This window comes from Streptomyces sp. NPDC017246 (assembly GCF_044331325.1).
GTDB lineage: Bacteria > Actinomycetota > Actinomycetes > Streptomycetales > Streptomycetaceae > Streptomyces.
In genome coordinates this window covers 224564-280738 of the sequence record NZ_JBIRMW010000009.1, presented here as the reverse complement: position 1 = coordinate 280738, position 56175 = coordinate 224564, and the positions used below count along the sequence as shown (strand labels likewise).

The 56175-nt window shown below is 73.0% G+C and carries 51 protein-coding genes and 1 pseudogene (2 of these 52 only partly in view); 18 read left to right on the top strand and 34 right to left on the bottom strand.

Going from position 1 to position 56175, the window contains the following annotated elements; genetic code table 11:
- Positions 1-970, bottom strand: partial view of an N-acetyl-gamma-glutamyl-phosphate reductase gene (argC, locus tag ACH4MY_RS22730; protein WP_398005539.1) — the 5' portion only. It extends 59 nt beyond the left edge of the window; 970 of the gene's 1029 nt are visible here — the first part of the coding sequence; the start codon lies at positions 968-970; the stop codon falls past the left edge of the window.
- A gap of 171 nt (positions 971-1141) precedes the next feature.
- Entirely contained in the window at positions 1142-1882 is a 741-nt protein-coding gene (locus ACH4MY_RS22725) for a DUF6193 family natural product biosynthesis protein (protein WP_398005538.1), read from the bottom strand.
- 433 nt (positions 1883-2315) lie between these two features.
- On the opposite strand from ACH4MY_RS22725, the gene argG reads away from it, so the two are divergent.
- Both argG and ACH4MY_RS22715 read left to right on the top strand, forming a co-directional pair.
- Positions 2316-3770 carry an argininosuccinate synthase gene (argG, locus tag ACH4MY_RS22720; RefSeq protein ID WP_398005537.1) on the top strand — a complete coding sequence of 485 codons (1455 nt, stop codon included), beginning with the start codon at positions 2316-2318 and terminating at the stop codon, positions 3768-3770.
- Between the two features lie 278 nt (positions 3771-4048).
- Positions 4049-4918 carry an RNA polymerase sigma factor gene (locus ACH4MY_RS22715; RefSeq protein WP_398005536.1) on the top strand — a complete coding sequence of 290 codons (870 nt, stop codon included), beginning with the start codon at positions 4049-4051 and terminating at the stop codon, positions 4916-4918.
- 64 nt (positions 4919-4982) lie between these two features.
- Here ACH4MY_RS22715 and ACH4MY_RS22710 read toward each other — a convergent pair whose 3' ends face one another.
- Both ACH4MY_RS22710 and ACH4MY_RS22705 read right to left on the bottom strand, forming a co-directional pair.
- A complete protein-coding gene (locus ACH4MY_RS22710) occupies positions 4983-5402 on the bottom strand; it encodes a MerR family transcriptional regulator (protein WP_398005535.1) in 420 nt (139 codons plus the stop codon).
- Between the two features lie 70 nt (positions 5403-5472).
- A complete protein-coding gene (locus ACH4MY_RS22705; protein WP_398005534.1) occupies positions 5473-6492 on the bottom strand; it encodes an MDR family NADP-dependent oxidoreductase in 1020 nt (339 codons plus the stop codon).
- A gap of 85 nt (positions 6493-6577) precedes the next feature.
- Between ACH4MY_RS22705 and ACH4MY_RS22700 the strand changes: the two genes are divergently transcribed.
- Entirely contained in the window at positions 6578-6886 is a 309-nt protein-coding gene (locus tag ACH4MY_RS22700) for a VOC family protein (RefSeq protein ID WP_398005533.1), read from the top strand.
- A gap of 59 nt (positions 6887-6945) precedes the next feature.
- Here ACH4MY_RS22700 and ACH4MY_RS22695 read toward each other — a convergent pair whose 3' ends face one another.
- The 4 genes from ACH4MY_RS22695 to ACH4MY_RS22680 all read right to left on the bottom strand — a co-directional run bounded on the left by ACH4MY_RS22695 (position 6946) and on the right by ACH4MY_RS22680 (position 11033).
- Entirely contained in the window at positions 6946-8109 is a 1164-nt protein-coding gene (locus ACH4MY_RS22695; protein WP_398005532.1) for a methyltransferase, read from the bottom strand.
- A gap of 277 nt (positions 8110-8386) precedes the next feature.
- Positions 8387-8962 carry a histidine phosphatase family protein gene (locus ACH4MY_RS22690; RefSeq protein ID WP_398005600.1) on the bottom strand — a complete coding sequence of 192 codons (576 nt, stop codon included), beginning with the start codon at positions 8960-8962 and terminating at the stop codon, positions 8387-8389.
- A 69-nt stretch (positions 8963-9031) separates the two neighbouring features.
- Positions 9032-9484, bottom strand: a complete 453-nt coding sequence (locus ACH4MY_RS22685) for a GNAT family N-acetyltransferase (protein ID WP_398005531.1) — start codon at positions 9482-9484, stop codon at positions 9032-9034.
- Between the two features lie 112 nt (positions 9485-9596).
- Entirely contained in the window at positions 9597-11033 is a 1437-nt protein-coding gene (locus ACH4MY_RS22680; RefSeq protein WP_398005530.1) for a PLP-dependent aminotransferase family protein, read from the bottom strand.
- Here ACH4MY_RS22680 and ACH4MY_RS22675 point away from each other — a divergent pair.
- Positions 11032-12123 (top strand): DMT family transporter, encoded by a 1092-nt coding sequence (locus tag ACH4MY_RS22675; RefSeq protein ID WP_398005529.1) that lies wholly within the window; start codon positions 11032-11034, stop codon positions 12121-12123. The two genes, ACH4MY_RS22680 and ACH4MY_RS22675, sit on opposite strands and share 2 nt — an antisense overlap.
- 83 nt (positions 12124-12206) lie before the next feature.
- Positions 12207-12410, top strand: a complete 204-nt coding sequence (locus tag ACH4MY_RS22670; RefSeq protein ID WP_189832405.1) for a DUF1918 domain-containing protein — start codon at positions 12207-12209, stop codon at positions 12408-12410.
- Between the two features lie 17 nt (positions 12411-12427).
- Here ACH4MY_RS22670 and ACH4MY_RS22665 read toward each other — a convergent pair whose 3' ends face one another.
- Entirely contained in the window at positions 12428-13702 is a 1275-nt protein-coding gene (locus ACH4MY_RS22665) for a glycoside hydrolase family 10 protein (protein ID WP_398005528.1), read from the bottom strand.
- Between the two features lie 170 nt (positions 13703-13872).
- Between ACH4MY_RS22665 and ACH4MY_RS22660 the strand changes: the two genes are divergently transcribed.
- Positions 13873-14733, top strand: coding sequence for a 3-hydroxybutyryl-CoA dehydrogenase (locus tag ACH4MY_RS22660; RefSeq protein WP_189832407.1), 861 nt, complete (start codon positions 13873-13875; stop codon positions 14731-14733).
- 165 nt (positions 14734-14898) lie between these two features.
- On the opposite strand, the gene ACH4MY_RS22655 is transcribed toward ACH4MY_RS22660, so the two are convergent.
- From ACH4MY_RS22655 to infC, 10 genes are all read right to left on the bottom strand, one after another.
- Complete coding sequence (locus tag ACH4MY_RS22655) at positions 14899-15429, bottom strand: NUDIX hydrolase (RefSeq protein WP_398005527.1); 531 nt, start codon at positions 15427-15429, stop codon at positions 14899-14901.
- A gap of 62 nt (positions 15430-15491) precedes the next feature.
- Entirely contained in the window at positions 15492-16832 is a 1341-nt protein-coding gene (locus ACH4MY_RS22650) for a transcriptional regulator (RefSeq protein WP_398005526.1), read from the bottom strand.
- A 341-nt stretch (positions 16833-17173) separates the two neighbouring features.
- Positions 17174-18241, bottom strand: coding sequence for a PP2C family protein-serine/threonine phosphatase (locus ACH4MY_RS22645; RefSeq protein ID WP_398005525.1), 1068 nt, complete (start codon positions 18239-18241; stop codon positions 17174-17176).
- 294 nt (positions 18242-18535) lie between these two features.
- Positions 18536-21064: a phenylalanine--tRNA ligase subunit beta gene (gene pheT, locus ACH4MY_RS22640; protein ID WP_398005524.1), complete on the bottom strand. Its 2529-nt coding sequence runs from the start codon at positions 21062-21064 to the stop codon at positions 18536-18538.
- A complete protein-coding gene (pheS, locus tag ACH4MY_RS22635) occupies positions 21064-22191 on the bottom strand; it encodes a phenylalanine--tRNA ligase subunit alpha (RefSeq protein WP_398005523.1) in 1128 nt (375 codons plus the stop codon). The genes pheT and pheS overlap by 1 nt, the downstream gene beginning before the upstream one ends.
- 144 nt (positions 22192-22335) lie before the next feature.
- Positions 22336-23553: an ATP-binding protein gene (locus tag ACH4MY_RS22630; RefSeq protein ID WP_398005522.1), complete on the bottom strand. Its 1218-nt coding sequence runs from the start codon at positions 23551-23553 to the stop codon at positions 22336-22338.
- Positions 23554-23634: 81 nt separating this feature from the next.
- Entirely contained in the window at positions 23635-24474 is an 840-nt protein-coding gene (locus ACH4MY_RS22625; protein WP_398005521.1) for a TrmH family RNA methyltransferase, read from the bottom strand.
- A 283-nt stretch (positions 24475-24757) separates the two neighbouring features.
- The gene (gene rplT, locus ACH4MY_RS22620; RefSeq protein ID WP_398005520.1) at positions 24758-25144 is read right to left on the bottom strand and encodes a 50S ribosomal protein L20; all 387 of its coding nucleotides are present in this window, start codon (positions 25142-25144) and stop codon (positions 24758-24760) included.
- A 108-nt stretch (positions 25145-25252) separates the two neighbouring features.
- Positions 25253-25447 (bottom strand): 50S ribosomal protein L35, encoded by a 195-nt coding sequence (gene rpmI / locus ACH4MY_RS22615; protein ID WP_030316087.1) that lies wholly within the window; start codon positions 25445-25447, stop codon positions 25253-25255.
- Between the two features lie 123 nt (positions 25448-25570).
- The gene (infC, locus tag ACH4MY_RS22610) at positions 25571-26266 is read right to left on the bottom strand and encodes a translation initiation factor IF-3 (protein WP_398005599.1); all 696 of its coding nucleotides are present in this window, start codon (positions 26264-26266) and stop codon (positions 25571-25573) included.
- 353 nt (positions 26267-26619) lie between these two features.
- On the opposite strand from infC, the gene ACH4MY_RS22605 reads away from it, so the two are divergent.
- Positions 26620-26997 (top strand): DUF1844 domain-containing protein, encoded by a 378-nt coding sequence (locus ACH4MY_RS22605; RefSeq protein WP_189832415.1) that lies wholly within the window; start codon positions 26620-26622, stop codon positions 26995-26997.
- A gap of 68 nt (positions 26998-27065) precedes the next feature.
- Here ACH4MY_RS22605 and ACH4MY_RS22600 read toward each other — a convergent pair whose 3' ends face one another.
- The 3 genes from ACH4MY_RS22600 to ACH4MY_RS22590 all read right to left on the bottom strand — a co-directional run bounded on the left by ACH4MY_RS22600 (position 27066) and on the right by ACH4MY_RS22590 (position 30351).
- Positions 27066-27797, bottom strand: a complete 732-nt coding sequence (locus ACH4MY_RS22600; RefSeq protein ID WP_398005519.1) for an SseB family protein — start codon at positions 27795-27797, stop codon at positions 27066-27068.
- 158 nt (positions 27798-27955) lie between these two features.
- Positions 27956-29140, bottom strand: coding sequence for a type VII secretion-associated serine protease mycosin (mycP, locus tag ACH4MY_RS22595; protein WP_398005518.1), 1185 nt, complete (start codon positions 29138-29140; stop codon positions 27956-27958).
- Positions 29137-30351: a hypothetical protein gene (locus ACH4MY_RS22590; RefSeq protein WP_398005517.1), complete on the bottom strand. Its 1215-nt coding sequence runs from the start codon at positions 30349-30351 to the stop codon at positions 29137-29139. Before ACH4MY_RS22590 ends, mycP begins: the two co-directional genes overlap by 4 nt.
- Positions 30352-31084: 733 nt before the next feature.
- On the opposite strand from ACH4MY_RS22590, the gene ACH4MY_RS22585 reads away from it, so the two are divergent.
- Positions 31085-32287: an amino acid deaminase/aldolase gene (locus ACH4MY_RS22585; RefSeq protein WP_398005516.1), complete on the top strand. Its 1203-nt coding sequence runs from the start codon at positions 31085-31087 to the stop codon at positions 32285-32287.
- Positions 32288-32320: 33 nt separating this feature from the next.
- Here the strand turns inward: ACH4MY_RS22585 and ACH4MY_RS22580 are convergent, their stop codons facing one another.
- From ACH4MY_RS22580 to ACH4MY_RS22565, 4 genes are all read right to left on the bottom strand, one after another.
- Entirely contained in the window at positions 32321-33580 is a 1260-nt protein-coding gene (locus tag ACH4MY_RS22580) for an HAD family hydrolase (protein ID WP_398005515.1), read from the bottom strand.
- 99 nt (positions 33581-33679) lie between these two features.
- A complete protein-coding gene (locus ACH4MY_RS22575) occupies positions 33680-34474 on the bottom strand; it encodes a 3-oxoacyl-ACP reductase (RefSeq protein WP_398005514.1) in 795 nt (264 codons plus the stop codon).
- A gap of 6 nt (positions 34475-34480) precedes the next feature.
- Positions 34481-35836 (bottom strand): aldehyde dehydrogenase family protein, encoded by a 1356-nt coding sequence (locus tag ACH4MY_RS22570; protein ID WP_398005513.1) that lies wholly within the window; start codon positions 35834-35836, stop codon positions 34481-34483.
- A 67-nt stretch (positions 35837-35903) separates the two neighbouring features.
- Positions 35904-37268, bottom strand: coding sequence for a glutamine synthetase family protein (locus tag ACH4MY_RS22565; protein WP_398005512.1), 1365 nt, complete (start codon positions 37266-37268; stop codon positions 35904-35906).
- Positions 37269-37357: 89 nt separating this feature from the next.
- On the opposite strand from ACH4MY_RS22565, the gene ACH4MY_RS22560 reads away from it, so the two are divergent.
- The 4 genes and pseudogenes from ACH4MY_RS22560 to ACH4MY_RS22545 all read left to right on the top strand — a co-directional run.
- Complete coding sequence (locus ACH4MY_RS22560) at positions 37358-38086, top strand: FadR/GntR family transcriptional regulator (RefSeq protein WP_398005511.1); 729 nt, start codon at positions 37358-37360, stop codon at positions 38084-38086.
- Positions 38087-38255: 169 nt separating this feature from the next.
- Positions 38256-39701, top strand: coding sequence for an ethanolamine permease (gene eat, locus ACH4MY_RS22555; protein WP_398005510.1), 1446 nt, complete (start codon positions 38256-38258; stop codon positions 39699-39701).
- A 45-nt stretch (positions 39702-39746) separates the two neighbouring features.
- Complete coding sequence (locus tag ACH4MY_RS22550; RefSeq protein ID WP_398005509.1) at positions 39747-40442, top strand: gamma-glutamyl-gamma-aminobutyrate hydrolase family protein; 696 nt, start codon at positions 39747-39749, stop codon at positions 40440-40442.
- 88 nt (positions 40443-40530) lie between these two features.
- Positions 40531-41728: pseudogene (locus tag ACH4MY_RS22545) on the top strand (amidohydrolase); the annotation flags it as partial.
- 20 nt (positions 41729-41748) lie between these two features.
- Here ACH4MY_RS22545 and ACH4MY_RS22540 read toward each other — a convergent pair.
- Positions 41749-42708, bottom strand: a complete 960-nt coding sequence (locus ACH4MY_RS22540) for a LysR family transcriptional regulator (RefSeq protein WP_398005508.1) — start codon at positions 42706-42708, stop codon at positions 41749-41751.
- A 70-nt stretch (positions 42709-42778) separates the two neighbouring features.
- Here ACH4MY_RS22540 and ACH4MY_RS22535 point away from each other — a divergent pair, with 70 nt between their 5' ends.
- Complete coding sequence (locus tag ACH4MY_RS22535; protein ID WP_398005507.1) at positions 42779-43951, top strand: TDT family transporter; 1173 nt, start codon at positions 42779-42781, stop codon at positions 43949-43951.
- Here ACH4MY_RS22535 and ACH4MY_RS22530 read toward each other — a convergent pair.
- The 4 genes from ACH4MY_RS22530 to ACH4MY_RS22515 all read right to left on the bottom strand — a co-directional run bounded on the left by ACH4MY_RS22530 (position 43878) and on the right by ACH4MY_RS22515 (position 48482).
- Positions 43878-44636, bottom strand: a complete 759-nt coding sequence (locus ACH4MY_RS22530; RefSeq protein ID WP_398005506.1) for a helical backbone metal receptor — start codon at positions 44634-44636, stop codon at positions 43878-43880. The genes ACH4MY_RS22535 and ACH4MY_RS22530 overlap by 74 nt on opposite strands.
- Entirely contained in the window at positions 44633-45184 is a 552-nt protein-coding gene (locus ACH4MY_RS22525) for a helix-turn-helix domain-containing protein (protein ID WP_398005505.1), read from the bottom strand. Before ACH4MY_RS22525 ends, ACH4MY_RS22530 begins: the two co-directional genes overlap by 4 nt.
- Positions 45185-45427: 243 nt before the next feature.
- Positions 45428-47239, bottom strand: a complete 1812-nt coding sequence (locus ACH4MY_RS22520) for an ABC transporter permease/substrate binding protein (RefSeq protein ID WP_398005504.1) — start codon at positions 47237-47239, stop codon at positions 45428-45430.
- Positions 47232-48482: a glycine betaine/L-proline ABC transporter ATP-binding protein gene (locus tag ACH4MY_RS22515; protein WP_398005503.1), complete on the bottom strand. Its 1251-nt coding sequence runs from the start codon at positions 48480-48482 to the stop codon at positions 47232-47234. Before ACH4MY_RS22515 ends, ACH4MY_RS22520 begins: the two co-directional genes overlap by 8 nt.
- A 425-nt stretch (positions 48483-48907) precedes the next feature.
- Between ACH4MY_RS22515 and ACH4MY_RS22510 the strand changes: the two genes are divergently transcribed.
- Positions 48908-49813, top strand: a complete 906-nt coding sequence (locus ACH4MY_RS22510) for a 5'-3' exonuclease H3TH domain-containing protein (RefSeq protein ID WP_398005598.1) — start codon at positions 48908-48910, stop codon at positions 49811-49813.
- A 205-nt stretch (positions 49814-50018) separates the two neighbouring features.
- Entirely contained in the window at positions 50019-50852 is an 834-nt protein-coding gene (locus ACH4MY_RS22505) for a siderophore-interacting protein (protein WP_398005502.1), read from the top strand.
- A 398-nt stretch (positions 50853-51250) separates the two neighbouring features.
- On the opposite strand, the gene ACH4MY_RS22500 is transcribed toward ACH4MY_RS22505, so the two are convergent.
- Complete coding sequence (locus ACH4MY_RS22500) at positions 51251-51844, bottom strand: MerR family transcriptional regulator (RefSeq protein WP_398005501.1); 594 nt, start codon at positions 51842-51844, stop codon at positions 51251-51253.
- 254 nt (positions 51845-52098) lie between these two features.
- On the opposite strand from ACH4MY_RS22500, the gene ACH4MY_RS22495 reads away from it, so the two are divergent.
- From ACH4MY_RS22495 to ACH4MY_RS22485, 3 genes are read left to right on the top strand one after another with little or no spacing between them, the layout of a single operon-like run.
- Complete coding sequence (locus ACH4MY_RS22495) at positions 52099-53025, top strand: hypothetical protein (RefSeq protein WP_398005500.1); 927 nt, start codon at positions 52099-52101, stop codon at positions 53023-53025.
- The gene (locus ACH4MY_RS22490; protein ID WP_398005499.1) at positions 53022-53474 is read left to right on the top strand and encodes an abscisic acid-deficient protein Aba4 family protein; all 453 of its coding nucleotides are present in this window, start codon (positions 53022-53024) and stop codon (positions 53472-53474) included. Before ACH4MY_RS22495 ends, ACH4MY_RS22490 begins: the two co-directional genes overlap by 4 nt.
- Before the next feature lie 4 nt (positions 53475-53478).
- On the top strand, positions 53479-54414 hold the full coding sequence (locus ACH4MY_RS22485) for an ADP-ribosylglycohydrolase family protein (protein ID WP_398005498.1): 936 nt from the start codon (positions 53479-53481) through the stop codon (positions 54412-54414).
- Positions 54415-54527: 113 nt separating this feature from the next.
- Here ACH4MY_RS22485 and ACH4MY_RS22480 read toward each other — a convergent pair whose 3' ends face one another.
- Both ACH4MY_RS22480 and ACH4MY_RS22475 read right to left on the bottom strand, forming a co-directional pair.
- A complete protein-coding gene (locus ACH4MY_RS22480; RefSeq protein WP_398005497.1) occupies positions 54528-55949 on the bottom strand; it encodes a cytochrome P450 in 1422 nt (473 codons plus the stop codon).
- A 182-nt stretch (positions 55950-56131) separates the two neighbouring features.
- Positions 56132-56175 carry the 3' portion of a DEAD/DEAH box helicase gene (locus tag ACH4MY_RS22475; protein ID WP_398005496.1) on the bottom strand. Its footprint extends 2785 nt past the window's final position, so the window shows 44 of its 2829 coding nt (coding positions 2786-2829); the start codon falls outside the window, past its right edge; it ends in the stop codon at positions 56132-56134.

Here is a 56175-nt window from a genome sequence, read left to right as displayed (position 1 = left end):
TCATGCTCTGCACCGCGCCACCGGCGGTGCCCTTGGTGAGATTGTCGATGGCGCTGATCGCGATGATGCGGTTCGCCGCGGCGTCGTACGCGACCTGCACCTGAACGGCGTTGGAACCGTAGACGGACGCCGTCGCCGGCCACTGCCCCTCGGGCAGCAGGTGGACGAAGGGCTCGTCCGCGAAGGCCTTCTCGTAGGCGGCCCGTACGGCCTCGGCGGTGACGCCCGGCTTCGCGGTGGCGGTGCAGGTGGCGAGGATGCCGCGTGGCATCGGCGCCAGGGTCGGCGTGAAGGAGACGGTGACCCGCTCCCCCGCCGGTCCGCTGAGGTTCTGGATCATCTCGGGGGTGTGCCGGTGGCCGCCGCCGACGCCGTACGGGGACATGCTGCCCATGACCTCGCTGCCGAGGAGGTGCGGCTTGGCCGCCTTTCCCGCGCCGGAGGTGCCGGAGGCGGCGACGATCACGGCCTCGGGCTCAGCGAGCCCGTCGGCGTACGCGGGGAAGAGCGCCAGCGAGACGGCGGTGGGGTAGCAACCGGGCACCGCGACACGCTTGGACCCCTCCAGCGCGGCGCGGGCGCCCGGCAGTTCGGGGAGCCCGTACGGCCAGGTGCCGGCGTGCGGGGAGCCGTAGTACGTCTCCCAGTCCGCGGGCTCCTTGAGCCGGAAGTCCGCGCCCATGTCGACGACGAGGACGTCCGGGCCGAGCTGCTCGGCGACGGCGGCGGACTGCCCGTGCGGCAGCGCGAGGAAGACCACGTCGTGCCCGGCGAGCTCGTCGGCGGTGGTGGGCACGAGGACGCGGTCGGCGAGCGGCGGCAGGTGGGGCTGGAGCGCCCCGAGCCGCTGGCCGGCGTTGGAGTGGCCGGTCAGGGCGCCGATCTCCACGTGGGGGTGGGCGAGGAGAAGGCGCAGGAGCTCTCCGCCCGCGTATCCGCTCGCACCCGCCACTGCTACTCGTACCGTCATCGAAACCCTCCTCATGGATGGCATGACTATACGTGTCGACGCACTTTTATGCAACGAGGACGGGTAGGGGCTGCGGGAGGTCCTGCGACTCGGCGGCTCAGGTGACACCGTTCGCCACGTAGGTGCGCAGCCCCCTGTCGCGCCGTCGAGCGCGCCGTTGGCCAGGCGAGATCATCCGCCGAGCGCGGTCGGGCCGAGTCCGGACGGCAGTTGGCGCACCGCCACCGCCACGGCCTCCCGCGCCGTGGCGAATTGGCCAAGGTCCTGGCTGATGAAGCCCCTACCCACTCCGTACGTGCCGTCGCTGTTGGCGCTCAGACATGGCCCGACGACGGTCAGGTCCGGGCGGGTGGTGGTCGAGAAGCGCAGCGCCCAGTGACTTGTGAACGGGTAGAGGGTGCGCAGCGCCGGCTCGGCGTGCGCTGCCTCGATCAGGTTGTGGTACGTCTCCTGCCAGGCGTATTCCAGTTCGGCCGCCTCCTGGCGCATGCCCTGCCATTCGGATTCCGTCAAGCGCGCGGGATCGTTGTCGGGCACCTCGAACCGGCCGGTCAGGTGCACGAAGGGGGCCGCCTGTCGGATGTCACCCAGAGTCGCCCCGTCGTGCCAGGCTCGGGCGGCCCTGGCGACCTCCACCAGGTCGTCCGTCCCGCCGTCGATGAGGGGCATGCCCTGGAACGCCTCCTCGCCGCGGATCGACCACCGCCGTTCGTGCGGCCAGGCGCTGATCGCCAGCGGCTCGCGGTGCGGCAGGCAACTCGCGACGGCCGCGTGGCGCAGCGGAGCGAAGTCCGGGGACGTGACGGGGACGGCACCGAGGCAGCCGTCCGCCTCGGCCCGGAGCGCTGCGGCGAGGCTGCCGCAGGCCGCGACGTCGGGGTACAGGACGGAGGGATCGGGAGGTGTAGGCACGGCTCCTGATTGTTCCCGATTCGCCGATGCCCAGGGCAAACGGATGGCACGCCAGAGGCCTGGGCGGCTCCATCAAGGTGCCGATGGCACCCGGTCAGGCCGTACAGGACGTCGGACCGCTCAGCTCTGCTCATGATCCGCCAACCAGAATGCTCGGTCACACCCCGGGCTCGCTCGTCGGCCACCTGGCCCACTCGGTGGACCGCGGGATCACTTGATGAGCCGTGGACCGGGCGTCCACGCGGGCCCGGAGGTACGGCACACGACCGCGGTCACGCGAAGCGAGCGGTCGAGGCGGCCCGGTCCACGACCGGGTGCGCCGGGCGCCGCGGCCGCGCATGCTGGGCCTGTACGGGGTGCCGGACGGGGCGGTTCCACACTCGCCCACCGGCACCCCTTTGCATGACCATGCGAGATGATGCATACTCTTCCTATGTCCAAGGTCCTCACCTCCCTGCCCGCCGGCGAGCGCGTCGGCATCGCCTTCTCCGGCGGCCTCGACACCTCCGTCGCGGTCGCATGGATGCGCGACAAGGGCGCCATCCCGTGCACCTACACCGCCGACATCGGCCAGTACGACGAGCCCGACATCGCCTCGGTGCCCGGCCGCGCCAAGACCTACGGTGCCGAGATCGCGCGCCTGGTCGACTGCCGCGCGGCACTGGTCGAGGAGGGTCTTGCCGCACTCACCTGCGGGGCGTTCCACATCCGCTCCGGCGGCCGCGCCTACTTCAACACCACGCCGCTCGGCCGTGCCGTCACCGGCACCCTCCTCGTCCGGGCCATGCTCGAGGACAACGTCCAGATCTGGGGCGACGGCTCGACCTTCAAGGGCAACGACATCGAGCGGTTCTACCGCTACGGTCTGCTCGCCAACCCGCACCTGCGGATCTACAAGCCCTGGCTCGACGCGGACTTCGTGACGGAGCTCGGCGGCCGCAAGGAGATGTCGGAATGGCTGGTCTCCCACGACCTGCCGTACCGCGACAGCACCGAGAAGGCGTACTCCACCGACGCCAACATCTGGGGCGCCACCCACGAGGCCAAGACGCTGGAGCACCTCGACACCGGCGTGGAGACCGTCGAGCCGATCATGGGCGTGCGGTTCTGGGACCCGTCGGTCGAGATCGACACCGAGGACGTCACGATCGGCTTCGCCCAGGGCCGGCCGGTGTCCATCAACGGCAAGGAGTTCGCCTCCGCCGTCGACCTCGTCATGGAGGCCAACGCCATCGGCGGCCGCCACGGCATGGGCATGTCGGACCAGATCGAGAACCGGATCATCGAGGCCAAGAGCCGCGGCATCTACGAGGCGCCCGGCATGGCCCTGCTGCACGCGGCGTACGAGCGGCTGGTCAACGCGATCCACAACGAGGACACCCTCGCCCAGTACCACAACGAGGGCCGGCGCCTCGGCCGGCTGATGTACGAGGGCCGCTGGCTGGACCCGCAGGCGCTGATGGTCCGGGAGTCGCTCCAGCGCTGGGTCGGCACGGCCGTCACCGGCGAGGTCACGCTGCGGCTGCGGCGCGGCGAGGACTACTCGATCCTCAACACGACGGGGCCTGCGTTCAGCTACCACCCGGACAAGCTGTCCATGGAGCGGACCGAGGACTCGGCCTTCGGCCCGGTGGACCGGATCGGCCAGCTCACGATGCGCAACCTCGACATCGCCGACTCGCGCGCCAAGCTGGAGCAGTACGCGGGCCTCGGCCTGATCGGCACCTCCGACCCCGCCATCGGTGCCGCCCAGGCGGCCGCCACCGGGCTGATCGGCACCATGACGGAGCTGCCCGAGGGCGGCGCCGAGGCCATCGCCTCCCGTGGCGAGGTCTCCGGCGACGAGGAGATGCTGGACCGCGCCGCCATGGAGTTCGGCACCGACTGACCCCTCCCCGTCGAGCCACTGGCTCGACACCCCCGGAAGGCCGGCTCGACGTCCCCCGCGTCGAGGCCGGCCTTTCCGTTTTTCCGGGGCGCCCCGGGGCGCATGTCCGGGGTGTCCCGGGGACGTTGTCCGGGGTGCCCCGGGCGCTTGTCAGGGGTACCCCGGGGCGCTTGTCCGGGTGGGCGGGGCGCACGTCCGGGTGGGCGGGACCGGTTCTGTCACATCCCGGTGGACCCCCACGTCAAGTCGGTGACGGAACCGACGAGGAGTGAGGCGCCATGCACGACGACACCTTCCTGACCGCGCTGACCGGGTGCTTCGACGCCGACGAGGAGCGGCTGCGGCGCGTGGCCCTGCGGATGACGGGGTCGCGGGCCGCGGCCGAGGACGTGCTCGCCGCGGTGCGGGCCGGACTGGGGCGCCACGACGGGGCGTCGGTACGGGTCTGGCTCACGGCGCTCGTGGGGCAGGAGTGCGTGCGGGGGCTTCAGGAACGACAGGCGGGTCACCCGGCCGGTCCGGACCGCTCCGCCCGGAGGGCAGGGGCGGACAGCGGGGCGGCCGGTGGCGCGGACGGTCGGGCAGGCGGGGACGGGATCGAGTCCGTCTGGCTCGCCCTGTTCTTCGTACTGGAATCCCTCGGTGCCGAGGAACGGCTCGCCTTCGTGCTCCACGACGTGTTCGGGCTGCCGACGAACGAGACGGCGCGGATCGTCGGCGGCTCCCCCGGGGAGGTGGCCCGGCTCGCCCGGCGGGCCCGGGAGCGGATGCGGGGCGCCGGGGCGGACCGTACCGCGGGCGACGTGGGGCGACAGCGGGCGGTGGTGGAGCGGTTCCTGGCAGCCGCACGCGCGCGTGACGCCCGCGGGCTCGCGGCCGTCCTCGACCCGGACGTGATGGCCTGGTCCGAACGGGGCCCGGTGCACGGCGCCCCGGCCGTCGCCGAGGGCGCGGCGGCCTTCGCACGGTTCGCGGACGTGTCCCGGCCCGCGCTGGTCGACGGGGCCGTAGGAGCGGTCGCCTTCGTGGACGGCCGGCCGGTCTCCGCGGTGGCGTTCACCCTCCGCCGGGACCGCATCGTCACGGTCTCCCTCACGACCGGGGAAGACCGGGTACGTGCGCTGGACCTGGCCTTTCCCGACTGGTGAAGGCGTGAAGGCGCGGGAGCGGGGTGAGCCCGGCTCCCGCGTCCGGCGTCTCCTTCCGCATCGCTCAACCCGTCGGGCTCGCAGACGTGGCCGGCTGACCCGCCCGGGTGTCGGGCGGTGGGGCGGCCCGGGACGCCAGTTCCTCGCGCAGGCGCGTGAGGCGGGCGATCTCCTCGTCGAGGGCCGCGATCCTGCGGCTCACCACCGGGGACGCCTGCGCACAGACACCCTCGGGGACCTGGCGGGAGCGCAGCGCGGCGACATCGAGAAGGGGCAGACGGTCCACGCACGCGCGTACGTCCTCGATCGTCAGCCCCAGGGCCAGGAGTTCCCGCACGACCCGGACGCGTGCCACGTCGTCCGGGCCGTAGCGCCGCTGGCCGGTCGGGGTGCGGACCGGTGGCGGGAGGAGCCCGCGCTGCTCGTAGTAGCGCAGGGCGCGGGGTGTGGTCCCCGCCGCCGCGGCCGCGTCACCGATCCGCATGTCGCCCACCCTCTCTCGCCCCTTCCCTCTCACCGAGGGGATGCCGAGACCGCCCCCGGTGACGGAAGCCTCAGGTCAACTCGACCACGACCGCGCCGAGATGCCGTCCCTCCATCACCTCGCGCAACGCCTCGGCGGCCCGTTCCATGCCCGCCACCCGCACGTGCGGGAAGGTGATCGCCCCGGCACGGAGCCACTCGCCGAAGCGGGCCCGCCACTCCCCCTCCGTCCCCGGGTGGTCGAGCGGGCTGAAGCCGCGCAGCGAGACCCGCTTGAGGACGAGGGAGTACGAATCCAGCTCCACGCGCGCGGTGGCTCCGGTTCCCTCGGGGTCGAGCTGTCCGGAGAGCGCGCCGACGAGTACCCCGCGGGCCCCCGGGCGGGCCGCCGCCACCGCCGCGCTCAACTGCTCGCCGCCGACGGTGTCGAGGAGTACGTCGAGGCCCTCCGGCGCGGCCTCGGCGAGCTGGGCGGCGAAGGAGCGGTCCGCGCCGCGGACGACGGCCGCGTCGTAGCCGAGTTCGGAGACGAGCCGCCCGGCCTTGGCCGGTGAGCCGGTGCTGCCGATCACCCGGCCCGCGCCGAGGAGCCGGGCGATCTGTCCGGCCATCGTGCCGACGGCGCCGGCCCCACCGGTCACGAGGACCGTGTCTCCCGGGCGCACCTCCGCGCCCCTGGTGAGGGCGGCGTACGCCGTCCACCCCTGGGAGAGATGGGCGACGGGGTCGGGCAGCGTGTCACCGAGCGGCGTGCAGGCGGCCACCGGTACGCACGCGTACTCCCGCCAGCCCTGCCAGTGGGAGACGAGCTCCCCGGGGCGAGGACCACCGTCGTGCGTGCTCGACACGACCTCGCCGACGGCCGCGCCGAAGAGCGGGTCGCCCGGCTCGACGGACGGGAAGTGAGCCCCTTCGACCCCGCCGCCGATGAGAGTGCGCAGCGCGGCGGAGACGGCGAACCAGCGGTTCCTGACGAGGACTTCACCGGGCGCGGGCACGGGCACCGCCGTGCGGACGAGGTCGAGGTGCTCGGGTCCGGGGAGTCCGCGCACGGGTCGGTCGCGCAGCCGGATCTCGCGGTGGGTGGCCATGGGACGCTCCAGGAGGCGGGGTGATCAGGTCGGCCGGACCGTAAACCCTGACCCGTGCGTCAGGGTCAAGACCGCGGGGCTGGAGGTGCGGTGGCGGACCACCGAGCGGGTGTCCGGCAAGCACGACCTGCTCATGGTCGGACCCGCGGACGGCAGCTGGCATTTCGAGCTGACCCGTGATCCCGAGCATCCGGTGGAGCCGGCTGCCACCGTGGAGGACCTGTTCGTCGTCTACCTCGGGTCACCCGTCGAGGAGGAGCAGGTGGAGCGGCTGCTCGCCGCCGGAGGGACGCGGGTGGCCGCGCACAATCCGTACTGGGACGAGTACGGCGTCACGGTGACCGATCCGGACGGGTACCAGCTCGTCCTGTGTTCCCGCACCTGGGAGATATGAAGCGGGGGCGGGGCCGGAGATTCCTCTCCGGCCCGCCCGTCCTCTGTCCCGCTCGGCGCCTAGGCCGTGCGCACCGCCCGCAGCACCACGAACTTCGGGTCGCTCGCGACCAGTTCGCTGTTGCCGAAGATCCGGCGGAGGGTGACGTGGTAGCCGAGGTGCCGGTTGCCGATGACCCACAGTTCCCCGCCGGGCCGCAGCGCGCGCCGGGCGTCGGTGAACATACGGCGGGCCGTGCGGTCGGTGGTGGCCTGGTGGGTGTGGAACGGCGGGTTGTTGAGGACCAGGTCCACCGAACCGGCGGGCAGGTCGGAGAGCCCGTCGCCGACGATGAACTCGGCCTTGCGTCCCTCGCCCACGTGGGTGCGGAAGTTCTCCTCGGCCGAGGCGACGGCCTGGTAGGACTCGTCGGTGAAGACCAGCTCCGCGTCGGGCTCGGAGAGGGCGATGGCGAGGCCGACCACGCCGTTGCCGCAGCCGAGGTCGGCGACGCGGGCCCGGCCGAAGCCGCCGGGCAGGTTCGCGAGGAGGAAGCGGGTGCCGACGTCGAGACGGTCGGCGCAGAAGACGCCGGCGTGGTTGGTGACGGTCAGTCCGGGGAGACCGGGCGCGGGGGTGTCCGCGGGGAGGTCGTACCGGTGCGGCCAGGGGTTCGGACGCGGGGTGGTGGCGGGGTCGGGCGTGGTGTGGATCAGCCGCGCCTTCTTCACCGCGAGCGAGGTCCGGGTGGGTCCCAGGATTCGCTCGAAGAGCCGGAGGGTGGAGGTGTGGATCTCCTTGACCATGCCGGCGCCGACGACGACCGTGCCCTCGTGGACCGCGGGCGCGAGCCGGTGCAGCTGGTCCTCCAGGAGCGCGAGGCTCTTGGGGACCCGGACGAGGAGGACGTCGATCCGCCCGGGCGGCGGGTCCTGGGTGGTCAGCAGCCGGACGGCGTCCGGGGCGGCACCGGCGCGCGCGAGGTTGGCGCGCGTGGCCTGCCGGCCGAGATACGAGTCGGAGATCTGGACGAGCTCGCCGGGACCGGCGGCCTGGAGTGCGGTGACGAGGGCTCCCCAGCGGTCGCCGAGGACGGCGACGGTGCCGGACAGGTCGGTACCGCTCTCGGCCAGATGGCTCAGGAGGTACTCGTCGGACGCGTCCCAGGCGCGCAGCTGATCGCGCGGGTCCTCGGGATGGCGGGTCAGCGTGAAGGCGCCCCATGACGTGGTCAAACGGTTCATCGTGCTCTCAGGCTAGCCGGTCGCGGGCATCCTCTCCTCCCGCGACGTGTTCGCCGGCGGCTGTGGCGAGTCCGTCCCGGAGCACGGCGAGGAGGCCGGGGACGTCCCGGGCCGAGGGAAAGCGGGGGGCCGACGGCCGGGGCGGCGGTCGTCGGGGTGAGCTCGGCCGCCCTCCGTAACGTCGCCGGGTCCGTACCCCCGGCCTCGACGACGCTCCGCGGCGAACGTGAGGAGCGGGTGGGGCGTACGAGCGCACGCGCACCGCCGGAGGAGTCGTTCAGCGGAGGGCGGTGTCGAGCTGGAGGTGCCAGAGGCCGGGGCGGCCGGTGAGAGTGACGGTGGAGAGGGGGCGGACGTCGACGTTCCAGTACGTGGCGGGCGGTGCCTTCAGGGCGTACACCAGGGCGGCCCGTACGACGGAGGGTTCGGCGACGGCGACGATGGCGCCGTCGTCGGCGGGGCGGGTGTCGAGCCAGTTCCCTATTCGGGTGATGAAGGCGAGGAGCGGTTCACCGCCGTGCGGGGCGGTGCGGGCGTCGGTGAGCCAGGCGTCGACGGCCGCGGGTTCGAGGGCGGCGACTTCGGCGAGGGTCAGGCCGCGCCAGCGGCCCATGTCGCAGTCGCGGAGCGCGGGCTGGGCGAGGGGCGCGTAGCCGAGGGCGGTGCCGGTGGCGCGGCTGCGCGGGGTCGGCGAGCAGTAGCGCAGTTCGGCCGCGCCGAGCGGGATGAGCGCGGGCGCGGCCTGCTGCACCTCGTACCAGCCGGCCTCGTCGAGCGGCCGGTCGTCGTCGAAGCGTTCGGCGAGCAGGGAGGAGCTGCGTGCCGCCGTGACGAGCGTCACCCGAAGACCCATGGCCGCGATCGTGAGGCCGAAGGCTCCGCAGGTCAAGGGGTGATTCCCCGGGACCCGAGGGGCTCCGGCTCACTGCTGCCCGAGAGCCATCCACTTGTCCGGATTCTGTAGTGGCGTGAAACCGACCTTCTCGTACACACCGTGCGCGTCGGCGGTGGCGAGCATGACGCGGCGCAGCCCGTACGGCGCGAGGTGGTCGCGGACCGCGGTGACGAGTGCGGTCCCGAGGCCGGTACCGCGCGCCGGACGGTCGACGTAGACGTCGCAGAGCCAGGCGAAGGTGGCGTAGTCGGTGACGACGCGCGCGTAGGCGGCCATCTCGCCGGTCTCGCGGTGGTAGGCGCCGAGGTTGAGTGACCCCGCGATGGCGCTGTCCTGCTTCTCCCGAGGTCGGCCGAGGGCCCAGTAGCTGTCCGTGGACAGCCAGTGATGGACGCGGGCGGCGTCGATCCGGGCGGCGTCGGCTGAGATCTCGTACGCCCCGTGCATGACGGACGTGTCGCTGGTCGTGCTCTCGCTCATGACCGAAGGCTTCCAGTGACAGCGGGGCTTGTCAGGCGAATTTGCCGGGCCGGGAGTCCGGCGGCGGCGGGTGGGGAGCGGGAGCGCTCCCCATGCGGCCCGCGTCTCGCGCTCAGGCGGTGAGCTCGTCGATCGCCGTTCGCAGGCGGCGCACCCCCTCCACGATCTCCGTGGGGCCCGCGACACCCGCGAAACTCAGCCGGATGTGCCCGGCCGGCGGCTCGGCGCAGAAGTAGGGGCGGCCGGGAGCGGCGGCCACGCCGGTCCGCAGGGCGGTGGCGAGGAGCGCGGCCTCGGGGACGCCGTCGGGGAGCCGGAGCCAGAGGTGGTAGCCGCCGTAGGGCACGTGGGGCAGGGCGAGCATGGGCAGGTGGTGGGCGACGGCGCCGGTCAGCAGGTCCCGACGGCTCTTGAGCTCCTGGGCGACGGCCCGCAGATGGCGGTGCCACGCGGGCGAGCCGACGAGTTCGAGGGCGGCCTCCTGGAGGGGCCGGGGAACGAAGAAGCTGTCGACGACCTGGATCGCGCGCAGCCGCTCCAGGACCGGACCGCGGGCGGCGAGGGCGCCGACCCGCAGGCTGGGCGAGGTGGCCTTGGTGAGCGAGCAGACATGGACGACGACCCCGTCGGGATCCTCGGCGGCGAGCGGGGCGGGGAGCGGCGGCGCGTCCTCGTGGACGAGGCGGCGGGCGAAGTCGTCCTCGACGACGAAGGCTCCGGCCGCGCGGGCGATACGGACGACCTCTCGGCGCCGCTCGGGCGCCAGGACCGCGCCGGTCGGGTTCTGGAAGAGCGGCTGGCAGACGAAGACGCGCGCGCCGGTGGCGCGGAACGCGGCTTCCAGGAGCTCGAGGCGGACCCCGTCGGCGTCGGCGGGGACGGGGACGGGGCGGAGGCCCGCGGCGCGGGCGACCGCGAGCATGCCCGGGTAGGTGGGCGACTCGACGAGGACGGGCGTGCCGGGCGGGCCGAGGGCGCGCAGGGCGGTGGTGATGGCGGACTGGCCGCCGGCGGTGATGAGGAGATCGGCCGCGGTGACGCTGCCGCCGATCTCGCGGGCGAACCACTCGCGCAGCTCGGGCAGCCCGTCGGTGGGCGGCCTGCCCCACGCGCCGGGGCGGCGCCCGGCGCGGGCCAGGGCGGCGGCGAGCGCCCGCTCCGGCTGGAGGGAGGGGTGGAGGTAGCCGCCGTTGAACTCGATCACGCCCGGCGGCGGCGCGGAGAGGGTGACGAGGACGCCCGAGGCGTCGACGGCCCGGGGGACGAGTTCGGTGGCGGTGTCGGCGCTGAGGGCGACCTCCTGCCAGGAGGTGTCCCCGGTGGCGGGGGTGGCGGCACGGGGCTCCGCGCGGAAGGCGCCGGCCCCGGGACGGGTGACCACGAGCCCTTCGGCGGCGAGCTGGGCGAGGGCTCGGGTGACGGTCACCGGGGAGACCCGATAGCGCTCGACGAGTGTGCGACTCGACGGCAGCTTTCCACCGGGCGAGTAGCGGTTCAGCTCGGCCCGCAAGGAATGCGCCAGTTCCGCGACACTGCTACGCTCGTTCATGAGAGCACAGGATAGCGCTACTGCCACCACGACGATAGCGGTCACCGCCTCTGGCGACAGCGGCGCCGGCCACGGAAGGGTCCGTGCCGGAAGCGCGCCCACGGGAGGCGTCCGCACCGGGGACGTCACCGCCCGGAGCGCCACGCTCCCGGCCGACGGGACCGCCGCGGTCGACACGACCGCCGCGACCGCCGTGGCCACCCCGGCCGACACGAGCGGCAGCCGTACCGACCCGCTCCCCCGCGGCACCCTCCTCGCCGCCCTCGGCGTGGTCGCCTTCTCGCTCACCTTCCCGTCGACCGTCTGGGGCCTGGAGAGCTTCGGCCCCTGGTCGCTGGTGGCCGTGCGCTCCACCCTCGCCGCGCTCATCGCCGGTGCGTTCCTCCTCGTGGGCCGCGTGCCGCTGCCCGAGAAGCGCCACTGGGCGGGTCTCGCGGTGGTCGCCGGCGGAGTCGTCATCGGCTTCCCGCTCCTGACGACCCTGGCCCTGCAGACCTCCACCACCTCGCACGCCGCCGTCGTCGTCGGTCTGCTGCCGCTCACCACGGCGACCTTCGCCGCGGTGCGGACCGGCCGGCGCCCGTCCCGCACCTTCTGGTTCGCGGCCGTGTCGGGCGCGGTCGTGGTGATCGCGTTCACGCTCCAGCAGAGCGGCGGCGCGGTCTCCCAGGGCGATCTGTACCTCTTCGGCGCGCTCCTGGTGTGCGCGGCCGGGTACACCGAGGGCGGGCGGCTCGCGCGCCTCATGCCGGGCTGGCAGGTCATCGGCTGGGCCCTGATCCTCTGCCTGCCGCTGATGGCGGTCGGTTCCGCCGTGGCGCTCGCCGTGGAGCCGGTCCATCTGAACGCCCACGGCGTCATCGGCCTGGTCTGGGTCGCCGCCGGCTCCACGTTCTTCGGCCTGTACGTCTGGTACCGGGGCATGGCGGCGATCGGCATCCCGAAGGCCAGCCAGCTCCAGCTCGCGCAGCCGCTGCTCACCCTCTTCTGGTCGGTCGTCCTGCTCGGCGAGACCCTGCCGCTCGCGGCCCCGATCGCGGCGGTGGCGGTCCTCGTCTGCATCGCCGTGACCCAGCGGGCGAAGAGCTGACGCGACGGATCGGGGTGACCCACGTCACAATGGCAGACATAGGCCGCGAACATCACAAGCCCGGTCGCGAGGAGGCCACCCCGATGCAGGCGAACGTGGGCGACAAACTGCTGGTGCACGGCCGGACCGTCGGTCATCACGACCGTACGGCCGAGGTCCTTCAGGTACTGGGGGAGAACGGCACCCCCCCGTATCGCGTGAAGTTCGACGACGACGGTCACGAGGCCCTGATGTCGCCGGGCCCCGACACCGTCGTACGCCATCATCCCGAGGCAGGTGCGAGCTGAGCCCCGACAACAGGCGCCTAGCGCGGCGGACGGACCCTGGTCGGGTAGTGATCGGCCACCACGGTGGTCATCGCCCCGATCGGGTCCGCCGCGACCTCCTTCGCGGAGAAGAAGCAGTGGCCGCCGACGGTCGGGTACGCGGCGGCCAGTTCCAGGTGGCGTGACAGCTCCCCGGGGTCCCGCCAGGCCGCGGGCTGGGCGGGGTCGCCCGCCTTGTAGAGCGCCTCGCCGATGTAGAGGCCGACGCCGGTGCCCCGTACCACCGCGTCCCACCAGGGCAGCAGCTTGGCGTAGTCGGCGACCGGCAGGCCGACGTTCCAGTACAGCTGTGGGACGACGTGGTCGACCCACCCCTCCCGGATCCACTTCCGGGTGTCGGCGTACAGGTCGTCGTAGGTCTGGACACCGGCGCGGGTGTCCGAGCCCTCCGGGTCGGTGGCGATGTTCCGCCAGACCCCGAAGGGGCTGACGCCGAAGGCCACGTGCCGTTTGATGCCCTTGATCCGGGCGGCGGTCTCCGAGACCAGCAGATCGGTGTTGTTCCGTCGCCAGGAGGCCTTGTCGGGGAAGTCCCCGCCGTACCGCGCGTACGCCTCGTCGTCGGCGAAGACCTGTCCGGCCACCGGGTACGGGTAGAAGTAGTCGTCCCAGTGCACGGCGTCGATGTCGTAGCGCCGCACGGCGTCCAGCATCGCGTCCTGCGTGAAGCGCCGGACCTCGGGCAGTCCCGGGTTGTAGTAGAGCTTCCCGCCGTAGGGCAGCACCCACTCGGGGCGGAGCCGGGCCGGATGGTCCTCGACCAGCCGGGTCGGGTCGGTGTGATTCGCCACTCGGTACGGGTTGAACCAGGCGTGCAGTTCCAGGCCCCGTGCGTGGGCCTCGTCGACGGCCGTGCCCAGCGGGTCCCAGCCGGGGTCGCGGCCCTGCGTCCCGGTGAGGTACTGCGCCCACGGCTCGTACGGGGAGGGCCAGAGCGCGTCGGCGGTCGGCCGGACCTGGAGGACCACCGTGTTGAGCCGGCGCTCGACGGCGGTGTCCAGATGGACGAGGAGCTCGGCGCGCTGCTCCTCCGCGGTCAAGCCTCCACGGGAGGGCCAGTCGCGGTTGGCGACGGTCGCGATCCACATGCCGCGGAACGCGCGCCGGGTCCGCGCACCCCCACCCGCCCCCGCCTCCGGCGCCGAGCCCGGGCCCGCTCCCCCTCCCGGCCCCGACCCCGATCCCGATCCCGTCACAGCGAGCACCGCTCCCGTGGCCCCCGTGACGAATCCTCTTCTGCCGATAGGCCGCACTTGTACCCCTCCTGTGTCGGATACGTCACACGCACCCGGACAGCATGCCCGGCCCGGGCGATCGATCATCGGTTAATGAGCGGTAACGTCGTGGGGTCGAGGCGGACACACCGGAATCACACGGGCCCCCGCCGCCAGAGAAGAGCGAAAGGCACGAGGTGACGGACTCCATGGCCGACATTGAGCGCGTCGGAGTGGTGGGCTGCGGCCAGATGGGCGCGGGCATCGCAGAGGTGTGTGCCCGGAGCGGCCTTGAGGTGAAGGTCGCCGAGACCACCGGCGAGGCGCTGGAGATCGGCCGCACACGGCTCTACAACTCGCTGGCGAAGGCCGCCGAACGCGGCAAGATCAGCGAGGAGGAGCGGGACGCGACGCTCGCCCGCCTCAGCTTCACCACCGACCTGGGCGAATTCGCCGACCGCGACCTCGTCATCGAGGCGGTCGTGGAGAACGAGCAGGTCAAGACGGAGATCTTCCAGGTCCTCGACCAGGTGATGACCCGCCCGGACGCCATCCTGGCCTCGAACACCTCCTCGATCCCGCTGGTGAAGCTGGCCGTGGCGACCTCCCGCCCGGACCAGGTCATCGGCATCCACTTCTTCAACCCGGCCCCGGTGCAGAAGCTCGTCGAGCTGATCCCGGCCCTCACCACCTCCGAGGGAACGATCAGCCGTGCGCAGGCCTTCGCGGAGAAGGCCCTCGGCAAGCACGCGATCCGCGCCCAGGACCGTTCCGGCTTCGTGGTCAACGCCCTGCTCGTGCCGTACCTGCTCTCCGCGATCCGGATGTTCGAGTCGGGCATCGCGAGCCGTGACGACATCGACAACGGCATGGAGTTCGGCTGCGCCCACCCGATGGGCCCGCTGAAGCTCTCGGACCTCATCGGTCTGGACACGATCGCCTCGATCGCCGACTCGATGTACGCCGAGTTCAAGGAGCCGCTGTACGCCGCTCCCCCGCTGCTCCAGCGCATGGTGGACGCGGGCCGGCTGGGCCGGAAGACGGGCTCGGGCTTCTACCCGTACCCCTGATCCGGCTCCACCCCCGAACACCGGACGGCCCGTACACACGCACAGGTACGGGCCGTCCGGCTTTCCCGCCGGCCCCGAGGCGCGGCCGAAGCCGTACTCCGAGGCACGGCCGCAGCCGTACGCCGAGGCGCGGCCGGTGTCACACCTCGGGGCGAGGACCGCGTCTCAGCCGAGGCGCAGATGGTGGAGCATCAGCAGCCCGGCGGCCATGTTCGCGGCCGGGATCTCGCCCCGGGCGATCATGTCGGGGACCTGTTTCAGCGGGACCCAGGCCCGCCGCGAGGACTCGAAGGCGTCCTCGGGCGGTCCGGTGTACGTGGCCCGCTCCGCCCAGTAGAGGTGGTGGCGGGCGTCGGTGAGGCCGTTGGACGGCTCGACGGTGAGGAGATGGCGCAGCGGCCCCGGCCGCCAGCCGGTCTCCTCCTCCATCTCGCGCGCGGCGGCGGACTCGATGTCCTCGCCGTCCTCGACGACACCGGCGGCCAGCTCCCAGCCCCAGCTGTCGGTGATGAAGCGATGGCGCCAGAGCATCAGAACTTCGTCGGCCTCGTTGACCGCGGTCGCGACCGCGACCGGACGGAGCCGGATCAGATAGTGGTCGAGGCGGCGGCCGTCCGGGAGTTCGACGTCCGCGAGGTTCACCCGGAACCAGCGATTCTCATAGACAGAGCGTTCGCTCAGTTTCGTCCACTGCACGTTCTTGCCACCTTCCGACTGGTCGGTGCTTGATTGGTGGCAATATCGCAGCAGTTCGTTTCTCACAGGGGAACGCGTAGCGCCCCGTCGATGAGAGCCGCCGCCTCCCGGGCATCGCCCCCGCCGCTCGCGAGGAGATGCTCCCGCACCTGCCGCAGCCGGTCCCGCAGCCGGCGCGACTCCATCCCCCGCGCCCGCTCGGTCATCTCGACAGCCGTACGCGCCGCCCGGTCGGCCTCTCCCTGCCGCAACTCGATCTGGCACAGCATGGCGAGCCGGTGCACCCGGCCCCGGTCGTGCGAGGGCGTCCCCACCGCCATCGACGCGTGCTCGTGCGCCGCCGCCAGATCACCCAGACCGAGCAGGGCCTCGGCGACCTGGACGTTGACGAACCCCGGCTGGACATAGCCCGTCTCGGCCGGCTCCTCCCCCGGACTGATCCGCTCCGCCGCCGCCTCGGCCCGCCGGATACAGGCCAACGCGGCCACCCCGTCGCCCAGATGCGCGTACGCCTTCGCCTGCATCGCCGTCAGATCGGCGGCCAGCGCCGGAGTGATCTGCCGCCCCGCCGTCCGCAGCGCCGCCTCAGCGAACGCGACCGCCTGCCGGTACTCCCCCATGAACAGCGACTGGTTGACGAGGAGCGCGATCACATAGGCGCCGAGCCCCCGGTCCCCGCTCGCCTTCGCGAGCCGCAGCGCCTGGTGGAAGTAGCGCTGGGCGAGTCCGTGCGCGTCGGCGTCGTACGCGCAGATGCCCGCCACCGCCACCAGTCCGCCGGTGGCGCGGTGCAGCCGCCGCCCCAGGGCGTCGTTGTACGAGCCCCGCAGCAGCGGCGCGGTCTCGGTGGTGAGGAAGCCGACGATCCGGGCCCGGGTCGCGATGCCCCCGGCCTTGCGGTACATCTGCTCGTAGTGCGACCGGGCGGCGCTCAGCACGGTGATGTCGGCCGCCGAGACCGACGTCCGCCCGACCCGGGAGACATCGACGTCCTCCGGCGGGTTCTCCCACTCCCATACGGGCATCACCGCCGGCGTTCCGGTCACGGCGGGGGCGGCGACTATGTGCGGACGCTGCTGCTCGTCGGAACGCCACAGCGCCGCCGCCCGCTCCACGAACCCGGAGAGCGGCGAACCGACCGTGGGCAGCGGCCCGCCCGGCACCCCGAAACCGATGTCGTCCAGCGTCACCTGCCGGCGCAGCCGCGCGGCGAGCACCTCACAGATCAGGTCGGGCACCTGGCCTCGGGGCCGCTGACCCTTCAACCAGCGCGCCACGGCGGTGTGTTCGTAGCGCAGGGCGAGACCCCTGGCCCGGCCGGCCCGGTTCACATGGGCGGCGAGGCCGGCGTTCGAGACACCCGCTTCGTCGAGCAGGGCGTCGAGCAGGGTATTGGGCTGCATGGCCGCTCCGGTCGCTCGGTGAACTCAGCGTAGCGGTGGCCGAATTCATACGGGACGAACCAGCGCGGAGGACTCCCTTCGGGTTGACGGCCCGCACGACACCTCCGGCCGGACGGGGGGCGATTTCGCACGGGGTGTGAATGAAGTACTCGTTCTTCCGGTCCGCGTGCTCTGCCGCGCTCGTCCCCGTACCGCTTGACTGTGCTTCTCGCCGCAAGGCGACGACCGGGCCGCCGGCTCCCCCCTCAAACAGTGCGGCCGCCCGGTCCGCGACGCCCGCCCCGCTGATCTGCCCGACACTCCGTGGCGGGGCGGGCGTCGCCGGCCCAGGCCCCCTCCGCTCAGCAGTGGGAGGAGGGGGCGGGCCGGGGGCGGCGCAGCCCGGGTTCGGCGGGCTGCGCCGGCACCCGGACACGGTCGTTGCGTACGACGAGCAGGGCGACGTCGTCGGTGAGCCGGCCGCCCGTGTGGTGCAGCAGCGCCGTGTGAACCCGGCGGACCAGCACGGCGGGCGCCTCGCCCGGCATCCCGGCCAGCGCGGTGTCCAGCGCGAAGAACCGGCCCCGGTGGTCGCGGGCCTCCTCCGCACCGTCGGTGTGCAGCACCAGCGTCTCGCCGGGCTGCAGCCGGGCCGCCGTGTACGGCGCGAGGACCGCCGGCAGCGGAAGCACACCGAGCGGGGGAAGCGGGTCGCCGACCGGGAGCCGCGCCACCGTCGGGCCCAGGTGGTACGGGCCGGGGTGACCGCAGTTGAGCACCGCGAGCCGCCCGTCGGACCGGACCTCGATCAGCAGCAGCGTCACGAACTCCTCCGCCGCCGGATGCACGGGATCGGACCCCGCCCGCGCCGGATGCTCGTCCCGCGCCCGCTCCCGCAGATGCCGCTCCAGGGCCCGTTCGAGGCGCCGCAGCACCCCGCCGAGTTCGGCCTCGTCGTGGGCGGCCTCACGGAAACTGCCGAGCACGGCCACCACAGCGCCGAGCGCGGCGAGACCATGACCCCGGACATCCCCGATGACGATCCGCACCCCGTAGGGCGTGGCCACCGCTTCGTACAGATCCCCGCCGACGGAGGCGCCCCGGGAGGCCGACAACTGCCCGGCGGCCAGCGTGAGTCCGTCCAGACGGGCGGGCGGCGGGCGCAGCAGCACCCGCTGGGTGGCGACCGCGACGGCCCGCACCCGCGCCAGCTCCCGCGCGAGACCGCGCCGCAGACCGAGGACCAGACCGGTCCCGACGGTGAGGAAGACGACACTCGTGGCGATCCGCATCGGCAGACCCGGCTGCCGGGCCAGCGGACAGCCGAACTTCCATGCCACGGCCACCGCACCCCACACGGCGGGAAGAGCGAGCGGGGCCAGCCGGCGGAGCCGGGAGCCATCGGAGACCAACGACCTCGTACGGATCATGCACGGCCCTTCCCGAGCCCCGACAGCGCCCCAAGGCCCTGCGGCTCACAGGTCCGCCCCTGCGGCCGCGTCGATTCTGCCGACCGTACGGGCCACCGGGGAACACCCCCCGACGATCTCACCCGAAGGAGTGAGCACCCCCACCACGCCACCCCACGCCGACCCTCCGCCACGCGCACGCGTGGCCGAATTCCGCTCTCGTATGCGGCACTTCGGGGTCCGGAAACGGCGGAGGGCCGCCCCGGGGAATCCCCGGGGCGGCCCTCCTGGTGTGCTGCTGATCCGCTGCGGCGCTCAGGCGCCGCGCAGGACCGCGCCCGTGCGCTCGGACGCCAGGGCCACCGCCGCGTCGCGGGCCGCGGTGGCCTCGTCGACGGTGAGCGTGCGGTCCTCGGCGCGGAACTTCAGGGCGTAGGCCAGGGACTTGGTGCCCTCGCCGAGCTGGTCGCCGGTGTAGACGTCGAACAGCCGGACCGACTCAAGGAGTTCACCCGCGCCCTCGCTGAGGGCGGCCTGGACGTCGGCGGCCGGGACGTCGGCGGCGACGACCAGGGCCACGTCCTGGGTGGCGACCGGGAAGGAGGAGATCCGGGGGGCCTTCACAGGACCCTCGTTCGCCTTCTCCAGCAGGTCCAGGTCGATCTCCATCGCGCAGGCGCGGGCCGGGAGGCCGAACGCCTTCACCACGCGCGGGTGGAGCTCGCCGGCGTGGCCGACGAGGACCTTCTCGCCGTCCACCTCGACGTGGAACGCGGCGCAGCGGCCCGGGTGCCACGGGGCGTGCTGGTCGGCGCTGATGAGCAGCTCGACCCCTGCCTCGGCGGCCACCGTGCGGCCGGCCTCGATCGCGTCCGCCCAGTCGGACGGGTGGCCCTTGCCCCACCAGCCGGCCTGCTCGCGCGCACCGGCCAGGACGACGGCGGCGCGGCGCGGCTGCGCGGGCAGCACGGCGTTGACCCCGGCGATCTCCTCGTCGGAGGGGCGGCGGTCGACGGGCAGCCGGACGGCGATGCCGGGCTGTCCCTCCGGCCGGAAGACCAGACCGGTCTCGAAGAGCGCCAGGTCGTGGCTGCCGCGGCTGTCGTTCCGGCGGAGCGCGCCGAGCAGGCCCGGGAGCAGCGTCGTACGGAGCGCGGGCTCCTCGTCCGAGAGCGGGTTGACCAGCTTCACGAGCCGACGACGGGCGTCGTCCGCGTCGAGGCCGAGGTTGTCGAGAGCCTGCTCGCCGATGAACGGGTAGTTCAGCGCCTCGACGTAGCCGGCGCCGGCCAGCGCGCGGCCCACCCGGCGGTGGACGCGCTGGCGCTCGGTGAGCCCGCGGCCGGCCGGGGGCTTCGGCAGCGTGGAGGGCAGGTTCTCGTAGCCCTCCAGACGGATGACCTCTTCGGCGAGGTCGTTCGGCTCGTTGAGGTCGGGGCGCCACGACGGCACGGTGACGACGAGCTCGTCCTGGCCGTAGACGTCGCAGCCGACCTCCTGGAGGCGGCGGACGACGGTCTCACGGCCGTAGTCGACGCCCGCGACCTTGTCCGGGTGGTTCGCCGGCAGGGTGATCGTGCGCGGCGCGGACGGGGCGCTGACCTCGGTGACGCCGGCCTCGGCCGTACCGCCCGCGAGCAGCACGAGCAGGTCGACGCAGCGCTGCGCGGCGGCGGCCGCGGCCTGCGGGTCGACACCGCGCTCGAAGCGCTTGGACGCCTCGGAGGACAGCTTGTGGCGGCGCGCGGTACGGGCGATCGAGATCGCGTCGAAGTGCGCGGCCTCGATGACGACCTCGGAGGTGCCGGTCACGACACCGGTCTCCGGGTCGGTCTCGGGGTCGGCGATCTCCGTGTGGGCGCCGCCCATGACACCGGCGATCCCGATCGGGCCGCGGTTGTCGGTGATGACCAGGTCCGCGGCGTCCAGGACGCGCGCGGTCCCGTCAAGGGTGGTGATCTTCTCGCCGGCCTCGGCGCGACGCACGCCGATGGGGCCGTCGAGACGGCTGCGGTCGTAGGCGTGCAGCGGCTGGCCGAGCTCGAGCATCACGTAGTTGGTGACGTCGACGGCGAGCGAGATCGGGCGCATGCCGGCCTTCTGGAGGCGGCGGCGCAGCCAGATCGGGGACCGGGCCTCGGGCTCCAGACCGACGACGGTGCGCGCGGTGAAGCGGTCGCAGCCGATCGGGTCGGTGATCCGGACCGGGTGGCCGTACGAGTTGGGCGCGGGCACGTCGAGGAGCGCCGGGTCGCGCAGCGGCAGACCGTAGGCGGTGGCGGCCTCGCGGGCGACACCGCGCATCGAGAGGCAGTAGCCGCGGTCCGGGGTGACGGCGATGTCGAGGACCTCGTCGTACAGCTCCAGGAGCTTCGTGGCGTCGATGCCGATCTCGAGCTCGGGCGGCAGCACGATGATGCCGTGCGTGCCGTCGTCGCCCATGCCGAGCTCGTCGCCGGAGCAGATCATGCCCCGGGAGACCCGGCCGTACGTCTTGCGCTCGGCGATCCGGAAGTCTCCGGGGAGCACGGCGCCGGGCAGGGCCACGACGACCTTGTCGCCCGCGGCGAAGTTCCGGGCGCCGCAGATGATCTCCTGGGGCTCGCCGGTGCCGTTGGCCTGGCCGACATCGACGGTGCAGAAGCGGATGGGCTTCTTGAACTCCGTCAGCTCCTCGATGGTGAGGACCTTGCCGACCACCAGCGGACCGGTGAGACCGGCGCCGAGCCGCTCGACGGTCTCGACCTCGAGGCCTGCCGAAATGAGCTTGGCCTGGACGTCGCGGCCGGTCTCCGTCGCCGGCAGGTCGACGTACTCCCGCAGCCAAGAAAGCGGGACCCGCATCAGATCTCCATCCCGAACGGCCGGGTGAACCGGACGTCACCCTCGACCATGTTTCGCATGTCGTCGACGTTGTGGCGGAACATCAGCATCCGCTCGATGCCGAACCCGAAGGCGAATCCGCTGTACTTCTCGGGGTCCACACCGCAGGCGACGAGCACCTTCGGGTTGACCATGCCGCAGCCGCCCAGCTCGATCCAGCCCTCGCTGCCGCAGGTGCGGCAGGGGCGGTCCGGGTTGCCGACGGACTCGCCGCGACAGACGTAGCAGAGCATGTCCATCTCGGCGGACGGCTCGGTGAAGGGGAAGAAGTTCGGGCGCAGCCGGGTCTTCATGTCCGGGCCGAAGAGCGCCTGGACCATGTGGTCCAGGGTGCCCTTGAGGTCGGCCATGGTCAGACCCTCGTCGACGGCGAGCAGCTCGATCTGGTGGAAGACCGGGGTGTGCGTGGCGTCGAGCTCGTCGGTGCGGTAGACGCGGCCGGGGCACACGACGTAGACCGGGGGCTCCCGGTCGATGAGCGTGCGGGCCTGGACCGGCGAGGTGTGCGTCCGCAGCACGACACCGGACTCGTCGCCGGTGGTGCCTTCCGGCCCCTCGACGAAGAAGGTGTCCTGCATCTGGCGCGCCGGGTGGTCCGGGACGAAGTTGAGGGCGTCGAAGTTGAACCACTCCGCCTCGACCTCGGGGCCCTCGGCGACCTCGTACCCCATGGAGACGAAGACGTCGGAGACGCGCTCCATGAGGGTGGTCAGCGGGTGGCGGGCACCGGCGGGGACGCGGTCGTACGGCAGGGTGACGTCGACGGCCTCCTCGACGAGGACGCGGGCGTCACGCTCGGCCTCGAGCTCGGTCTGGCGACCGGCCAGCGCCTTGGAGACGATGCCGCGGGCCTGGCCCACGATCTTTCCGGCGGCTGCCTTGGCCTGCGGCGGCAGGGCACCGATCTCCCGGTTGGCGAGCGCCAGCGGCGAGGTGCCACCGGTGTGCGCGGTCTTCGCGTGTGCGAGCGCGTCGAGGTCGCCCGCGGCGGCGAAGGCGGCGAGCGCCTCGTCCCGCATGCGCTCGATCTCTTCCGGTTTCAGTGCCTCGACCTCAACCGGGTCGTACGACTTATTGGGTGCGGACATCTCTTCCCGTGCTTCCGTTGGCTGGCTGGGCGGCCCCGCTCGACGTCAAGGGCGCAAACGTGCCAAAGGACGAGTCTAACGGGGTGGGGGGACGCGAATGAGCCCGTGGGCAGGCCGGGCGGCTCCTGATCTCTTCTGATCTCGTCAGATGAGATGGGCCGGGGTGCCGACGGGCAGGATAAATCGGAACTCAGCCCCGCCGCGGGGGCCCCTTCCGACGGTGATGGTCCCGCCGTGGGCCTCGACGACGCCCTTGACGATGTAGAGGCCGAGTCCGGTGCCGCCGCGTTTGCTGCCCCGCCAGAAGCGGGTGAAGACGCGGCTCATCGACTCCTCGGGGATGCCGGGGCCCTCGTCGCTCACGGTGACCTCCGTCCCCTCTTCTCCGTCGTCGCCCGTCCTGACGGGTGCCACCTCGATGGTGACGGTTCCCTCCCCGTGGCGCACCGCATTTTCGAGGAGGTTGCCGAGGATCTGGTCGATCTTGTCGGGGTCGGCCCAGAGGTCGGGCAGCTCGGGCCTGATCCGTACGAAGAAGCGGTCCGGGGACTGTCCGCCGGTGGTGTGCACCTGGACGTGCCGGCCGACGGCGGCGGCGATGTCGACGGGCTGACGGCGCACCTCGAGCCGGCCGGAGTCGATCCGGGAGATGTCGAGGAGTTCGGCGATGAGCCGCTTGATACGGCCCGCGTCGGCGTCGACGGTCTCCAGCATCAGCCGCTTCTGCTCGTCGTTGAACCGCTCCCACTTGGTGAGGAGGGTGGCGGTGAAGCCCTTGACGGAGGTGAGCGGGGAGCGCAGTTCGTGGGCGACGGTGGCGATGAGCTCGGCGTGGCTGCGCTCGGTGCGGCGGCGTGCCTCGGTGCCGCGCAGGCTGACCACGACCCGGCGGACCGGTCCTGTGGGGTGCTCGCGGACGTACCGGGCGGAGACGAGGACCTCGCGGCCGCCGGGCAGCAGCAGGTTGCGCTCGGGCTGGCCGCGGCGGGTGGCGAGGCCGCCGTACGGGTCGGTCAGGGCCCACCAGCGGCGTCCCTTGAGGTCTTCGAGGGGCAGCGCCCGGTCGAGGGGGAGGCCGAGGGCACGGTCGCCGGGGACGGCGGTGATCCGGGCCGCGGCGGCGTTGAAGCAGACGATCCGGCCGGTCTCGTCGGCGATGACGAGGCCGTCGGGCAGGTCGTCGGGGTGGACCCCGAAGAACGCGTCGGCCACGTCCGCGCACGGAGACTCCGGCGCGTTCGGGTCCTGCGGCTCGGATTCGTGCGGTCCGGACGCCTCGGATCCGGGTGGGCCCCCCGGCGGTTCCTGGGCGTGCGGCTCGGCGCTCCGTGCCTGTGCGGGACTGTCCGTGCCGACCGTCATCCCCGTTCCCCACCCCTCCGTGTAGCGCAGTGGGCCCCCGAGTGCGTCACTCTACTGGGCGGGGAAGGCGGAATGGACCCCTCAGGCGGAGGTTCGGGGCCGCTGGGCGCGGGCGGAGGCGTACAGGCAGACCGCGGCGGCGGTGGCGAGGTTGAGGCTCTCGGCCTTGCCGTGGATCGGGACGCGGACGACGGCGTCGGCGAGCGCCCGGGTCTCCTCGGGCAGTCCCCAGGCCTCGTTGCCGAAGATCCAGGCGGTGGGCCCGCCCATGGTGCCGGCGTCCAGCTCCGCGTCGAGGTCGTCCTCACCCGCCCCGTCGGCGGCGAGGATCCGTACGCCCGCGCTCTTCAGCCCGGCGACGGCCTGCTCCACGGGGACGCCGACGGCGACCGGCAGGTGGAACAGGGAGCCGACGGAGGCACGCACGGACTTGGGGTTGTACAGGTCGACGGAAGCGTCGGTGAGGACGACGGCGTCGGCACCGGCCGCGTCGGCGCAGCGCAGCACCGTGCCGGCGTTCCCGGGGTCGCGTACGTGGGCGAGGACGGCGACCAGCTTGGGGCGGGCCGCGACGATCTCCTCGAAGGGCGAGTCGAGGAACCGGCAGACGCCGACGAGCCCCTGGGGGGTGACGGTCTGCGAGACCTCGGCGAGGACGGCGTCGGAGGCGTGGTGGACACGGGCGCCGGCGGCGAGGGCGGCCTCGATGATGGCGCTGTAGCGCTCGGCGGCCTCGACGGTGGTGAAGAGCTCGACGAGCGTGGGCTCGCCGGTGGAACCGCGGTGCTCGACGGCCTCACGGACGGCCTGCGGGCCCTCGGCGATGAAGAGGCGGTCCTTGCCCCGGAAGTTGCGCTTGGCGAGCCGCCGGGCGGCGACGACGCGCGGGGAACGCGGGGAGATCAGCTCGGGGGTGACCATGAGGTGCGGCGGTTCTCTCTTCGGTGCCGGGTGACTTCGGGATCCGGGGCTTCGGTGACCGGGGGCGCCGGCCGCGGGCCCGGCTTGGGGCTCGCCGGTCCGGCCTCGGGCCGACGGGACCGGCTTCGGGACAGGTCACGGGCCTGTCCGCGGGGACGGCCGCGGGATTGCTCGGGTCTGCGCGGCCCGGTTCCGCCGAACGCCCTTCAGGGGCCGGACGCACCCGGACCCGCCGACGCGTGCGCGCCTGCGGGTCCGGGCAGAGGTACTGCGGCCTGGAAGATCAGGCGGCGGCCTTCGGGGCGTTGACGTCGGCCGGCAGAGCCTTCTGCGCGACCTCGACCAGCGCGGCGAACGCGTTGGAGTCGTTGACGGCCAGCTCGGCGAGGATCTTGCGGTCCACCTCGATGTTGGCGGCGTTCAGACCCTGGATGAGGCGGTTGTACGTCATGCCGTTCTGGCGGGCAGCGGCGTTGATGCGCTGGATCCACAGCCGACGGAAGTCGCCCTTGCGCTTCTTGCGGTCGTTGTAGTTGTAGACCAGGGAGTGGGTGACCTGCTCCTTGGCCTTGCGGTACAGGCGCGAGCGCTGACCGCGGTAACCCTTGGCGGCCTCGAGGATCGCCCGGCGCTTCTTGTGGGCGTTGACTGCCCGCTTGACGCGTGCCACTTGTTAACTCCTTGTAGCGGGGTCGTGGTGGTCCTCACACGACCCGAAAAACGGATGGTTCCCGGTCTTTGGCCGGAGGCTCTCGTCGCCGAGAGCGGGAGATCAAACTCAGATGCCCAGCATCTTCTTGATCTTGGCGGCGTCACCCGGGGCCATCTCGGCGTTGCCGGTGAGGCGACGCGTCAGCTTGGACGACTTGTGCTCGAGCAGGTGGCGCTTGCCGGCGCGCTCGCGCAGGATCTTGCCGGTGCCGGTGACCTTGAAGCGCTTCTTGGCACCGGAGTGCGTCTTGTTCTTCGGCATCGCGCCGTATCTCCTCGTCAGTGGCGCTCCCCACCGGTGTGGCACCGGAGATCCGGGAGCGTCAATTCTTCGTTTGATGGATCCGGGCGGGGCCCAGGGCTGCCTGGGTGGCAGCCCGTGGGATCACGCCTCGGGGGTCTCGGCCGGAGCGTCGGCCGGAGCCTCGACGACCGCAGCCTCGACGACCTCGGCCTCTGCAGCCTCGGTCTCGGCGACCGGAGCCTCGGACGTCTCCTCGGAGGTGACGCCCTGGCGCTCGGCCTTGCGTGCGGCCTGAGCCTCACGCGCCTCGGCCATGGCCTCGGTCTTCTTCTTGTGCGGGCCGAGAACCATGATCATGTTCCGGCCGTCCTGCTTCGGGTTGGACTCGATGAAGCCAAGCTCCTCGACGTCCGACGCCAGCCGCTGCAGCAGCCGGAAACCAAGCTCGGGACGGGACTGCTCACGACCACGGAACATGATCGTGATCTTGACCTTGTCACCCTGCTTGAGGAACCGGACGACGTGACCCTTTTTGGTGTCGTAGTCGTGCGGGTCGATCTTCGGCCGGAGCTTCATCTCCTTGATGACCGTGTGCGCCTGGTTCTTGCGCGCCTCACGGGCCTTCATGGCCGACTCGTACTTGAACTTCCCGTAGTCCATGAGCTTGCACACGGGCGGACGGGCGGTCGCCGCCACCTCGACCAGGTCGAGGTCGTACTCCTGTGCGAGCTCCAGGGCCTTGGCAAGCGGAACAATCCCGACCTGCTCGCCGCTGGGTCCGACAAGTCGCACCTCGGGAACGCGAATCCTGTCGTTGATGCGGGGCTCGGCGCTGATGGATCCTCCTCGGTAGCACCACGCGACCGCCTGGCGGACGGACGCGCATGTCTGTTTCTTGTGACCAACCGAGCCGGAACATGAAAAATGCCCCGGACGGGACACAGGCGGGGCTCCAAAGAAATACCGGAGCACCGCCGCGGTCAACCGCGGGGCGCACATCGGGCGGCTCCATCGTCCGTACGGAACGATGGGCGCCACCTGACCGGTGACCCGCCACCCGTAGGGTGGTCAGGTGGGAGTACGGAGCCTCCACTTGTGGGCCGGGCACACAGGTGCCCAGCCGGTCGTTACACAAGGTTAGCAGGACCCGGCGGTCTCCGCTAACCGAGGACCGGCATATCGTATGAGGCATGAGCGAGACGCCCCAGAACGAGTCTCCGGACTCCCCCGATTCCCCCGACTTCGACGCCATGACCCGCGACATCGCTGAGGTTCCCGCGGTCGAGGTGATCGTCACCGTCGCCGTCAACCTGATGAGCGCCGCCGCCGTGAAGCTCGGGCTCACCGAGGAGGGCGACAAGTACAAGGACCTCGACGAGGCCCGCAAGCTGGTGCACGCCCTGGCCGGTCTGCTGGACGCCGGCGCGACGGAGGTCTCCTCCTTCCACGCCGCTCCCCTGCGGGACGGCCTGAAGTCCCTCCAGCTCGCCTTCCGAGAGGCCTCACTGATCCCGGACGAGCCGGGCCAGGGACCGGGCGAGAAGTACACGGGCCCGGTGTACGGCTAGGAACCGAGCGGTGGGCATGTACGGACCCCTGTCGCAGGTCCGTACATGCCCACCGCTTCACCGCGTTCCTACCGCTTGACGTAGAAGGGCTCGCCCGGAGGGGTGGCCGAGGCCGGCAGAAGTGCCAGGTCGAGGCCCCGCACCAGGCGGGCCCTCAGTGTTTCGTCGGCGGCCAGGGCGCGGGCCACCCGCTGGGCGGACTCCGCCGGGGAGCCGTCCTCCGCGAGGACCAGGACGAGGGTGCCGTCGGCGGCACCGGGGCCCAGGTGGGCGCGGAGCACCGCGGGCTCGGCGGCGACGGCCGCGCGTACCGCTTCCCGTACGGCCGGGTCGTCGAGCGGGTCGGCGCTGGTACGGCCCTCGGCGAGGGCGAGCAGAGCCGGACCCGTCAACTGGTACGGCACCGGGCCCGCGAGGTCGAGGACGACCGTGTCGGCCTTCTCGTGCGCGGCCGCCTGGAGCGCCTGGTGGAGCGGGACGGCCACGGGCCGGGCCTCCGGGTCCCAGAGGGCGAGGGAGGCGATCGAGGTGAAGGCGGGGAGGGCACGCCGGTCACCGGCCGTGAGGGTGGGGACCGCCATGTCGCTGGTCTTCTCGCGGCGCAGACCGTTCTCGTCGGTCTCGACCTCACCGAGGACGGCGACCACGGGGACGAGCAGCCGGGCCTCCCGCAGGGCGTCGAGGACCGGGCCGTGGGCGGTTCTGTCCTCCGCCCAAGCCGCGAGGGCCGCGGCGAGCCGCGGGTCGGCGGTGCCGTCGTCTTCGGAGAAACCGGGGTCCGGGATGTTCTTGAGCGCCACACGACGAGCCTAACCGTCGCGGGACGACGCTCGGCCCGCCGGGTCCGCGGGGGGAGCACGGGTTTTCAGCGGGGCGTGGGCCTTGGGGGCCTCGGTGGTGCGTGGCCTTGAGGGGGTAGGTCCTCGGTGGTGCGTGGGCCTTGAGGGGGCCTGAGTCCTCAGTGGGTGCGGTGCGCGCGCCGCAGGACGACGGCGGTCAGGAGCAGCAGGACACCCAGGCCGCCCGCTAGGGGGGCGAGCAGACCGATCGGGCGGCTCTCCTCGACGGCGGGGAGCGGTCCCGGCCCGAAGTACTGGCCCTTGAAACCGCTGGTGACGTTCGTGGGATCGCCCGCTTCGACCCGGGACCCGGCCTCGATCGCGGCGGCCGGGTCGACCGTCCCGTACCCCTTGGAATCGCTGCGGCCGCCCTTCGGCCGGTTGCGCGCGGTGTCGATGAGCAGCCGCTTGACCTGGGCCGGGGTGAGGTCGGGGTGTGCGGCGCGGACGAGGGCGACGGCCCCCGAGGCGAACGCGGCGGCGGCGCTGGTGCCCCAGCCCTCGTAGTAGCGGCGGTCCGGGTCCGCGATGGCGATGTCGACCCCGGGGGCGCTGACGGTGGCGTACCAGCGGCGGGTGGAGAAGGAGGCGTGGGTGCCGTAGCGGTCGACGGCCGTGACGGCGATGACGCCGGGGTAGGCGGCGGGGTACGAGATGTGGTCGCCCTTCTCACCGCCGTTGCCGGCGGAGGCGACGACGGAGACGCCCTTCGAGAGCGCGTACTGGACGGCGGCGTCCTCGCCCGCGTCGGGGTGGGCGGACTTGGAGTCGTCGCCGAGGGACATGTTGATGACATCGGCGCCGTGGTCGGCGGCCCAGCGGATGCCCTCGGCGAGGGCCGTGCCACGGGTCTTGCGGGCCTTGTCGCGGGACGTGTCGGCGCCTTCGAGGATGACCCGCACGGGGAGGATCTTCGCGCCCGGCGCGATGCCGAGGACACCGTCCCCGCCGTCGGGGCCGTGGCCGTGCCCGGCGATGATCCCGGCCATCGCCGTGCCGTGCCGGGCCCAGGCGCGGTCGCCCCGGGCCGCACCGAAGCCGATCAGGTCGCGGCCGGTGAGGACCGAACCCTCCAGGTCCGGGTGCGCGGCGTCGACACCCGTGTCGAGGACGGCGACCGTGACGCCCTCCCCCTTGGTGGTCCGCCAGGCCTCCGTGGTGTGCATGGCTTCGAGACCCCACTGGCGGGCCCGGATGGTGTCGGCGTACGCCGGCGCCGTGGTGGCGGGCAGGGCCGCGAAGGCCGCGGCGATGAGGACGACCGCGGGGGTACGGAGCCGGGTCGGGCGGGTCGGGCGGTTCACCGGGCGTCCTTCTCCTTCGCCTTCGGAGCGACGGCCGTGCGCAGCAACTGCTCGAACAGCACCGTGATGTTCTTGGCCTCGTGGCCGAGGCCGGACTGCGCGGTGGCGTCCGTACGGCCCCGGGCCATGGCCCGGTCGGCGGGCTGCGGGCCGTCGACGGCCCGGCCGTCGGCGAAGCCGGAGACGGCGGTGACGACGACGGGGAGGTCGGCGGGGGCGTTCAGCCACCAGCCGGCGCGCTGCTTCGCGCCGAAGCGGGCCGCGACGGTCCCGGGGCCGGAGAGCGCCGGGGGCACGTCCGCGCCGAGGCGCGTGGTGAGGCCCGGGTCGAGGGTCCGCTGAGTGGCCGCGTCGGCACGGGTGAAGACGAGGCCGACGGTGATGACGCTGCTGGCGGTGGCGTCGGTGTACGTGGCGCGCAGCACCCGCTCGCAGCCGAGCGGCCGGAGGGCCGCGAGCAGGTTCCTGGCCAGGACGGCCGGTGAGCAGGCGGCGTCCGGGGCGACGACGATCCGGGTCCAGGTGCGGGTGGCGGCACCGGGGCCCGCGCCGGGGCCGGACAGGGTGCGGGGGAAGAGGGTGTCGACGGGCGCGTTGTGCCAGAGGTCCATCGCCTCGGTGTACCCGGCGGGTTCGGCGGGCTCGTCGGACTCGGCTGCGGCGAGCCACACCCCGGCGAGCGCCCCGCCGATGAGCCCGATCCCGAGCACGGCACAGGCGGCGACGGCGACGACCCGCCCGATCCGCCGCTCGCGCACGGGCCGCAGCCGGGTGGTGGTCTCGACGGGCGCCTCGGGAGGCAGGGCCCGGGGGCCGCCGAAGCCGTGGGCACGACCGGACGACGGGCCGGGGCCCGGGGCGGGGCGCGCCCAGGGGGCGGCGGAGCCGGTGGCCGGCGCGGGGTGCGTCCACGGGGCGGCCAAGTCGGTGGCCGGGGCGGTACGGCCGGGCGCCGGACCGGTGGACGGGGTGACGGCCGCGGGCCGGGGCCGAACGGTGGCCGCAGGAGCGGCCGCGGGGCCGGGCCGAGGGGTCGAACCGGTCGCGGCCGCCGGGGAGCCGGGCCGCGTGCCCGGGCCGGTCGCGCGGCGGTCCGCATCCCGGAGGCCGGACGACGGCTCCGGCTGCGGCTGCGGCTGCGGCTGCGGCTGCGGCTGCGGCTGCGGCTGCGGCTGCGCGGAGGATGCCGGGCCCGAGGAGGGAGCGGGCATCGGCACCCCGGAGCCCGTCGCCGCGCGCGGAGGCGAAACGGCCGCAGCCGCCGACGGGAGCGTCACGGGTCGGGGCGGGGCCCCGGGGCCGGACACCGGCCGGCCCGGAGCCACCGGGCCGGGCGCCGGGTAGGACGGTGCCGCGGGCGCCGGGCCGGCGGAGCCGGGCGCCGGGCCGGCGGAGCCGGGCGCCGGGCGCGCCGGAGCCGGGGCCGTCGGAACCCCGGCATCCTTCGCCGGGCGGGGCGGTGTCGACGGGAGCGTCGCGGGCCGGGGCGGAACCCCGGGACCGGACACAGGACGCGCCGGAGCCACCGGGCCGGGAGCGGAATTGGCGGGTGCGGAGGCCGCGAAACCGGGAGCCGGACGCGCCGGAGCCACCGGACCAGGAGCCGCAGGGGCGAGCCCGGAACCCGCGAAACCAGGAGCCGGAGCCACCGGGCCCGGTGCCGGGCGGGGTGGAGTCGCCGGGTGCGGCAGAGTCGGGGGGCGGGGTTCCGTCGGGTGGATCGCTCTCAGTCTCGTGGTCGTCTCCACCGCCGGCGGTTCCGGGTCCGCGGCGGGCGGTGGGAGGAGGGCGTCCGTGATGCGGGAGGTCGTGCCGGGGCGCTGTTCGCCGGTCATCCCCGTCCCCCCGCTCGTGTCGACAATGCCCGTCACTCTACGGGCTGTTCCCCCTGGTACGGGAACCCAGGGGCTACCCACCCGTAAACCTGTCTGGCAAGCTCGGGCCATGACTCCCCGTGCCGCCGACCGGGCCCGTTACGACCGGGCCACCGCCCACCTCGACGCGCCCGTGGCGATCGTCGATCTGGAAGCCTTCGACGCCAACGCGGCGGACCTCGTCCGCCGGGCCGGCGGCAAGCCGGTGCGGGTGGCGAGCAAGTCCGTGCGGTGCCGGGCGCTCCTTGAGCGGGTCCTCGCGCGGGAGGGCTTCGCGGGGATCATGTCGTTCACGCTCGACGAGTCGCTGTGGCTGGCGCGGGCCGGTTTCGAGGAGGTCCTGCTCGCCTACCCCTCGGCGGACCGCTCCGGGTTCGGGGAGCTGGCGCGGGACCCGAAGCTGGCCGCCGCCGTGACCGTGATGGTCGACGACGTGGCGCAGCTGGATCTGATCGACGCCTCCCGCGCGGGCGGGACGGAGGAGGTCCGGGTCTGTCTGGAGCTGGACACGGCGCTGAGTCTGCTGGGTGGCCGGATACGGGTCGGTGCCCGCCGTTCCCCGCTGCGCGAGCCCGCGGAACTGGCGGAGCTGGCCCGCTCGGTGGAGCGGCGTCCCGGTTTCCGGCTGGTCGGGATCATGGCGTACGAGGGGCATGTGGCGGGGGTCGGGGACGCGGTCTCGGGCCGGCCGCTTCGCTCGCGGGCGATCCGGCTGATGCAGTCGGCGGCCCGCAGGGAGCTGGCGGAGCGCCGGGCGGCCGTGGTGCGGGCCGTGCGGGCGGTGGCGCCGGACCTGGAGTTCGTGAACGGCGGTGGCACCGGAAGCGTGCAGCACACGGCCGCCGAGGACGCGGTGACGGAGATCGCCGCGGGTTCGGGGCTCTTCGTGCCGCGGCTCTTCGACAACTACACCTCGTTCAGCGGACGACCGGCCGCACTGTTCGCGCAGCCGGTCGTCCGTCGTCCGGGGGTCGGGGTGGTGACGGTCCTCGGCGGGGGGTACCCCGCGTCCGGTGCCGCGGGTCCCGACCGGCTCCCCGTGCCGTACCTGCCGGAGGGGCTGAAGTACGACCCCCAGGAGGGTCCCGGCGAGGTGCAGACCCCGCTGCTCGGTTCCCCGGCCGACGATCTCCGGATCGGCGACAAGGTGTGGTTCCGGCACGCGAAGGCCGGTGAGCTGTGCGAGCGGTTCGAGAGCCTTCAGCTGATCGAGGGTGACCGGATCACGGCCACCGTACCGACGTACCGGGGCGAGGGGCGGACCTTCCTCTAGTACACGCGGCCCTCCCCCGGACACGGTCCCCTCCTAGTACACGCGGTCCGTCTGGTCCGGGATCACGCTTCCGTCGGGCCGGCGGACCGGCTGCGCCGTGCCGTCGCTCGCCGTGTAGCCGGTGGCGGCGCAGGGATACGGGGTGGCCTTCCGCTGCTTCGGCTCGATGAACATCGGGTTGACGATCCAGCGGCCGTCGCCGTTCTCGTACGCCCGGCACATGAGTTCGTTCTTGTTGCGGTTGAGGACCAGGCGCAGGCCGGTGGCGTCCCGCAGGAACGAGATGTCGGTGTCGGAGTCGCCCGCGGCGAACACCTGGCGCCGGGAGGCGGGCTGGACCCGCTCGGCCTCGGGGCCGCGGACGCCGAAGATCTCCTGGTTGATCCAGCAGCGCTTGCCGTCGATATAGGTGATCGTCGTGTCTTGGCCGTCCCGGACCGACCCGCAGCCCTTGAGGTGGGCGGTGAGCCGGCCGTGCTCGGTGGTGTTGCGGATGCCGAGGGTGTGGGAGGGCGCGACGCCGACGCCCTTCGCCCAGACGTCGACGACGGGCTCGGGGGAGGCGGAGACGATCCAGACGTCGAATCCGGCGTCCTTGAGGGTACGGATCAGGTCGCGCTGCTGCGGGTAGTAGCGGACCCAGCCGGTGACCCGGGCGGTGCCGACGCTCTGGGTGGCGCCCTGCGGGGCGGCGAGGTTCTCGGCGCGGGCCGCGGCGGCGAAGGACTCGACCTGGCGGGTGGTCCAGCCGCGCAGCAGCTGGGCGAGCCAGGCGTACTGGGGTTCCATGCGGCGGCGGTCGTAGCCCGTGAAGGCGGTCTTCCCGGCCGTGGTGGCGCCCGAGCCGTAGACGGAGAGGAGCTCGTCGGCGCAGCGGGTGTCGGTGGCGGTGGGGAGAGTGCGGGCGCCGGTGGGGCAGGCGTCTCCGAGGGAGGTCGCGGCCTCCGGGGTGAGGTAGCGGCTGGTGGTGGACCAGTCGCCGTTCTCCGGGGGCCGGACGCGGTTGTTGCGGAGCAGCCAGTAGAAGGTGGCGTCGCCGACGTCGTTCTTGATGACGGTGTTGTCCCAGTCGAAGACCGCGACGGGCTTCCTGCCCCGGGAGCCCTTGTCCCGGCAGTGGTCGGCCATCAGCGTGTCGATGCGCGCCTTGTTGTCGCCGTACCAGCCCTCGGAGATCCTCAGCGTCGGGCAGGGCCGGGGGTACGCCTCGGCGGTCTGGGGGCCGGAGACGAGGCTCGTCGCCGCGAGGGCGAGGGCGGCGGTGGCCGCGGACGTACGGAGCCGGTGGTTCATGATCGCTCTCCTTGTCTGGACTGTCCCGGACGCACGGCAGCCGGGCGCCTTGCGACGCCCGGCTGCCGGGTGGGGGTGGGGATGGGGTGTGGCGGCGGTCTAGAGCGGGGTCACGTACGCGCCCGCGATGCCTCCGTCGACCAGGAAGTCGCTGGCGTTGACGAAGGAGGAGTCGTCGCTCGCGAGGAAGGCGACCGCCGCGGCGATCTCCTCGGGCTCGGCGAAGCGGCCGACGGGGATGTGGACGAGGCGGCGCGCGGCCCGCTCGGGGTCCTTGGCGAAGAGTTCCTGGAGGAGCGGGGTGTTGACGGGCCCGGGGCAGAGGGCGTTGACGCGGATGCCCTCGCGGGCGAACTGGACGCCCAGCTCGCGGGACATCGCGAGCACGCCGCCCTTGGAGGCGGTGTAAGAGATCTGGCTGGTGGCCGCGCCCATGATCGCGACGAAGGAGGCGGTGTTGATGATGGAGCCCCTGCCCTGGCGGCGCATGTAGGGCAGGGCGGCCTTGCAGCACAGGTAGACCGAGGTGAGGTTGACGTCCTGGACGCGCTTCCAGGCCTCCAGGCCGGTCTCCAGGATGGAGTCGTCCTCGGGCGGCGAGATGCCGGCGTTGTTGAAGGCGATGTCGACGGAGCCGTAGGTGTCGAAGGCCGTCTTGAACAGGGCCTCGACCTGCTCGGGGTCGGTGACGTCGACCTGGACGAAGGTGCCGCCGACCTCCTCGGCCGCCGCCTTCCCCGCCGTCTCGTCGATGTCCCCGCAGACGACGTTGGCGCCCTCGGAGGCGAGGCGGCGGGCGGTGGCGAGGCCGATGCCGCTGCCGGCTCCGGTGATGACGGCGGTGCGGCCGACGAGCCGGCGGCAGACGATCTCTTCGGTGCTGGTGCTGGTCATGGGTGCTCAGGCCTCCGTGCTGATGAAGACGTTCTTGGTTTCGGTGAAGGCGGTCAGTGCGTCGGGGCCCAGTTCGCGGCCGAGGCCGGACTGCCGGTAGCCGCCGAACGGGGTCCAGTAGCGGACGCTGGAGTGGGAGTTGACGGAGAGGTTGCCGGCCCGGACCGCGCGGGAGACGCGCAGGGCGCGGCCGACGTCCCGGGTCCAGAGGGAGCCGGACAGGCCGTACTCGGTGGCGTTGGCGAGGCGGATCGCGTCGGCCTCGTCCTCGAAGGGGAGGACGACGGCGACGGGCCCGAAGATCTCCTCGACGGCGCAGGGCGCGTCCTCGGACAGGCCGGTGAGGACGGTCGGCGGGAACCAGAAGCCGGGGCCTTCGGGGGCCTTGCCGCGGATGCCGGGGAGGTCGTCGGTGACGTAGGAGCGGACACGGTCGAGCTGGGCGCGGGAGATGAGCGGGCCCATCCGGGTGCGCTCGTCGGCGGGGTCGCCGACGACGATCCCCTCGATCGCGGGGGTGAGGAGCTCCATGAAGCGGTCGTACACGCTCCGCTGGACGAGGATGCGGGTGCGGGCGCAGCAGTCCTGGCCGCTGTTGTCGAGGAAGGACATCGGTGTGGCCGCCGCCGCGGCCTCCAGGTCCGCGTCGGCGAAGACGATGTTGGGGCTCTTGCCGCCGAGTTCGAGGGTGACCCGCTTCACCTGGTCGGCACACTTCGCCATGATCGACTTCCCGACCCTCGTGGAGCCGGTGAAGACGATCTTGGCGACGCCGGGGTGCTCGACGAGGGCGTTGCCCGCGACGGGGCCGGTGCCGGGGAGGACCTGGAAGAGGCCTTCCGGCAGGCCTGCCTCCAGGGCGAGTTCGGCGAGCCGGAGCGCGGTGAGCGGGGTGGTCTCGGCGGGCTTGAGGAGGACGGCGTTGCCGGCGGCGAGGGCGGGTGCGGTGGCCCAGGCGGCGATCGGCATGGGGAAGTTCCAGGGGGCGATGACGCCGACGACCCCGAGCGGTTCGAGGATCGTGACGTCGAGTCCGCCGGCCACCGGGATCTGGCGTCCGTTGAGGCGCTCCACTCCCCCGGCGGCGAAGTCGAGGAGGTCGCGGACGTTGCCGGCCTCCCAGCGGGCGTTGCCGATGGTGTGGCCGGCCTCGGTCACTTCGAGCCGGGCCAGTTCCTCGACGTGCTCGTCGACGACGGCGGCGAAGCGGCGGAGCAGCCGGGCCCGGTCGCCGGGCGCGGCGGCGGCCCAGCCGCGCTGGGCGGCGGCGGCCCGGGCGACGGCCGCGTCGACGTCGGCGGGGGTGGCGGCGGGGACGGTGGCGACCAGCTCCTCCGTCGCCGGGTTCAGTACCTGGAGCAACTCGTTCCTCTCAGCGGTGTTTCGCAGGCGTGCGTGCGCGTGGGCGTCGGCGGACGCGCCGGAGGCGTCAGAGCCGTTCGAAGGAGCGGCGCAGTTCCCAGTCCGTGACGGCCGCGTCGAAGGCGTCGAGTTCGACGCGGGCCATGTTGCGGTAGTGGGCGACGACCTCGTCCCCGAAGGCCGCCTTGGCGATCTCGCTGGTCTCCCAGAGTTCGGCGGCCTCGCGCAGGGTGGTGGGCACGTGCGCGTAGTCGCCGGTGTAGGCGTTCCCCGTGCAGGGCGGGGGCAGTTCGAGGCGGTTCTCGATGCCGTGGAGACCGGCCGCGACCAGGCCGGCTACGGCGAGGTACGGGTTGACGTCGCCGCCGGGGAGGCGGTTCTCGAAGCGGGTGGAGCGGCCGTGGCCGACGACCCGGAGCGAGCAGGTGCGGTTGTCGTGGCCCCAGGCGACGGCGGTGGGCGCGAAGGATCCGGGCTGGAACCGCTTGTAGGAGTTGATGTTGGGGGCGTAGAGGAGGGAGAAGTCGCGGAGGGCGGCGAGCTGTCCGGCGAGGAAGTGCCGCATGGTCTCGGACATCCCGTGCGGGTCGTCTCCGGCCATCACGTTCGTTCCCCCGGCGTCCTGGAGGGAGAGGTGGATGTGGCAGGAGTTGCCCTCGCGCTCGTTGTACTTCGCCATGAAGGTGAGCGAGCAGCCCTCCTGGGCGGCGATCTCCTTGGCGCCCGTCTTGTAGACGGCGTGTCCGTCGCAGGTGACGAGGGCCTCGTCGTACTTGAAGGCGATCTCGTGCTGGCCGGGGTTGCATTCGCCCTTGGCGGACTCGACGGTGAGTCCGGCGCCGGTCATCTCGTTGCGGATGCGGCGCAGGAGGGGTTCGACGCGTCCGGTGCCGAGGACGGAGTAGTCGATGTTGTACTGGTTGGCGGGGGTGAGACCGCGGTAGTTCGCGTCCCAGGCCTGCTCGTAGCTGTCCTTGAAGACGATGAACTCGAGTTCGGTGCCGACGTGGGCGGTGAAGCCGTGTTCCGCGAGGCGCTCCAGCTGGCGGCGGAGTATCTGTCGGGGGGCCGCGACGACGGGGGTGCCGTCGCCCCAGGCGAGGTCCGCCGTCACCATGGCGGTGGCTTCGTTCCAGGGGAGGCGGCGGAGGGTGGTGAGGTCGGGGTGCATCGCGAAGTCGCCGTAGCCGCGGTCCCAGGAGGACATCTCGTAGCCGTCGACGGTGTTCATCTCGGTGTCGACGGCCAGAAGATAGTTGCAGCCCTCGGTGCCGTGGCCGAGTACCTCGTCCAGGAAGAACGGGGCGGCGAACCGCTTGCCCTGGAGCCGCCCCTGCATGTCGGGGAAGGCCAGGACGACGGTGTCGATCTCGCCGCTCGCGACGAGGGCACGGAGCTCCTCGACGGTGAGCGGGGGTTTGCGGTCTGCCACGGGATTGCTCCTCCTTCGGCCTGCCGGAAGCCATAAGGTATTGCGGAATACCATTGCTTGGGAAGTGCTGACGAAGGGGAATCGAGAACGTGGCCAGTACGAGTGAATCGGCGGACCGACTGACGCCCGTGCTGCGGCCGGTACGAGCGGGCAACGGCTTCGAGGAGGCCCTGGAGCAGATCCTCCAGGTGGTACGGCTCGGGCTCGTGCCCGGCGGGGAGCGGCTGCCCGCCGAGCGGGAGCTCGCCGACCGGATGGGGATCAGCCGGGTGACCCTGCGCGAGGTCCTCAAGGTCCTCCAGGAGCAGGGCCTCGTGGAGAGCCGGCGCGGCCGCTACGGCGGAACGTTCGTGCTGCCCCGGGTCCAGACGGCCGACGAGGACGAGCTGCGACGCCGGATCGCCTCGGTCGACATGGAGGACACCCTGCGCTTCCGCGAGGTCCTGGAGGTCGGGGCGGCCGGGCTCTGCGCGGCCCACGGCCTGGACGCGGCGGGCGCCGAGCGGCTGCGGGCCGCCGTGGCGGCGACCCATGACGCCCCGCTGGCCGATTACCGCCGCCAGGACACCCTGCTCCACCTCACCCTGGCCGAGCTCTCCGGCTCGCCGACGCTCACGGCCCAGTACGCGGCCGTCCGGGCGACCGTGAACGACCTGCTCGACTGCATCCCCCTGCTCGTGCGCAACCTGGAGCACTCCCAGCACCAGCACACCGCGGTGATGGAGGCGGTTCTCGACGGCGACGCCGACGCGGCGCGCGAGGTGATGCGCGAGCACTGCTCGGGGACGGCCGCGCTGCTGCGGGGCTTCCTGACGTGAGCGGCGGCCCGACGTGAGCGGCGGCCCGTTCGCCGCGGGCCCCGGCCCGACGGCGCGGGCCCTGACTCCCGTAACCCGAAAGTAACGCACGGGGGTTGCGCTCCCCCGGTGGCCGACGCAAAGGTATGCCTCCAATCCATTGGGCCCGTTACGGGGAGCTGACGCTGCCATGACGCTCGAAAAAACCTCCGGGAGCACCACCCCGCCGCAGGACGACTACCTGGAGCGCCGCGCGCTGCGCCGCGGCAGCGCCGGATGGCTGCTGCTCACCGGTCTCGGCGTCGCCTACGTCGTCTCCGGGGACTTCTCCGGCTGGAACATCGGCCTGTCGAAGGGCGGCTTCGGCGGACTCGCCGTCGCCACCGTCCTGATGGGCGCGATGTACGCCTGTCTCGTCTTCGCCCTCGCCGAACTCTCCGCCATCCTGCCCACGGCGGGCGGCGGCTACGGCTTCGCCCGCCGGGCGCTCGGCACCTGGGGCGGGTTCCTCACCGGCACCGCGATCCTCATCGAGTACATCCTCGCGCCGGCCGCGATCTCGATCTTCATCGGCGACTACGTCGAATCCCTCGGCCTCTTCGGCCTGGAGTCCGGCTGGCCGGTGTACCTGGTCTGCTTCGCCCTCTTCATCGGGATCCATCTGTGGGGCGTGGGCGAGGCCCTGCGCTTCAGCCTCGTCGTGACGGCCATCGCGGTCGCGGCCCTCGTCGTCTTCGCGCTCGGCGCCCTCACCGACTTCCACGTCGACGGACTGAACGACATCCCGGTCGACGGCGAGGCCTTCGGGGCGAACTCCTGGCTGCCGTTCGGCCTGCTCGGGATCTGGGCCGCGTTCCCCTTCGGCATGTGGTTCTTCCTGGGCGTCGAGGGCGTACCGCTCGCCGCCGAGGAGGCGAAGGACCCGGTGCGGTCGATGCCGAAGGCGCTCGCGATCTCCATGGGCATCCTGGTGCTGCTCGCCGTCATGACCTTCTTCGCCGCGACCGGGGCGCGCGGCTCGGCGGCCGTCCAGGAGGCGGGCAACCCCCTCGTCGTGGCGCTGCAGGGCGACGGGGAGCCGACCGCGCTCAGCCGGTTCGTGAACTACGCGGGCCTCGCCGGCCTGGTCGCCTCCTTCTTCTCCCTCATCTACGCCGGCTCGCGCCAGCTCTTCGCCCTCTCCCGGGCGGGCTACCTGCCCCGCTTCCTCTCCCTCACCAGCCGACGGAAGTCCCCCTACCTGGGGCTCCTCATCCCGGGGGCGATCGGCTTCGCGCTGGCCGCCGGGACAGGCGACGGGGCGCGGATGCTCAACATCGCCGTGTTCGGCGCCACCATCTCGTACGCCCTGATGGCGCTCTCCCACATCGTGCTGCGGCGCCGCGAGCCGGGGCTGCACCGGCCGTACCGCACGCCCGGCGGGATCGTCACCTCGTCGGTGGCCTTCGTCCTGGCCCTGTCCGCGCTGGTCGCGACCTTCCTGGTGGACCGGACGGCGGCCTTCATGGCGCTCGGGGTGTACGCGATCGCCCTCGCCTACTTCGCGTTCTACAGTCGGAACCATCTGGTGGCGAGGGCGCCCGAGGAGGAGTTCGCGGCGCTCGCCGCCGCCGAGGCCGAGCTCGAACGCGACTGACTCCCCTGCCCGCCGCCCCTCACCCGCTCTCCTGGAGGACGTTCCGTGTCCAAGCCGCTCATCGGCGTGACCACCTATCTGGACCGGGCCCGCTGGGGCGTGTGGGACATGCGGGCCGCGCTGCTCCCCGCCCCGTACCCGCGGCTCGTCCAGGAGAGCGGGGGGCTCGCCGTGATGCTGCCGCCGGACGGGCCGGAGGCCGCGGCGTCCGTCGTGGCCCGGCTCGACGCACTGGTCGTCGCGGGCGGGGCGGATGTCGAGCCCGTGCAGTACGGGGCCGAACCCGACGCCCGTACGGGCCCGCCGGCGCGGGAGCGGGACGCCTGGGAGCTGGCCCTGATCGACGCGGCGCTCGCCTCCGGGACCCCGCTGCTCGGCATCTGCCGGGGCATGCAGCTGCTGAACGTGGCCCTCGGCGGGACCCTGGTCCAGCACCTGGACGGGCATGTGGAGGCGGTCGGGGTGATCGGCCGGCACGCGGTGAAGCCGGTGCCGGGGAGCCGGTACGCCGCCCTGGTCCCCGAGCTCACCGAGGTCCCGACCTATCACCACCAGGCCGTCGACCGGCTGGGCGCGGGGCTCGCGGCCTCCGCCCACGCGGAGGACGGCACGGTGGAGGCGGTGGAGCTGGCCGCCCCGGCCTGGGTCCTCGGGGTCCAGTGGCACCCGGAGATGGGCGAGGACCCGCGCGTGATGCGGGGGCTCGTGGAGGCGGCGTCGGGCGCGGCGGGGCGCGCCTGACGGAGGGGCGTACGGGCGCTCAGCCGGCCGCGCGGGCGGCGAGCAGGGTGCGGTCGTTCCGCATGAGGAGGGCGTAGAGGGCGGCGGAGACGCCCACTCGGCGCTCGCCAGCCGACGGGCGCTCGAACTCGCCGGGGTCGACGGGCCCCGCACCTTCGCCCAGGCCTCCGCCGAGGTCGTCTGCGACGCCGCCGGACGCCCGACCGGACTGCTCCAGGAGGACGCCGCCTGCGAGCTCGTCGAGCGGGTCGCCCCGCGCCCGACCCCCGAGGAGAGCCGGGAACGGCTCGCGGCGGCGCTGCGGTCCATGGCGGCCACCGGCCTCACCGGCGGTGGCCGCCATGGACGCCAACGGCGACAGCCTCGCGCTGTACGGACAGCTCGACGCGGCCGGTGAGCTGCCACTGCGACTCCGGGTGGCGCCCTGGTGCCAGCCCGGCGCCGACGCGGACGAGGTACGGGCCCTCATCGAGCGGCAGGGCACCGGCGGCGCGCTGTGGCGGGTCGCCGGCGTGAAGCTCTTCATGGACGGAACCATCGACAACGGCACCGCGTGGCTGGAGCGCCCCGACTGCCACGGCGAGTCCACCCACGCGTTCTGGCCTGACCCCGCCGCGTACACCGGGATCATCGGCGCACTGCACCGGGCGTGGGTCGCGACCGCGACCCACGCCATCGGCGACGCCGCCGTCCGGCACGTCCTCGACGCCGTCGAGAAGGCCCGCGCCGGCGGCGGAAACGAGGTGCGGCACCGGGTCGAGCACATCGAGACCGTGCCGGACGACACCCTGCGCCGCTTCGCGGACCTGGGCGTCCTCGCCTCCATGCAGCCCACCCACTGCTGTGACTTCACCCGCGCCGACCACACCGACAACTGGTCGCGCCGTCTCGGCGAGGAGCGCGCCTCGCGCGCGTGGCGCTGCCGGGACCTCGCCGACTCCGGGGCCATGGTGGTCCTCGGCTCCGACTGGCCGATCGCGCCGTTCCCGCCGCTGGGTGTGATGGCCGGAGCCCGGCACCGGCGCCCGAGCCGCGACCTCGGCCAGGCACCGCACGGGCCCGAGCAGGCGCTGACGGCCCTGGAGGCACTGCGGGGCATGACGACGGCACCGGCGTACGCGGCGGGCGAGGAGCACGAGGCGGGCCGGCTCGGCCCCGGCTTCCGCGCCGATCTGGCGGTCTTCGCGGACAGCCCGCTCACCACGGCGGCGACGGACCTGCCGGACCTCCCGGTGCTGCTGACGGTCCTGAACGGGCGGATCACCCACCGGGCGGCGGGACTCTGACCCACCCCCGGCACCGCGGTTCAGCCCGCCGGGCGGGCCCGGGTCAGGGACAGCAGGTCGCGGGCCGGGCCCGTGGGGCGGTGGCCGGTGGGCCAGACGGCCCGGAGATCACGGCGCAGCTGGACCCCCCGCACGGGGATGGCGACCAGCCGGCGGGAGGCCAGTTCCTCGGCGATCGCGAGTTCGCTGAGGACGGCCGGCCCGGCCCCGGTGACGGCGGCGGCCTTCACCGCGGTCGTGGAGGCGAGTTCGAGGAGCGGCTGCGCGAGGCCGCCGTGGGCGGACAGAGCGGCGTCCAGGACCTGCCGGGTGCCGGAGCCGCGTTCCCGCAGGACCAGCGGGGTCGCGGCCAGCTCCGCCGGGTCCAGCGGGGCGCGACGGCGGGCCCAGGGGTGGGAGGGGGCGGCGACGACCGCGAGGCGGTCGTGGGCGACGACCACCCCGTCGAGGCCGTCCGGCACGGCGAGCCCCTCCACGAAGCCGATGTCCGCCTCGTTCCCGAGGAGCCGCTCCGCGACCACCGCCGAGTTTCCCGCCTGGAGCGACACGGCCGTGTCCGGGCGATCGGCGCGCAGCGCGATCAGCCAGCCCGGCAGCAGGTACTCGGCGATCGTCATGGACGCGGCCACCCTCAGCCGGGAGTCCCTCCGTCCGCGCAGCGCCTGGGCGCCCGCGTCGAAGGCCTCGGCCGCCTCGACGATCCGACGGGCCCAGTCGGTGACGAGCGCGCCCGCGTCGGTGAGCCGTGAGCCGCGCGGGGAGCGGTCCACCAGGGCCACACCGAGCTGCCGCTCCATCGAGCGGACGCGGCTGCTGGCGGCGGGCTGGGTGATGCCGACCTCGCGGGCGGCGGCGCCGAGGCTCCCGTGGCGGGCGACGGCGAGGAGCAGTTCGAGTGCGCCGAGGTCCGGAACCCGGTGGTGGAGCTGTCCCCGGGGCTCGCTCCCGTATGTCTCGCTGTCCCGCGCTTCCCGGCTCATAAAGCCAGCTTATGACGTCATAGCCACATGATCCCTGGTCGGGGCCGAGGAACCGGACGACGGTGGAGTCATGGCAAGCCTCGCATCTCCCCGTCCGGCCCTCCGCGCCACCACCCGCGGCGCCAGGCCGGCCACCTCCCCGGCCCGTTCCGTCCGTCACCTCGGACCCAACTGGTACGCCTCCGTGATGGGTACCGCCATCGTGGCCAACGCCGGCGCCGGCCTCCCGCTCGACCTCCCCGGTCTCCGTACCGCCTGCGCCGCCGTCTGGGCGCTCTCCCTCGCGATGCTGCTCGTCCTGGTCTCCGCCCGCGCGGTGCACTGGGTCCACCACCGGGACCAGGCACGCGCCCACCTCCTGGACCCGGCCATGGCGCCGTTCTACGGCTGTCTCTCGATGGCCCTCCTCGCGGTCGGCGGCGGGGCGATGATCGTGGGCAGGGACTGGATCGGGCTCCCGGCCGCCGTGGCCCTGGACACCGTCCTGTTCACCGTCGGCACCGTCGTCGGCCTGGCGGCCGCGGTGGGCGTCCCGTACCTCATGGTGGTGCACCACAAGATCGAGAACGCGTCCCCCGTCTGGCTGCTGCCGGTCGTCGCCCCCATGGTGTCCGCCGCGCTCGGCCCGCTGCTCGTGCCCCATCTGCCCGCCGGCCAGGCCCAGGAGACCCTTCTCGTCGCCTGCTGGGCGATGTTCGGCGTCAGTCTCCTCGCGACCCTGGTCATGCTGCCGCTGGTCTTCGGCCGGCTCGTGACCGGCGGACCGCTGCCCCTCGCGCTCACCCCGACCCTCTTCCTCGTCCTCGGCCCCCTGGGGCAGTCGACGACCGCCGCGAACAAGTTCGCCGACGTGGCCCCGGGCGTGCTCCCCGCCCCGTACGCCCACGGCTTCGCCTCCTTCGCCGTCCTCTACGGGGTGCCCGTCATGGGCTTCGCGCTGCTGTGGCTGGCACTCGCCTCGGCGATGGTGATCCGGGCGCACCGGCAGGGCATGGGCTTCGCCATGACGTTCTGGGCCTTCACCTTCCCCATCGGGACCTGTGTGACCGGCGCCGAGGGGCTCGCCCAGCACACCGGCCTCGCCGCCTTCCGCTGGCTCGCGATCGGCCTGTACGCGGTCCTCGTCGCGGCCTGGCTGGTGGCCGGGTCCCACACCCTGCGCGGCCTGGTCAGCGGCGCGCTGCTCGCAGGGCCCGCTCCAGCACCCGCGGCGCTGCCGTCAGAGACGGCCCGTACCAGGTGAGATGCCGTCCGTCGACGAGGGCGGCGGCGGTTCCGGGGAAGGCCTCGGGACCGTCGTCCCGGGTGAAGCGGTACGGCTCGTCGGGCAGGACGACGAGATCCGGCGCGGCGGCGCGCAGCTCGTCGAGCGGGAGGCGCGGATAGCGCTCCGGATGGTCGGCGTACAGATTGCGCACGCCCAGGCGGGCGAGCAGATCACCGGCGAAGGTGTCCCGGCCCAGCACCATCCAGGGGCGGCGCCAGATCGGGACGACGGCGGTGAGCGGCTCCCCTCCCGGCGCGTGCACCGACGGGGTCACCGCCTCCCACGCGGCCTCGGCCTCGTCGAGCCAGCGGGGCCGGCGGGGCGCGCCGCAGGCGGCGAGGACCCTTTCCAGCTCACACAGGCCCTGGTCGAGGGTGCGGATCTCGGTGACGAGGACGTCGAGCCCGGCGGCCCTCAGCTCGGCCAGGTCGGGGGCGCGGTTCTCCTCCTCGTTTGCGAGGACCAGATCGGGCCGGAGAGCGGTGATCGCGCGGACGTCGGGGTTCTTGGTGCCGCCGATCCGGGCGACGCCGAGGCCGGCGGGGTGGGTGCACCAGTCCGTGGCGCCCACCAGCACACCGGGCGCGGTGACGGCGACGGCCTCCGTCAGGGACGGCACGAGGGAGACGATCCTCCTCACCGCCCCGCGCCCCGACCTCATTCCTCTTCGGCCTCGACGTGCTCGGCGACGGCGACGACGAGCAGGCGGGTGCCCGGTTCGGTGGCCCGCCAGCGGTGCCGCACCCCACCGGAGAGGTACAGGGTGTCGCCGCGGCCCAGCCGGTACGCACGGCCTTCGGCCTCGACCTCGGCGGCGCCGTCGGCGACGTACAGCAGCTCGTCGTTGCGGTGCTGGAACTCGCGTCCCGCGTCCTGCTCGCCGGTGAACTCCAGGGCGTGCAGCTGGTGACGCCCGCGGACGACGGCCCGGACGCCCGGGGGCAGCCCCGGAGAGGGCTCCTCCGCCCGAACGACATCGACGGTACGGGAGGCCTCGGCGGCGGCGAGGAGTTCACCGGAGGTGGTCTCCAGGGCCTCGGCGACCAGCTCCAGAGAGCGGTGGCTGGGTCTGGCCCGGTCGTTCTCGACCTGACTGAGGAACGGCACGGACAGACCGCTGCGGGAGGAGACGACGGCCAGGGTGAGCTGGAGCGCCCGGCGTCGCCTCTTGACGGCCGCGCCCACGCGGGGTGATTCCTTCTCGTCCATGTCGGCTCCCTCCCTCGTGCGCGTGCGTACCCGTACCGGGCGGTTACCTGAACCTTACGCAGCTTTGGGGCGGGGTTTCGCGTCGTGACGAAAAGGGGTGGTCGCCGAACACGTTCGGCGACCACCCCTTTTCGGACAGGAACCGCTCAGCGGTCCCTGCCCGGCCGTCCGGAGACCTCCGGGGGCCACCCGCGTCTTCCGGGGGCTGCCGCGGGGGACCCCTGCGGGGACTGCCGCGGCGGACTACTGCGGGGCGAGCTTCTCGGCGAGGCCGGGGTTCCTGTCCAGCCAGGTACGGACCGCCTCCTGCTCCTTGCCCTTGCCGGTCTCCTGAATGACGGCTTCGAGGTCGGTGAGCTGCTTCTCGGTGAGCTCGAAGTTCTTCAGCCAGGCACCCACCTCGGGGTTCTCCCCGGCGAATCCCTTGCGGGCGAGCGTGTGGACACCGTCGCCCTTGCCCCAGGAACCCTTCGGGTCGGCGAGCTTCTTCAGGTCATGGGCCGAGTAGGCCCAGTGCGGCGACCAGAGGGTGACGACGACCGGTTCCTTGCGCTCGTAGGCGCGCTTCAGCTCGGCCAGCATGCCGGGCGTCGAGCCGTCGACGACCTTGTACTCGCCCTCCAGGCCGTACTCCTTCAGGACCTTGTCCTTGAGGATGCCCATCATTCCGGCGCTGGGCTCGATGCCGATGATCCGGCCCTTGAACTGTCCCGCCTTGCCCTTGAGGTCGGCGAGCGAGTCGACGCCCTTCACGTACGAGGGGACGGAGAGCTCCAGGGAGGTGGGGCCGTACCAGGAGCCGAGGTCCTCCAGCCTGTTCTTGTACTTCTCCCAGTACTGGGCGTGGGTGACGGGGAGCCAGGAGTCGGTCTGGAAGTCGATCTGGCCGCCGGCCAGGCCCGTGTAGAGGGCGCCGGCCTCCAGCTGCTTGGCGTCGACCTCGTACCCCCGGCGCTCCAGCAGCTCCTTCCACAGGTACGTGGAGGCGATGCCCTCGTCCCAGGGGATGTAGCCGATGCTGACCTTCTTGCCGTGGCCGCTGTTCGCCCCCGAGGCGGTGGTGGAGTCCGCTCCGCCGGAACCGAGGAAACCCGTCCCCCCGGCGACGAGCGCGAGGACGACGACACCGACGAGCGCGGTGACGGGCTGCGGGCGGTGGGCCCAGATCTTCGCCCCGGGCCGCTTCGTGCTCAGCGCGGCACGGGCCTTGGCGGCGGCGCGGCGGCCCAGCGGGGAGACCTGGCGGCCGAGGGCGCCGGTCATCCGGTCCAGGTACATGGCGAGGACGACGATGGACACACCGGCCTCGAAGCCGAGACCGATGTCGACGTTGCCGATGGCGCGGTAGACGGCGCCGCCGAGCCCGCCGCCGCCGACCATGCCCGCGATGACGACCATGGACAGGCCGAGCATGATGACCTGGTTGACACCGGCCATGATCGTCGGCAGGGCCAGCGGGAGCTGCACGCGCAGCAGGGTGTTGCGCGGGGTGGTGCCGAAGGCCTCGGCGGCCTCGACGAGTTCGCCGTCGACCTGACGGATGCCCAGCTCGGTCATGCGCACGCCCGGGGGCAGCGCGAAGACGATCGTGGCGATGATGCCGGGGACCACGCCGACACCGAAGAAGATGATGCCGGGGATGAGGTAGACCATCGCCGGCATGGTCTGCATGAAGTCGAGGACGGGTCGCAGGACGGCGCTGACCGTCTTCGAGCGGGCCGCCCAGATGCCGAGCGGCACGGCGATCACCAGGGTCACCAGGGTGGCGACGAGGACGAGGGAGAGCGTCGCCATCGCCTCGTCCCACAGCTGGACCGCGTCGACGAGCGCGAACCCGGCGAAGGCGAGGACACCGGCGGCGAGACCGCGCAGCCACCAGGCGACGACGGCGAGGATGCCGGCGAAGAGCAGCGGCTGGGGCGCGGACAGAACGGCGTCGATACCGTCGTAGAGACCGGTGACACCGGTGCTGACGGCGTCGAAGAGCCAGGAGAACTGGGCCTGGAGCCAGTCGACGGAGCTGTCGACCCACTCACCGAGGGGGAGCCTAGGCACGGGCGGTCACCTCCTGGACGTCCTCGGCGACCGGCACGGCCTTCGGGTCCTTCACGGCCTTCGGATCCTTCGATTCCTTCGCGGCCTTCGGCGATGCCGAATCCGTCGCGGACTTCGCACCCGTCACGGACGTCGGCTTCGGTGCGGACGTCGGCTTCGGTACGCGATTCGGCTCCGTCGCACGCCTCGACTCCGCCACGTACTGCGACTCCGCCGCGCCGAGCCCGCCCATGACGGCGAGAAGGCGTTCCGTCGGTACGACTCCGAGGACGGTGCCGTCGGAGTCCTCGACGGTCACCGGGTGCGGGGCGCGGGCGGCGACGGCGCACAGGTCGGCGACGAGCGTGTCCGGCCCGACGGGCAGGCAGGCGCAGTCGTCGGGGCAGTCGGCCGGGGTGGCGCCGCCCGTCATGACGGCCGAGGCCGTGAGCACCCGGGAGCGGTCGACGTCCTGGATGAAGGAGGCGACGTAGTCGTCGGCGGGGCGGACGAGGATGTCCTCGGCGGTGCCCAGCTGCACGATCCGGCCGTCACGCATGACGGCGATCCGGTCGCCGAGGCGCATGGCCTCGTTGAGGTCGTGGGTGATGAAGACGATGGTCTTCTTCAGCCGCTGCTGGAGGACGAGCAGCTGGTCCTGCATGTCGCGGCGGATGAGCGGGTCGAGCGCGCTGAAGGACTCGTCCATGAGGAGCAGGTCGGCGTCGGTGGCGAGGGCGCGGGCCAGACCGACGCGCTGCTGCATGCCGCCGGAGAGCTCGTCGGGCCAGGACTTCTCCCAGCCGGCGAGCCCGCACAGTTCGAGGGCCTCGGCGGCCCGGGTCTCGCGCTCGGCGCGCGGGACGCCCTGGACCTCGAGGCCGTAGCCGGCGTTCTCCAGAACGTTTCGGTGCGGGAAGAGCGCGAAGTGCTGGAAGACCATGCTGATCTTGGTGGAGCGAACGGTGCGCAGATCGCGGGGGGAGAGCGCGGTGAGGTCGCGGCCGTCGAAGAGGACCCGGCCGGCGGTGGGCTCGAGCAGGCCGTTGAGCATCCGCAGAAGGGTGGACTTGCCGGACCCGGAGAGCCCCATCACCACGAAGATCTGACCGGGTTCGACGACGAAACCGGCGTCCACGACGGCTGCTGTCGTCCCCTCGGCGCGCAGCTCCTCGCGGTCGGCGCCGGCTGCGAGCCTGCGGACGGCTTCGTCGGGTCGTCTGCCGAACACCTTGAACAGGTGGTCGGCCTGAAGCCTGGACACATACACCTCACGGGTAGCGATGAAGAACGGCCCCACCACCCCCGCGCGGCCGGGCCGTGGAGCGGGCGGGATCGGCCCGCGGACCCGTCGCGTACCGGGATTCTTTTCGTTGAATCCCGTACCGGGCTCCGCTCCGGGCTCGCGCCTGCCCTGCTTCACAGGGTGCAAACGCAAAGGTGACGGGGGTCACGTACGGCAGCACGTTTTCCGGCAGCTCCCCCCGCGCGAGGCGCTCGCGGGGCGGACCCCGCGGGCGTCCGCCCCCGGAACCGGAGAGCGCGCCGAAAGGGCGCACCGAGGGGAACACACCCGAGGGCACCGAGCCCCCGAGGACCAGGGGGCGAGCGTCGTCGGGCGTGTGAGCCCCGCACCAGCGCCCCGGACGCGAACCGAGCCTTAAAATAGGGGAGGTGACTCGACGCTTGATGCTCCTCGACACCGCCAGCCTCTACTTCCGCGCCTACTTCGGCGTCCCGGACTCCGTCCGGGCCCCCGACGGCTCCCCCGTGAACGCCGTGCGCGGGCTGCTCGACTTCATCACCCGGCTCGTGCAGGACCACCACCCCGACGATCTCGTCGCCTGCTGGGACAACGACTGGCGTCCGCAGTGGCGGGTGGACCTGATCCCCTCGTACAAGGCACACCGGGTGGCCGAGGAGACCGAGACCGGCCCGGACGAGGAGGAGATCCCGGACACCCTCTCCCCCCAGGTGCCGGTGATCGAGGAGGTCCTGGCGGCGCTCGGCATCGCCCGGATCGGGGCGGACCGATACGAGGCGGACGACGTGATCGGGACCCTCGCCGGACGCGCGTCCGGGCCCGTGGACATCGTCACGGGCGACCGCGACCTCTTCCAGCTGGTGGACGACGCACGGGGCGTACGGGTCCTGTACCCGCGCAAGGGCGTCGGCGACTGCGACCTGGTGGACGCGGAGCTGATCCGGACGAAGTACGGGGTGCGCCCCGACCAGTACGCGGACTTCGCGGCCCTGCGCGGGGACGCCAGCGACGGCCTCCCCGGAGTGAAGGGCATCGGCGAGAAGACGGCGGCGCAGCTGATCACGGAGTACGGGGACCTGGCGGGAGTCCGGGCGGCGGCCGAGGACCGGACGTCGAAGCTCACCCCCGCCAAGCGGCGCGGGATCGTGGAGGCGGCCGCGTACCTGGACGTCGCGCCGACGGTGGTGCGCGTCGCCGGGGACGTACCCCTGCCGGAGTTCGACGCGACCCTGCCGACGGCCCCGCGGGACCCGGCGGCACTCGACGCCCTGGTGAAGCGCTGGGGCCTCGGCGGGGCGGTGGGGCGCCTGCTGCCGGTCCTGGAGCGCTGAGGAACGGGATGCGGGGGACCCGGCCGACGGGCCGGGCCGTCGGCCGGGTCCCCCCCCCACCGGGTCGGGGCGGGGCGTCCATGCCGACGGCCTCGCCCGGCCCGAGCTGACGACAAACAGGCCGCACTGGGTCGACAACGGCTCGGGATGCTAGCTTAGGCATACCTAAGTACGTCGAGTTACGTCGAGTCAGGAGAGCCCCCTCGTGGCGGAGCAGCCCCGCAAGGCACCGAAGGCCACCGAAGCGCGCGTGGTGCGCACCGAGCGGATCACCCCGCACATGGTGCGGGTCGTCGTGGGCGGACCCGGCCTCGACTCCTTCGAGGTCGGCGCGTACACCGATCACTACGTGAAGCTGCTCTTCGCACCCGAGGGCGTCGCGTACCCGGAGCCGTTCGACATGGACCGGATCCGGGAGGAGTTCCCCCGGGAGCAGTGGCCGACGACGCGGACGTACACCGTACGGGCCTGGGACCCGGTCCACCGCGAGCTGACCATCGACTTCGTCGTCCACGGCGACGAGGGCCTCGCGGGCCCGTGGGCGGCACGCGCCACGGCCGGCGACACGGTCCGCTTCCTCGGCCCCGGCGGCGGCTACGCACCGGCCCCGGAGGCGGACTGGCACCTGCTCGCGGGCGACGAGAGCGCGCTGCCGGCGATCGCGGTGGCCCTGGAGCAGCTGCCCGCCGGTGCGCGGGTGCACGCCTTCGTGGAGATCTCGGACGCCGCCGAGGAGCAGAAGTTCGCGACGGAGGACGGAATCCACGTCACATGGCTGCACCGGGGCGACCGCCCGGCGGGCGAGGCCGTCGTCGAGGCCGTGCGGACCCTGGACTTCCCGTCGGGTGACGTCCACGCCTTCGTCCACGGCGAGGCGGGCTTCGTGAAGGAGCTCCGCCGCCACCTGCGGCTGGACCGCGAGGTGCCGCGCGAGCGGCTGTCGATCTCGGGCTACTGGCGCCTGGGCAAGTCGGACGAGGCATGGCGCGCGATCAAGCGCGAGTGGAACGACCAGGTGGAGCGCGAGCAGGAGAAGTAGGAGTAGGACACGGGCCCGGGGTACACGCCCCGGGCCCACTCCTTCGCCTCGGGCCCGCTCTATTTCCGAGGCCCGCTCTTTCGCCGAGGACCGCTTTCCCCGAGGCCCGCTCTTCCCCCCGGGCGCGTCGGCCCCACAGTTTCCCAGTCGGAGCGCGCCACCAGCTCCGCCCCCAGCCGGCGCGGCCCTGGAGGCCCCGCTCCCCCGGCCGGCGCGGCCCTGGAAGCCCCGCTCCCCCGGCCGCCTCCCCACCTGAGCCACGCTCCCCGCCGGGCCTCCGCCGCCTCCCCGCCTGAGCCCCCGCTCACGGCCGGAGCCCGGCCGCGTTCGCACCGAGGCTCCGCCGCCCCCCCCTCGGCTCCGCCGCCTCCCCCTCGGCTCCGCCGCCTCCCGCTCGGCTACGTCGCCTCCCCGTACATCCGGTCCGAGGTGTCCGTCTGGGCCAGGCGCCGCAGCGCGGAGAAGATCGCGTCGCCGATCACCGTGCCGACGACCACGCTCTCCACGAGCTGCTCGCGCGCCACATTGCGCGCCACGAACTCCAGGTCGGCCTGCGCCACCTTCTCCGCCGCGCCCGCATACACGTCGAGGACCTCGGTGAACGAGCCGTGGCCGGCCTCTTCGAGAGCCGCGAGAGCCACCGCGAGCGCCTCCGCGGCCGGGCTTCCGGAATGCGCGCGCCAACCGCGCGCGGCGATCAGGGCGGCGACCTGCTTCCGCGCCTCCTCGATCCCGTCGCCCGGCTCCCGGCCGTACCTCGGCACCAGCCCGCCGGCCACCGTGCCCAGCAACTTGTGCACCGACCGCCCGGGGTCGTCGACCGCCACGATCACCTCGCGGATGCTCGCGACCGACAGGCCGCCCACGTCGAGGAGCGCCCGGATCAGGCGGAGGCGCTTCACATGCGTCTCCCCGTACGAGGCCTGGTTCGGGCTCGTCAGTTCCCCGGCCGGCAGCAGTCCCTCCCGTACGTAGAACTTGATCGTCGGCACGGACACCCCGGTCCTGCGACTCAATTCTCCGATGCGCACCGCGTGTTCACCTTCCTGATCTTGCTTCGGCCTTGCCGAACGACATCCCCATCATAGATAGTGGCGCTATCAGATAGCGGCGAGTGCCACTATCCATACTTTCCCACGGGGGGATCCGTATGCCCTCGCTGAGCTCACTCAGTGATCCATTCAGTCCTTCAGAGACCCGGCCGGCCACCCGACTCCACCGGCCGCTGGTCTGGTTCTCCGTCTCCATGGGCGCTCTCGCCCTGGTCTCCGCCGTCGGCATTCTCGTCGACGACCGCGTCCTGGTCGGCGTGCCGATCTGGACCAAGCCGTTCAAGTTCTCGGTCTCGTTCGTCGCGTACGGGCTGTCGCTCGCCTGGATGCTCTCGCTGCTGCCGCGAGGCCGACGGGTCGGCTGGTGGGCCGGCACCGTGGTCACCGCCGCCAGCGTCGCCGAGATGGCCCTCATCACGCTCCAGGTGATCCGCGGCAAGCAGAGCCACTTCAACCAGGCGACCCCCTTCGACAACGCCGTCTTCCAGGTCATGGGCGCCACCGTCGCCGTGCTGTGGCTGGGCGCCCTGGTCATCGCGGTTCTCCTGCTGCGCGCCCGGATCCTCGACCGGGCGACGGCCTGGGCCGTTCGACTGTCCTCGCTGATCGCCCTCGCGGGCGCCGCCGTGGGCTTCCTGATGGTCCCTCCGACCGCCGAACAGCTGGCGACCGACAACCCGCCGATCGCGGGCGCCCACGCCGTCGGGGTACCGGACGGCGGCCCGTCGATGCCCCTGACCGGCTGGGCCGAGAACGGCGGCGACCTGCGCATCCCTCACTTCTTCGGCATGCACGCGCTCCAGCTGCTTCCCCTGCTGCTGCTCGTCCTGACCGCCCTCGCCCCGCGCTTCACGCGCCTCGCGGACGAGCGGGTACGGCTCCGGCTCACCCTCACGGCGTCCGCGGCGTACGCGGCGACCTTCGTCCTGCTGACCTGGCAGGCACTGCGCGGCCAGGCCCTGCTGGCACCGGACGGCGCGACACTGGCCGGCGCGGGGGCGATCGTGCTGCTCGGCGCGGCAGCCGCGGCACTCTCCCTCCGGGGGGCCTCCCCCTCCCCCTCCCCCTCCCCCACCCCTCCCTCCCCTGCCCCCGCCCCCTCCGAGGAGGTCACTTCATGACGGGCTTCCTCTTCGAGCTGGCGTTCTTCCTGGCAGCGCCCGTGTGGCTGCTGATGATCTCCGCGCCGGCCTGGCGGTTCACCGAGCGTGTCGCGGCCTCGCCCCTGACCGTGCTGCCGCTCCTGGCACTGTGGGCGGTCCTGGCCGCGCCGGTTCTGCCCGAGCTCTGGACCGCGGTCAGCAGCCCCGACATCGACACCTTCCGCGAGCTGGCGGCACTCCCGAACGGAGCCGCGGCGATCTGGGCCCAGATCATCGCCTGGGACCTGCTGCTGGGCCAGTGGATGTACCGAGAGGCCCGTCGCCTCTCCGTCTCACCTCTCCTGATGGCGCCTCTTCTCCTGCTGACGATCCTCCTCTCCCCGATCGGGCTGCCCTTGTTCCTGGTGGTCCGGGCGGTCCGGACGTCCCGGGCGCCGGTCCGGCCGCGTGAACCGGCCCTACGCTGACCGGATGCGAGACATCGACCGGTCCGTGGGCGCCGTCCTCGGCTCAGCCGCGGGCGACGCCCTGGGCGCCCCCTTCGAGTTCGGACTCCCCGGAGTGTTCCGGGAGCGGTTCCCCGACGGTGTCGGGGAGTTGTGCGGGGGCGGCGGCTGGGATCCGGGCGAGGCGACGGACGACACGCAGATGGCCGTCCTGGTCGGGGAGTCGCTCCTCGAACGGGGCGGCCTCGACCTGCCGGATCTCTTCGACCGCTTCCGCCGCTGGGCGGCGGCCGACCCCAAGGACATCGGTCTCCAGACCGAGCAGGTCCTGCTCGGCGGCGACCCCTGGGACCTCGCCGCCGCACTGCACTTCCAGGTCGACGCCCGCGCCGCGGGGAACGGTTCACTGATGCGGGCCTCGACCTCCGCCGTGTACTTCGCGTCCCGGGGGCGGACGGAGACGATGGCGGCCGCGCGCCGGATCAGCGGTCTCACCCATGGCGACGGCGCGGCCTGGGAGGGTACGGCGGTGCTCCACGAGCTGATCCGGGTCGCGCTCCTCGGCGAGGACCCGGTCGCCGCCGTGCCCGCGACCCTCGCCGAGGTGGGCCCGGCGCACCGGGAGCGCTGGTCGACGGTCCTCGCACCCGGTTGGCATCCGGACGATGCCACCGAGTTCAACGGAGCCGTCTGGCCCTGTCTCGGTTCGGCGGTCTGGGCGCTGCGTACGACCGGCTCCTTCGAGGAGGCCCTCGTCGCCGCCGTGGATCTGGGCGGGGACACGGACACCGTGGCGGCCGTGACCGGGATGCTCGCGGGCGCCGTGTACGGCGCCGGCGCGATCCCCGCCCGCTGGACGTCCTCCTTGCATGTCCCGCTGCCCGGCTTCGGCGACCGGGTCCTGCGAGTGGACGACCTCCGGGACTTGGCGACGGCTCTCGCCTCGGGGCCGCCCGCCTGATCGCGGCTCCCTTCCCCGCCGTCTCGGCCGCCCCCCTCCTCAGTGCCGCCGTACGCGCCCCGGCCTCGGCCCCGGGCTCAGCCCCGGCCTCGTCTCTCGGCCCGGCCCGGCCCTCAGCCCCTCGCGCGGACCGTGGCCAGGACGTCGCGGTCCGGTTGGAGGGTGAGGCTCGGGACGGGCAGGATCTCGTCGGTGGTGAGGTCCAGGTGGTAACGGCGGGCGAGGACCGCGAGGATCAGGACGGCCTCCACCAGCGCGAAGCGGGTCCCGAGGCAGACGCGGGGGCCGCCGCCGAAGGGGAACCAGGCGTACTCGGGTATGTCCTCCGCGGGTTCGCCGCCTTGCGCGATCCAGCGCTCGGGACGGAAGGCTTCCGCGTCGCCGTACCAGCGGGGGTCGCGGTGGGTGGCCCACTGGCTGGACCAGACGCGGGTGCCGGCGGGGACGGCGGTGCCGCCGAGGGTGGCGCCTTCCTTGGCGAGGCCGGTGATCAGCCAGATCGTGGGGTAGAGGCGCAGGGTCTCCTTGATGACGGCCTGGGTGTAGGTGAGGGAGGCGTAGTCGTCGTATCCGGGTTCGTGGTCGGCGAGCACGCGGTCGAGTTCCTCGGTGAGGGCGTCGCGGACCCGGGGGTTGCGGGAGAGCAGGTACCAGGCCCAGACGAGTGTGGAGCTCGTGGTCTCGTGGCCGCCGATGTAGAGGGTGACGGTCTCGTCGCGGATCTCCTGGTCTGAGAGGGGGGCGCCGGTCTCGTCCCGGGCGGCGAGGAGGCGGCTGAGGAGGTCGGGGCGTTCGGTGTCGCCGTCGCGGTGGCGGGAGACGACGCGGGAGACCTCGGCGTCGATGACGGCGGTGGCGCGCTTGATGCGGGCGCGGCCGGGGGTGGGGACCCAGTCGGGCAGGACGGCTCCGATGCCGCTGAACTCGGCGCCGATCTCCTTCTGGGCGATGTCCATCGCGTGGCCGATGGCTTCGGCGTCGGCGGCGGTGTCGACGCCGAAGATGGTTCGGACGGCGACGAGTTGGGTGAGGGCGGCCATCTCCTTCTTGATGTCGATGTGCTGTCCGTCGACCCAGCGGTCGGCGAGGTCGACGGCGCATTCGCTCATGGTCGCCGCGTAGGAGCGGACCTGCTTCGGCCGGACGGAGGGCTGCACCAGGGAGCGTTTGCGGCGCCAGTCGGCTCCCTTGGAGACGATGACACCGTTGCCGAGGAGGGTGCGGAAGGCGATGCCGAGGTCGGGCTGGTCGAAGGTGCGCTCGACCTCGGTGAGGAGTTCGCCGACGGTGTCGGGGTGGGCGATGAAGAGGGAGGGTTTGCGGCCGAAGCGCCAGCGGACGATGTCGCCTCGGTCGCGGAGCTGTTCGAAGAAGGCGAGGGGGTTCTTCCCGAAGGCGGGGAGGCTGCCGAGGAGGGGCACGCCTCGGGGCCCTTCGACGACGACCGGGGTCGCTGTCGGAGTCGCGGCGCGCGGCTCCGACGACGGCTCCTCGTCGTGTGTCCCGGCGTGCGGATGACCGGCTTGCGTGGTCATGGACGTCCCCTCCCCAACTGGCCTTCCCTGCTTGTGAGTCCATGCAATCGGAAGGGACCGGCCCGCGCCACCCCTGTGGACGACGGCCTGTGGACAACGTCGGCCGGAACGCCCGAACAGACCGGGTGCCCGTGGCGATCACGCCACGGGCACTCGGTCCGACACGGGAGGAGGGTGGTTCGTCAGCCCACCGAGCTGTAGGCGACGACGCCTCTCAGCAGGGCGT

Excerpts from the sequence above, each read along its gene's own strand:
- argG (WP_398005537.1), top strand. The coding sequence starts at position 2,316 with ATGTCCAAGGTCCTCACCTCCCTGCCCGCCGGCGAGCGCGTCGGCATC.
- ACH4MY_RS22715 (WP_398005536.1), top strand. The coding sequence starts at position 4,049 with ATGCACGACGACACCTTCCTGACCGCGCTGACCGGGTGCTTCGACGCC.
- ACH4MY_RS22710 (WP_398005535.1), bottom strand. The coding sequence starts at position 5,402 with ATGCGGATCGGTGACGCGGCCGCGGCGGCGGGGACCACACCCCGCGCC.
- ACH4MY_RS22705 (WP_398005534.1), bottom strand. The coding sequence starts at position 6,492 with ATGGCCACCCACCGCGAGATCCGGCTGCGCGACCGACCCGTGCGCGGA.
- ACH4MY_RS22695 (WP_398005532.1), bottom strand. The coding sequence starts at position 8,109 with ATGAACCGTTTGACCACGTCATGGGGCGCCTTCACGCTGACCCGCCAT.
- ACH4MY_RS22690 (WP_398005600.1), bottom strand. The coding sequence starts at position 8,962 with ATGGGTCTTCGGGTGACGCTCGTCACGGCGGCACGCAGCTCCTCCCTG.
- ACH4MY_RS22685 (WP_398005531.1), bottom strand. The coding sequence starts at position 9,484 with ATGAGCGAGAGCACGACCAGCGACACGTCCGTCATGCACGGGGCGTAC.
- ACH4MY_RS22675 (WP_398005529.1), top strand. The coding sequence starts at position 11,032 with ATGAGAGCACAGGATAGCGCTACTGCCACCACGACGATAGCGGTCACC.
- ACH4MY_RS22680 (WP_398005530.1), bottom strand. The coding sequence starts at position 11,033 with ATGAACGAGCGTAGCAGTGTCGCGGAACTGGCGCATTCCTTGCGGGCC.
- ACH4MY_RS22670 (WP_189832405.1), top strand. The coding sequence starts at position 12,207 with ATGCAGGCGAACGTGGGCGACAAACTGCTGGTGCACGGCCGGACCGTC.
- ACH4MY_RS22660 (WP_189832407.1), top strand. The coding sequence starts at position 13,873 with ATGGCCGACATTGAGCGCGTCGGAGTGGTGGGCTGCGGCCAGATGGGC.
- ACH4MY_RS22650 (WP_398005526.1), bottom strand. The coding sequence starts at position 16,832 with ATGCAGCCCAATACCCTGCTCGACGCCCTGCTCGACGAAGCGGGTGTC.
- ACH4MY_RS22645 (WP_398005525.1), bottom strand. The coding sequence starts at position 18,241 with ATGATCCGTACGAGGTCGTTGGTCTCCGATGGCTCCCGGCTCCGCCGG.
- pheT (WP_398005524.1), bottom strand. The coding sequence starts at position 21,064 with ATGCGGGTCCCGCTTTCTTGGCTGCGGGAGTACGTCGACCTGCCGGCG.
- pheS (WP_398005523.1), bottom strand. The coding sequence starts at position 22,191 with ATGTCCGCACCCAATAAGTCGTACGACCCGGTTGAGGTCGAGGCACTG.
- ACH4MY_RS22630 (WP_398005522.1), bottom strand. The coding sequence starts at position 23,553 with ATGACGGTCGGCACGGACAGTCCCGCACAGGCACGGAGCGCCGAGCCG.
- ACH4MY_RS22625 (WP_398005521.1), bottom strand. The coding sequence starts at position 24,474 with ATGGTCACCCCCGAGCTGATCTCCCCGCGTTCCCCGCGCGTCGTCGCC.
- rpmI (WP_030316087.1), bottom strand. The coding sequence starts at position 25,447 with ATGCCGAAGAACAAGACGCACTCCGGTGCCAAGAAGCGCTTCAAGGTC.
- ACH4MY_RS22605 (WP_189832415.1), top strand. The coding sequence starts at position 26,620 with ATGAGCGAGACGCCCCAGAACGAGTCTCCGGACTCCCCCGATTCCCCC.
- ACH4MY_RS22590 (WP_398005517.1), bottom strand. The coding sequence starts at position 30,351 with ATGCCCGCTCCCTCCTCGGGCCCGGCATCCTCCGCGCAGCCGCAGCCG.
- ACH4MY_RS22585 (WP_398005516.1), top strand. The coding sequence starts at position 31,085 with ATGACTCCCCGTGCCGCCGACCGGGCCCGTTACGACCGGGCCACCGCC.
- ACH4MY_RS22580 (WP_398005515.1), bottom strand. The coding sequence starts at position 33,580 with ATGAACCACCGGCTCCGTACGTCCGCGGCCACCGCCGCCCTCGCCCTC.
- ACH4MY_RS22575 (WP_398005514.1), bottom strand. The coding sequence starts at position 34,474 with ATGACCAGCACCAGCACCGAAGAGATCGTCTGCCGCCGGCTCGTCGGC.
- eat (WP_398005510.1), top strand. The coding sequence starts at position 38,256 with ATGACGCTCGAAAAAACCTCCGGGAGCACCACCCCGCCGCAGGACGAC.
- ACH4MY_RS22540 (WP_398005508.1), bottom strand. The coding sequence starts at position 42,708 with ATGAGCCGGGAAGCGCGGGACAGCGAGACATACGGGAGCGAGCCCCGG.
- ACH4MY_RS22535 (WP_398005507.1), top strand. The coding sequence starts at position 42,779 with ATGGCAAGCCTCGCATCTCCCCGTCCGGCCCTCCGCGCCACCACCCGC.
- ACH4MY_RS22530 (WP_398005506.1), bottom strand. The coding sequence starts at position 44,636 with ATGAGGTCGGGGCGCGGGGCGGTGAGGAGGATCGTCTCCCTCGTGCCG.
- ACH4MY_RS22525 (WP_398005505.1), bottom strand. The coding sequence starts at position 45,184 with ATGGACGAGAAGGAATCACCCCGCGTGGGCGCGGCCGTCAAGAGGCGA.
- ACH4MY_RS22510 (WP_398005598.1), top strand. The coding sequence starts at position 48,908 with ATGCTCCTCGACACCGCCAGCCTCTACTTCCGCGCCTACTTCGGCGTC.
- ACH4MY_RS22495 (WP_398005500.1), top strand. The coding sequence starts at position 52,099 with ATGGGCGCTCTCGCCCTGGTCTCCGCCGTCGGCATTCTCGTCGACGAC.
- ACH4MY_RS22490 (WP_398005499.1), top strand. The coding sequence starts at position 53,022 with ATGACGGGCTTCCTCTTCGAGCTGGCGTTCTTCCTGGCAGCGCCCGTG.
- ACH4MY_RS22485 (WP_398005498.1), top strand. The coding sequence starts at position 53,479 with ATGCGAGACATCGACCGGTCCGTGGGCGCCGTCCTCGGCTCAGCCGCG.
- ACH4MY_RS22480 (WP_398005497.1), bottom strand. The coding sequence starts at position 55,949 with ATGACCACGCAAGCCGGTCATCCGCACGCCGGGACACACGACGAGGAG.